Source organism: Caulobacter sp. 05L422 (assembly GCF_056397765.1).
Genome location: NZ_JBFTOB010000022.1, coordinates 1 through 57,671, shown reverse-complemented (window position 1 = coordinate 57,671; position 57,671 = coordinate 1). Strand labels below are relative to the sequence as shown.

General features: G+C 68.8%; 43 protein-coding genes and 1 pseudogene (1 of these 44 running past the window's edge). 20 read left to right on the top strand and 24 right to left on the bottom strand.

Going from position 1 to position 57,671, the window contains the following annotated elements; genetic code table 11:
* The 8 genes from AC1DMQ_RS19850 to AC1DMQ_RS19815 all read right to left on the bottom strand — a co-directional run.
* A protein-coding gene (locus AC1DMQ_RS19850) for a hypothetical protein (protein WP_029916329.1) crosses the window boundary here: on the bottom strand, window positions 1-172 show its 5' portion. It extends 173 nt beyond the left edge of the window; only the first 172 of its 345 coding nucleotides appear in the window; the start codon lies at window positions 170-172; the stop codon falls past the left edge of the window.
* Between the two features lie 2 nt (window positions 173-174).
* Window positions 175-1,689 carry a phage baseplate assembly protein V gene (locus tag AC1DMQ_RS19845; RefSeq protein ID WP_477035281.1) on the bottom strand — a complete coding sequence of 505 codons (1,515 nt, stop codon included), beginning with the start codon at window positions 1,687-1,689 and terminating at the stop codon, window positions 175-177.
* On the bottom strand, window positions 1,686-2,462 hold the full coding sequence (locus tag AC1DMQ_RS19840; RefSeq protein ID WP_477035280.1) for a CIS tube protein: 777 nt from the start codon (window positions 2,460-2,462) through the stop codon (window positions 1,686-1,688). Before AC1DMQ_RS19840 ends, AC1DMQ_RS19845 begins: the two co-directional genes overlap by 4 nt.
* Window positions 2,450-3,865: a hypothetical protein gene (locus AC1DMQ_RS19835; protein ID WP_477035279.1), complete on the bottom strand. Its 1,416-nt coding sequence runs from the start codon at window positions 3,863-3,865 to the stop codon at window positions 2,450-2,452. The genes AC1DMQ_RS19840 and AC1DMQ_RS19835 overlap by 13 nt, the downstream gene beginning before the upstream one ends.
* Window positions 3,866-3,988: 123 nt before the next feature.
* Window positions 3,989-4,456, bottom strand: coding sequence for a phage tail protein (locus tag AC1DMQ_RS19830; protein WP_477035278.1), 468 nt, complete (start codon window positions 4,454-4,456; stop codon window positions 3,989-3,991).
* Window positions 4,457-4,481: 25 nt separating this feature from the next.
* Entirely contained in the window at window positions 4,482-5,705 is a 1,224-nt protein-coding gene (locus AC1DMQ_RS19825) for a phage tail sheath family protein (RefSeq protein WP_477035277.1), read from the bottom strand.
* Between the two features lies 1 nt (window position 5,706).
* Complete coding sequence (locus tag AC1DMQ_RS19820) at window positions 5,707-6,390, bottom strand: carboxypeptidase-like regulatory domain-containing protein (protein ID WP_477035276.1); 684 nt, start codon at window positions 6,388-6,390, stop codon at window positions 5,707-5,709.
* Between the two features lie 590 nt (window positions 6,391-6,980).
* Window positions 6,981-7,817: a hypothetical protein gene (locus tag AC1DMQ_RS19815; protein WP_477035275.1), complete on the bottom strand. Its 837-nt coding sequence runs from the start codon at window positions 7,815-7,817 to the stop codon at window positions 6,981-6,983.
* A gap of 389 nt (window positions 7,818-8,206) precedes the next feature.
* On the opposite strand from AC1DMQ_RS19815, the gene AC1DMQ_RS19810 reads away from it, so the two are divergent.
* The 3 genes from AC1DMQ_RS19810 to AC1DMQ_RS19800 are packed head-to-tail and all read left to right on the top strand — an operon-like array spanning window position 8,207 to window position 11,707.
* The gene (locus AC1DMQ_RS19810; protein WP_477035274.1) at window positions 8,207-9,922 is read left to right on the top strand and encodes an O-linked N-acetylglucosamine transferase, SPINDLY family protein; all 1,716 of its coding nucleotides are present in this window, start codon (window positions 8,207-8,209) and stop codon (window positions 9,920-9,922) included.
* Complete coding sequence (locus tag AC1DMQ_RS19805; RefSeq protein ID WP_477035273.1) at window positions 9,919-10,662, top strand: hypothetical protein; 744 nt, start codon at window positions 9,919-9,921, stop codon at window positions 10,660-10,662. Before AC1DMQ_RS19810 ends, AC1DMQ_RS19805 begins: the two co-directional genes overlap by 4 nt.
* A gap of 10 nt (window positions 10,663-10,672) precedes the next feature.
* Window positions 10,673-11,707: a class I SAM-dependent methyltransferase gene (locus AC1DMQ_RS19800; RefSeq protein WP_477035272.1), complete on the top strand. Its 1,035-nt coding sequence runs from the start codon at window positions 10,673-10,675 to the stop codon at window positions 11,705-11,707.
* Between the two features lie 23 nt (window positions 11,708-11,730).
* Here AC1DMQ_RS19800 and AC1DMQ_RS19795 read toward each other — a convergent pair whose 3' ends face one another.
* From AC1DMQ_RS19795 to AC1DMQ_RS19765, 7 genes are read right to left on the bottom strand one after another with little or no spacing between them, the layout of a single operon-like run.
* Window positions 11,731-12,798: a class I SAM-dependent methyltransferase gene (locus AC1DMQ_RS19795; protein WP_477035271.1), complete on the bottom strand. Its 1,068-nt coding sequence runs from the start codon at window positions 12,796-12,798 to the stop codon at window positions 11,731-11,733.
* On the bottom strand, window positions 12,795-13,724 hold the full coding sequence (locus tag AC1DMQ_RS19790; RefSeq protein WP_477035270.1) for a hypothetical protein: 930 nt from the start codon (window positions 13,722-13,724) through the stop codon (window positions 12,795-12,797). The genes AC1DMQ_RS19795 and AC1DMQ_RS19790 overlap by 4 nt, the downstream gene beginning before the upstream one ends.
* An 8-nt stretch (window positions 13,725-13,732) precedes the next feature.
* The gene (locus tag AC1DMQ_RS19785) at window positions 13,733-14,293 is read right to left on the bottom strand and encodes a GNAT family N-acetyltransferase (protein WP_477035269.1); all 561 of its coding nucleotides are present in this window, start codon (window positions 14,291-14,293) and stop codon (window positions 13,733-13,735) included.
* Window positions 14,290-15,195 (bottom strand): hypothetical protein, encoded by a 906-nt coding sequence (locus tag AC1DMQ_RS19780; protein WP_477035268.1) that lies wholly within the window; start codon window positions 15,193-15,195, stop codon window positions 14,290-14,292. The genes AC1DMQ_RS19785 and AC1DMQ_RS19780 overlap by 4 nt, the downstream gene beginning before the upstream one ends.
* Window positions 15,192-16,244, bottom strand: coding sequence for an aspartate aminotransferase family protein (locus AC1DMQ_RS19775; protein ID WP_477035267.1), 1,053 nt, complete (start codon window positions 16,242-16,244; stop codon window positions 15,192-15,194). Before AC1DMQ_RS19775 ends, AC1DMQ_RS19780 begins: the two co-directional genes overlap by 4 nt.
* Complete coding sequence (locus tag AC1DMQ_RS19770; protein WP_477035266.1) at window positions 16,241-17,002, bottom strand: SDR family NAD(P)-dependent oxidoreductase; 762 nt, start codon at window positions 17,000-17,002, stop codon at window positions 16,241-16,243. Before AC1DMQ_RS19770 ends, AC1DMQ_RS19775 begins: the two co-directional genes overlap by 4 nt.
* Complete coding sequence (locus AC1DMQ_RS19765) at window positions 17,003-18,082, bottom strand: DegT/DnrJ/EryC1/StrS family aminotransferase (RefSeq protein ID WP_477035265.1); 1,080 nt, start codon at window positions 18,080-18,082, stop codon at window positions 17,003-17,005. It lies immediately after the preceding gene.
* 407 nt (window positions 18,083-18,489) lie between these two features.
* On the opposite strand from AC1DMQ_RS19765, the gene AC1DMQ_RS19760 reads away from it, so the two are divergent.
* The 6 genes from AC1DMQ_RS19760 (at window position 18,490) to AC1DMQ_RS19735 (ending at window position 29,417) form a co-directional block, all read left to right on the top strand.
* The gene (locus AC1DMQ_RS19760) at window positions 18,490-19,011 is read left to right on the top strand and encodes an RNA polymerase sigma factor (RefSeq protein ID WP_477035264.1); all 522 of its coding nucleotides are present in this window, start codon (window positions 18,490-18,492) and stop codon (window positions 19,009-19,011) included.
* Window positions 19,008-20,087: a FecR family protein gene (locus tag AC1DMQ_RS19755; RefSeq protein ID WP_477035263.1), complete on the top strand. Its 1,080-nt coding sequence runs from the start codon at window positions 19,008-19,010 to the stop codon at window positions 20,085-20,087. Before AC1DMQ_RS19760 ends, AC1DMQ_RS19755 begins: the two co-directional genes overlap by 4 nt.
* A 56-nt stretch (window positions 20,088-20,143) precedes the next feature.
* Window positions 20,144-22,726 carry a TonB-dependent receptor gene (locus AC1DMQ_RS19750; RefSeq protein ID WP_477035262.1) on the top strand — a complete coding sequence of 861 codons (2,583 nt, stop codon included), beginning with the start codon at window positions 20,144-20,146 and terminating at the stop codon, window positions 22,724-22,726.
* A 194-nt stretch (window positions 22,727-22,920) separates the two neighbouring features.
* Window positions 22,921-24,507 (top strand): alpha,alpha-trehalase TreF, encoded by a 1,587-nt coding sequence (gene treF / locus AC1DMQ_RS19745; RefSeq protein WP_477035261.1) that lies wholly within the window; start codon window positions 22,921-22,923, stop codon window positions 24,505-24,507.
* A 280-nt stretch (window positions 24,508-24,787) separates the two neighbouring features.
* Entirely contained in the window at window positions 24,788-27,337 is a 2,550-nt protein-coding gene (locus AC1DMQ_RS19740) for a TonB-dependent siderophore receptor (RefSeq protein ID WP_477035260.1), read from the top strand.
* Window position 27,338: 1 nt separating this feature from the next.
* The gene (locus AC1DMQ_RS19735; protein WP_477035259.1) at window positions 27,339-29,417 is read left to right on the top strand and encodes a hypothetical protein; all 2,079 of its coding nucleotides are present in this window, start codon (window positions 27,339-27,341) and stop codon (window positions 29,415-29,417) included.
* A gap of 10 nt (window positions 29,418-29,427) precedes the next feature.
* Here AC1DMQ_RS19735 and AC1DMQ_RS19730 read toward each other — a convergent pair whose 3' ends face one another.
* Entirely contained in the window at window positions 29,428-30,933 is a 1,506-nt protein-coding gene (locus AC1DMQ_RS19730; RefSeq protein ID WP_477035258.1) for a tryptophan halogenase family protein, read from the bottom strand.
* A 291-nt stretch (window positions 30,934-31,224) separates the two neighbouring features.
* Here AC1DMQ_RS19730 and AC1DMQ_RS19725 point away from each other — a divergent pair, with 291 nt between their 5' ends.
* The 9 genes and pseudogenes from AC1DMQ_RS19725 to AC1DMQ_RS19685 all read left to right on the top strand — a co-directional run bounded on the left by AC1DMQ_RS19725 (window position 31,225) and on the right by AC1DMQ_RS19685 (window position 44,677).
* Window positions 31,225-31,905, top strand: a complete 681-nt coding sequence (locus AC1DMQ_RS19725; RefSeq protein WP_477035257.1) for a response regulator transcription factor — start codon at window positions 31,225-31,227, stop codon at window positions 31,903-31,905.
* Window positions 31,902-33,266, top strand: a complete 1,365-nt coding sequence (locus AC1DMQ_RS19720; protein ID WP_477035256.1) for a sensor histidine kinase — start codon at window positions 31,902-31,904, stop codon at window positions 33,264-33,266. Before AC1DMQ_RS19725 ends, AC1DMQ_RS19720 begins: the two co-directional genes overlap by 4 nt.
* Window positions 33,267-33,268: 2 nt before the next feature.
* The gene (locus tag AC1DMQ_RS19715) at window positions 33,269-33,937 is read left to right on the top strand and encodes a response regulator transcription factor (protein ID WP_477035255.1); all 669 of its coding nucleotides are present in this window, start codon (window positions 33,269-33,271) and stop codon (window positions 33,935-33,937) included.
* A 131-nt stretch (window positions 33,938-34,068) separates the two neighbouring features.
* Complete coding sequence (locus AC1DMQ_RS19710; protein WP_477035254.1) at window positions 34,069-37,296, top strand: efflux RND transporter permease subunit; 3,228 nt, start codon at window positions 34,069-34,071, stop codon at window positions 37,294-37,296.
* Window positions 37,289-38,464, top strand: coding sequence for an efflux RND transporter periplasmic adaptor subunit (locus AC1DMQ_RS19705; protein ID WP_477035253.1), 1,176 nt, complete (start codon window positions 37,289-37,291; stop codon window positions 38,462-38,464). The genes AC1DMQ_RS19710 and AC1DMQ_RS19705 overlap by 8 nt, the downstream gene beginning before the upstream one ends.
* Window positions 38,451-39,854, top strand: coding sequence for an efflux transporter outer membrane subunit (locus AC1DMQ_RS19700; RefSeq protein ID WP_477035252.1), 1,404 nt, complete (start codon window positions 38,451-38,453; stop codon window positions 39,852-39,854). The genes AC1DMQ_RS19705 and AC1DMQ_RS19700 overlap by 14 nt, the downstream gene beginning before the upstream one ends.
* A 366-nt stretch (window positions 39,855-40,220) precedes the next feature.
* Window positions 40,221-40,949 (top strand): annotated as a pseudogene (locus AC1DMQ_RS19695) (response regulator transcription factor); the annotation flags it as partial.
* The gene (locus AC1DMQ_RS19690) at window positions 40,946-42,325 is read left to right on the top strand and encodes a FecR family protein (RefSeq protein WP_477035251.1); all 1,380 of its coding nucleotides are present in this window, start codon (window positions 40,946-40,948) and stop codon (window positions 42,323-42,325) included. The pseudogene AC1DMQ_RS19695 and the gene AC1DMQ_RS19690, both read left to right, overlap by 4 nt.
* A 3-nt stretch (window positions 42,326-42,328) precedes the next feature.
* Window positions 42,329-44,677 carry a CHASE2 domain-containing protein gene (locus AC1DMQ_RS19685; protein ID WP_477035250.1) on the top strand — a complete coding sequence of 783 codons (2,349 nt, stop codon included), beginning with the start codon at window positions 42,329-42,331 and terminating at the stop codon, window positions 44,675-44,677.
* A gap of 19 nt (window positions 44,678-44,696) precedes the next feature.
* Here AC1DMQ_RS19685 and AC1DMQ_RS19680 read toward each other — a convergent pair whose 3' ends face one another.
* The 3 genes from AC1DMQ_RS19680 to AC1DMQ_RS19670 are packed head-to-tail and all read right to left on the bottom strand — an operon-like array spanning window position 44,697 to window position 45,759.
* Window positions 44,697-45,203 carry a hypothetical protein gene (locus AC1DMQ_RS19680; RefSeq protein ID WP_477035249.1) on the bottom strand — a complete coding sequence of 169 codons (507 nt, stop codon included), beginning with the start codon at window positions 45,201-45,203 and terminating at the stop codon, window positions 44,697-44,699.
* A gap of 47 nt (window positions 45,204-45,250) precedes the next feature.
* Entirely contained in the window at window positions 45,251-45,388 is a 138-nt protein-coding gene (locus AC1DMQ_RS19675; protein WP_477035248.1) for a hypothetical protein, read from the bottom strand.
* Window positions 45,389-45,411: 23 nt separating this feature from the next.
* A complete protein-coding gene (locus tag AC1DMQ_RS19670; protein ID WP_477035247.1) occupies window positions 45,412-45,759 on the bottom strand; it encodes a hypothetical protein in 348 nt (115 codons plus the stop codon).
* A 1,002-nt stretch (window positions 45,760-46,761) separates the two neighbouring features.
* On the opposite strand from AC1DMQ_RS19670, the gene AC1DMQ_RS19665 reads away from it, so the two are divergent.
* A complete protein-coding gene (locus AC1DMQ_RS19665) occupies window positions 46,762-47,787 on the top strand; it encodes a LacI family DNA-binding transcriptional regulator (protein WP_477035246.1) in 1,026 nt (341 codons plus the stop codon).
* Between the two features lie 9 nt (window positions 47,788-47,796).
* Here AC1DMQ_RS19665 and AC1DMQ_RS19660 read toward each other — a convergent pair whose 3' ends face one another.
* Window positions 47,797-49,416 (bottom strand): glycoside hydrolase family 43 protein, encoded by a 1,620-nt coding sequence (locus AC1DMQ_RS19660; RefSeq protein ID WP_477035245.1) that lies wholly within the window; start codon window positions 49,414-49,416, stop codon window positions 47,797-47,799.
* A complete protein-coding gene (locus tag AC1DMQ_RS19655) occupies window positions 49,413-50,687 on the bottom strand; it encodes an MFS transporter (RefSeq protein WP_477035244.1) in 1,275 nt (424 codons plus the stop codon). The genes AC1DMQ_RS19660 and AC1DMQ_RS19655 overlap by 4 nt, the downstream gene beginning before the upstream one ends.
* Window positions 50,688-51,015: 328 nt before the next feature.
* On the opposite strand from AC1DMQ_RS19655, the gene AC1DMQ_RS19650 reads away from it, so the two are divergent.
* Window positions 51,016-53,928 (top strand): TonB-dependent receptor plug domain-containing protein, encoded by a 2,913-nt coding sequence (locus AC1DMQ_RS19650; RefSeq protein WP_477035243.1) that lies wholly within the window; start codon window positions 51,016-51,018, stop codon window positions 53,926-53,928.
* Window positions 53,929-54,013: 85 nt separating this feature from the next.
* Here the strand turns inward: AC1DMQ_RS19650 and AC1DMQ_RS19645 are convergent, their stop codons facing one another.
* The 3 genes from AC1DMQ_RS19645 to AC1DMQ_RS19635 form a co-directional block, all read right to left on the bottom strand.
* On the bottom strand, window positions 54,014-55,912 hold the full coding sequence (locus AC1DMQ_RS19645) for an NPCBM/NEW2 domain-containing protein (RefSeq protein ID WP_477035242.1): 1,899 nt from the start codon (window positions 55,910-55,912) through the stop codon (window positions 54,014-54,016).
* Window positions 55,913-55,949: 37 nt separating this feature from the next.
* A complete protein-coding gene (locus AC1DMQ_RS19640) occupies window positions 55,950-56,951 on the bottom strand; it encodes a glycoside hydrolase family 43 protein (RefSeq protein ID WP_477035241.1) in 1,002 nt (333 codons plus the stop codon).
* Between the two features lie 435 nt (window positions 56,952-57,386).
* Window positions 57,387-57,671: hypothetical protein (locus tag AC1DMQ_RS19635; RefSeq protein WP_477035240.1), on the bottom strand; the 285-nt coding region annotated here is incomplete at its 5' end.

Here is a 57,671-nt window from a genome sequence, read left to right as displayed (position 1 = left end):
GCAGGCCGATGACCGGATTGGCGTTCGGACAGGCCGAGATCGGCCGCGACTGCGGATTGGGGTTCACCAGCGCCAGGCGGCTCTTGATGCGCACCAGGGTTTGGGTCGGGGCGATGCCCACCCGGCCGCCGTGATCGCAGACCAGCGTCGCGTCCTGGGTCAACCACAGCATGCTCAACCCTCCTCGAACGCGACGGCGGCGGCGCGGATGGTCAAACGACGGCCCGGGGCCTCGATGATCAGATCGCCGCTGGCCCGCAGGCGCGAGCCGTTGGGGCCGAACTCGAACAGCCCGCCCGCGCGGGTCTCCAGCCGCGCCAGGGCGTCGACGCTGTCCAGGGTCAGCACCTGTCCGCCCGGCGTGCGCACGGTGAAGGCCCGGGCCCCCGCCGTCCCCGCCCCGCGAGGCCCCGGCGCCGCGCGCTCGCCATAAAGGCCGCCCAGGACCACGCCGCGCGCCGGGTCGCCGTCCGGAAACAGCACCAGCACGTCGTCGTTCGGTTCCGGCAGGATGGCCACGCCCTTCTCGGCGCCGGCGCCCAGCAGCAGCACCGACATCCAGCCGGTCTCGACGTCGCCCAGAACCGGCAAGCGGGCCCGCACCCGCGCCAGGCCGTCGGGATCGTCGGCGTCGGTCACCTTGCCCAGAGTGAAAGCCGGAACGCGGGGACGGTCGGGCCGGGTCGGCGGCTCGGTCGAGATCTCGACCACATAGCCGCGCGCCTCCTCGAACCGGTGCAAAGCGCGGGTCACCACGCAGCGACCGTCGACCAGGTCGCCGACGCCCTCCAGGTTGACCGGCCGGCCGGGGCGCAGCCGGGTGTCGCCCTCGACCACCGCCTCCAGCAGGACGGCGCGCGCCACGGCCCGGTCGAGATCGGCCTGGGCCAGGCTCTCGGCCTCGGCGGCGTCCGCCGCCAGGCGGTTGAACAGGGTCCGTCCGCCCAGGTCCGGAAAGGCCGTCAGCCCGCCGTCGCGAAACTCCTCGGCGTCCTGCCTGGCCAAGCCCGCGCGGGCGTTGGCCGAGACGGCGCGGGAGGGGTCCCACGACTGGGCGCCGGTCCACGGCCGCAGCGAGTCCGCGCCCGTCGTGGCGCTGGCCTGGATGATCTCGCGCCGCATGCGCAGCGGGATCGGCTCGCCCTCGCCCGCCAGGCTGATCAGCCGCAGCTCGCCGGCTTCCACCACCAGATAGAGCCCGGCGTCGCGCGCCAGGTCGACCACCAGGTCGAAGTCGTTCTGGTCATGCTGGATGATCAGGGCGCGAGTCGGCGGTTGGGCGGCGCAGCTGAAGGTCAGGCCCAGATCGCCGGCCATCTGGCCCGCGAGGTCGGCGACCGTCATGTCGGTCAGGGCCCGGGCCCGCTGGCGCAGCCTGGCCCTGTGCAGCTTGTCCAGGGCCCGCAGCCGCACGACCCGGCCCTGGGCCGCGTCCTGCTGATATTCGACGGCGGTGATCTCGCCGTCGAACAGGTCGCCGGAGCCGTCGACCGAGAAGGCCAGGCTCGCGCCAAGGCGCAGGCTGGTCAGGGTGTCGTTCGGCGCGTCGGCGAACACCAGCTCGGCCATGGCCGGAGCGTTCAGCGCCTGGCGCACGAAGGCCGACACCGCGTAGCGCCCCAGGCCCGGGTCCAGCGGCGCGCCGTCCAGACGGGCCCGAAGGGGGCGATTGGCGAAGATCGAGGTCACGCCCGCACCTCCAGCAGGATCGCCAGCGACGGAAGGACGATGGTCGTGCCCTCCGGAAGGTTGAGGGGATCGTCCACGCCGTTGTAGGCCGCGACGTCGGCCCACAGGGTCGGGTCGCCGTAGCCGTCGTCGGCGATCTGGTCGAAGCGCTTCAGCGGCAAGCCGTCGGTGTCGACCGGCATCTCGACGGCCGGGAACTGATCGACCGATCCGCCGTCCAGATCCGAGGGTGGTTCGAACTGCGGCGTCACGGGCCGGCTGGGGGCGGGACGCGGTTCGGAATCCTCGACGCGGCGCAGGCGCAGGCTGAGCCACGAACGGCGGGGCGCCCCGTCGGCGTTGAACCGTTCCAGGCGCTCGGACACGTGCAGCACGACGCCGGGAATGTTCCAGGACTTGCCCCAGATGAACCGCACCGTGGGCGGAGCCGCGAAGCCGTCGGCGGCGACGGCGTTCTCGGTCAGGTCCCAGATCGGGCGAGTCAGGGCGCGGACGTCGTCGTCCGCGGCGGGACCCTGGCCGTCTTCCGGCGCCTTCGACGGACGACCTTCGCGAGCGACCTCGACGTCGAACAGCAGGTTCAGGTCGTATTCTGTGACCCCGCCGCCGGTGGCGATCAGCGGATCCTCGGAACGGGCCACGCCGGTCAGGAAGCCGCCGCCGGCCAGCCGCGTCCGCACGCCGGCGCTGCGCCGCGCTTCGAGGTTTTCCGGATTGAGCAGGCACGAGATCCGCTCGCCCGACCGTTCCAGCAGGAAGGCTACACGCTCCATCTGCCCTCCTCCTGTTCACGGGCCAGCTGATCCCAGCGCGGCGGCGACGCTTCGACGCCGTTCGGGGAGGCGAAGGTCGTCGGCGGCAGCGCCGGCCAGCGGTTGTCCGGCGGCGAAGCCGCGAAGCCGCGCGAGAGCTCCCGCGATGGCGAGGCCTGGGGGCGCCTGGAGATGCTCGACCGTTTGCCCTGACCTTGGGTCTCGTCGTCCGGCGAGGGCGCCTTCGATGCTCCGCGAACGATCCGCCGCGCGGCGCGAGGGGACGCCTCGGCCTTGGCTCGGCTCGGCGGCGCGCCTTCGAGGTGCGAAAAGGCCGGCGCGGGGCGAGCCGACGGGACTGTCCGCGACGGCGAGAACGAGGACGCGGACCGTGCCGGGACGGTCTCCGGCGAGGGGCGATCGGGCGGCGGCGAAGCCCTCGTCCCGGTCGGTTCGGAGACCGGGAAATGATCGGCGCGAGCACGCGGCCCGGCGAGCGCGGCGAGTTCGCGAAACAGGGAGCGTCGACGGGACGGCGTCTGGTCCTGCCAGGTCCGATCTGGCGCGGCGGCGGGACGGTCCGTCGCGGAGGTCTGGAAGGCGGCTTGGGGAACCGGCGCGCGGGCGACCGCGATCGCTTCCACCGCGTCCGCCCTTCCGCTTTTCGCGGGTCGTCCCGGATCGGCCGAAAGCTCGAGCGGTCGCTCGACACGCCTGGATCTCGCGAAGAACCAGGATCTCTGGCGACGGACGATGGGCGCGTCGATCCGATCCGCAGGCGCCTCCTCCGGCGTATCTTTCGGGCGCGCTTGCGTGAAGGCGTGGTCGATCGGAGCCGTCGGCCGCGGAACGTCGGTCCAGGCCTTGGCCGCATCGGACGTCGCCGCCCGGGCTTGCGGCGGCTGGGACCAGATCGGCTCGCGCGGAGGGCTCGCGGGCGCCTCGGCCTCGGCCGCAGGCGTCGCGGTCTCCGGCGCGTTGGGAACCGCTTGAGACGACGAGCCGACGAAGGTCAACGGCGAGCGTGGCCGACGCGGCGCGGAACCGGGCTCCGTCGCCGTCGGACGCTCCGGCGGCGGTGCGGGCGCCACGGCCGCGAACACCGGCCTCGGCCGCCTCGGCCGCTCGACGTCCGGCCGCCGCCAGACCTCGGACGGCCGGTCGCGCAGGGCGGCCAGGGTCGGGACGGCGGTGTCGCGGCGGGGCGCCGGACGCCGTGGATCGTGCGAAGCCGGTTCCGGCTCCGCCGCCGTCGCAAGTGGCCGAGCGGGCATGTCGTCCAGTCGGACCGGCGGCGAGGCCGCAGGATCGCTGTTCAGCGACAGCGGCGCCTCGCCCGCCTCCGCCAATTGAGCCGTCCGCTCGGCCACATGCGCCAGCCAATGGGCCGGCGCGCCCGGATACCGGTCGGCCAAGGCGGCCATGACCGGGTCCGGAGTCGGCGCGGATCGATCCTCGGAGGCGCGCTCCAGGGCCTGGGCCAACGAGCGGGCCAGGGCGGCCATGGCGATCAGCCAACCCGACAACAGGCGGCGGAGGGCCATGGTCTAGGCTCGGGTCAGGGTGTCGAACGACAGCTTGAGTTCCTCGATCGCCACTTCGCGGCCGAGGGCGTCGAACGACACGCCGCTCCATTCACAAGGCCAGGCGTTGTCGAGGTTCCAGCGCAGGACCTCGGCGGTGCCCTTCACGTCCATCATCGCGATCGAGATGTTGCGGCGGGGCGTCCCGCCGGCCAGGACCTCCTTGAGCCAGTCCCACAGCGCGGGCGTCTTGGTCAGGCCGTAGCGCAGCGTGACCTCGGCGTATTCGACCGGTCCGGGCAGGGTGCGGACGATCTGGCCGCTGCCGGACTCGCGGTAGCGGATCGGATGGATCCGCACACCCAGGCCGAAGCACTCGGTGAACCGGACATCGCCCATCTCGCGGGACGAGAGCATGAAGTTGTAGTTGCGATAGACATCGGGCAAAGCGCCAACCTTGGGCGCCGCCGCTGCTTCTTCTGGCTTGGCCATGACGGATCCTCTCTAAGGTTTTGGGTCAGGCGGTTTCGACGGTGGATCCGACCGCCGTCTGGCCGATGCGGAAGATGACGAACTCGGCGGGCTTCACCGGCGCGATGCCGATGACCACCACCACCTGGCCCGCGTCGACCACCTCGGGCGGGTTGGTCTCGGCGTCGCACTTGACGAAGAAGGCGTCCTCGGGTCGGGACCCGGCCAGGGCGCCCTGACGCCACAACAGGGTCAGGAAGGCGCCGACGTCGCGCTGGATGTCCTTCCACAGCGGACCGGCGTTGGGCTCGAACACCACCCAGCGCGTGCTGATGGCGATCGACTCCTCGATCATGTTGAACAGCCGGCGGACGTTCAGGTAGCGCCAATTGCTGGCGCTGGGCGCCAGGGTCCGGGCACCCCAGACCCGCACGCCTTCGCGGGTGAAGAAGCGGATGCAGTTGACGCCGACCGGATTGAGCACGTCCTGCTCGGCCCGCGACAGCATCTGGGTAAGGCCTTCGGCCCCCCGGATCGTGACGTTGGCCGGGGCCTTGTGCACGCCGCGCTCGCTGTCGGTGCGGGCGTAGATGCCGGCCATGTGGCCCGAGGGCGGGATCTGGGCCAGGGCGTCCGGATCAATCGCGTCGCGGCCCTTCAGCCAGGGGAAATAATAGGCGCCGTAGCCGCCGTCGGAGTCCCGAGCGCGCAGGCCGGGCTTGGGACCCTTGCCGCGCGCCGGCGTCGCGGTCGTGTCGCCGTCGGCGGCCGGGGTCGTGGGCGGGGCGGCGCTGCCGTCGGCGGCGCGGGTCAGCACCTCGACGTCATCCACGCGGGGTGGCCCGTCCAGGATCGCCACGCGGTCCTTCAGCGACTCCGCGGCGTCCAGCAAGGCGCCATGCGCGGCCGCATCGGTTCGTCCCGGCGCGGCGATGATGGCGATCTCGTCGATGGCGGCCAAGGCGTCGAGCCCCCTGCCCTTGCCGGCGATCGCGCCGTCGGCCTTGGTGTTGACCACGTAGCAGCGCGAGCCGCCGTTCAGGAAGAAGCCATAGACGGCGTTGGCCAGGTCGGTGCCCTTGTCGCCGTCGCGCACATAGCGTCGCCGGAACTCGCTCCAGTTGTTGATCGCGATGGCCTCGTCGACGAGGGCGTCGGGGTTGGGCGCGGTTCCCACGAACCCGGCCACCGAAGTGCCCACCGCCTCGATCGGGCGTGTTCCAGAGTCGATCTCCTCGACGTAAACGCCGGGGCTCAAATAGGACGGCATGTCAAATCTCCAGCGGTAAACGAAGGATCACGGGGCTTCCGGTTTCGACCTCGCTGTCCATCTCGACCCCACGGGCCCGGACATTGAGGCGGACAGGCCGGCCCTTGCCGCCCACGGGACCGTGGAGGCGGAAGCGGCCGAAGGCGTCGGTCTGGGCGGAGCGATCGAGGCCCTCGAGGCGCACCACGGCGCCGGCCACCGGGGTGTCGCCGGGGCCCAGGACCGAGCCCTGCAGAACGCCGAGCTCGCCCGACACGATGTTGAGCGGGAAACGAACCAGCCCCGCCCGCTCGGCAGGGCGGCTCCGGGCGATCGAGACCATGGTCCGCAGCACGAAGCCCGGTCCCGGCGGCAGGCTGAGATCGGCGCAAAGTTTCAGCGCGTCACGATCCAGAACCACCTCGGTCTCGTCGTGCTCCATCGCCGCGAACAGCAGGCGCACGGCGCCCGTCTGTTCGACGATCGGGTCGGCGGCGCGGACGGTGAGCAGGTAGTCGACCGTCAGGATCAGCGGCGGCGAGGCCGCGCGGGGGGCCGCGTGGGGGGCCAGGCCGATCAGGCGAAGGTCGACCCCTTCACCGCAGTCGCGATCGCTCAGGGACCGGGCGACCACGGCGCGACCCGGCAGGACCTCTTGGGTCCAACCGATCAATTCGCGCGTCGTTTCCTCCAGCCCTTCAGCCATTTTCTGATCGCTCCCCCAGGTACAACCCAAAGACGTCCAACCATACTAAGTCCGAATTTTAACAAATGAAAAGCTCAGATTTCATCGTTTTCCGAATATGATTTTCCACATCATCGAGATTCATGTACGCGAATTTTTATGATATTTACGCACCTATCTCGAGACTATTGGAAATACTTAACGCGATCAGGCTGCCGAATACTTGGCACTTTTTGCCATAGACAGCTATAAATTTACTACACATCGAGCGATGACGTTCGATAGTATGCAATCAAACATCGACATGTAGCTTCATTATCGCCAAACTATATTTAATATCGCGAATCGAAATACTTCATCGTCGGAAAACTAGAAATAAACGTAATAGTTGCAGGTCAACGCCGTCAAAGCCAAGGCGTCGACACCGTGAGAGCCTCGGCGGCCGCTCAACCGCCAGCCAGCTCCGGACCAGCGCCGACGGATCGGCCGCCACGCTCTCCACGACCTTCCGAAGGGCAAGGGCGAGCAGTCCCGCGCGAGGGAAACCGCCGCCGCGCCATGCCGGATTCAGCCCCCACGAGAGGTCGCGACCGCCGGCCGCGAACCGCCCGTCAGCCTCGGTTCTCCTCCCGCCAGTAAAAGTAGAGCAGCACCGCCATGGCCCCGGCCAACGGATGCCAGAGCATGCCGTGCGGCTGGAAGAAGGCGTTCGGATCGCACATCGGCCCGCCGGTCTGCGACAGCGCCCAGAAGATGGTCGCGGCGATGATGCAGCCCACGGCCAGCCACCAGAGCAGGATGGTGTTCCACCGCCCCTGCCAGGGCTTGCCTTCCCGCACGCAGGCCCAGATCTCCAGCGCCAGATAGGCGGCCACCAGGGCGATGATCAGGATCAGCGACTTGAACTCCCACTGCCAGAGGGCGTGGAGGATCACGAAGACCACGACCGTGATCGGGTAGAAGACCCAGAACACCCAGTCGGCGGGGACGATCCGGCGCAGGGTGTAGAACACCAGGAACGCCGCGTAGATGTACATCGACAGCCCGTCGAAGTTGCCCGCCCAGCCGATGATCGAGGCGTGGAACCACATGCTGCCCAGGCCCAGGAACAGCACCGCGAAGACATATAGGTCGGCGATGAAGTTGTCGGACCGCATGACGTTCTCGCCGCGCGCGCCGTCCTTGCGATCCAGATAGAGCATCAGGGCCACCAGGGCGGCGGTCAGGATCGAATAGAGGTTGAACCAGGTGTTGACCGGCTGTCGGACGCCGTTGGCGTGCGACGTCACATCGCCGACGTTGAACGCCTCGCAGAAGCACGTGTTGGGCGTCGTGGCCATGCAGCTGTCGGGACTGCCCGGCCAGCCGGCGGCGACGAAGATCAGGAACGGCAGCAGGACCAGGACGACCCCTGCCCCCAGCACGATGAAACCGCGATAAGCGCTCATGGTCCCTCCTCGAGAATCCAGATGGACGCGGAACTCCCCCGGAAAACCTCGGGGCGCACTGACACCGGCGACGACGCCGGGCGGATAGGAGGCGAACGCCGTTCCGCACTCTCGCCGGGCGCGAAACGCTGTCGCCCAGCGCGCGATCTCCAGATGAAGCCTGGCCCACGGCCAAGCTTGCGCGCATTTGGAGAACGACGAGAAAGCTGAACCTATAGGTAGAGCTTAGCAGACCTTGGCGATCCGTCCATACGGGATTTCTCCGGACCCCGGCGAGCCGCCTCGGCCGCTGTCGATGGGCGCGCGGAGCGGTGGAAAGCGCATCGTAAGCCCGCGTTAACGCGGGCGCGGTCTACTCTGCGTTAACTATGATTCGAGAGGACCGCCGGATGCTAGCCGAGCCTGTCGCCCCCGCCGGCGCCGTCGGAGCAGACCTCATCGCCGCCGGACGCGCGGCGCTGGAAGCCGGCGACGCGACCGCGGCGGCGGAGGCTTTTCTAGCCGTCGCCAAGGCGCAGCCGGCCGATCACGAAAGCCGGTACTGGCTCTACAGCGCCCTGGTGGCGGCCGGCCAAGGCGCCTCGGCGCGGCCTTTTCTCGACGAAGCGCGCGACCTGCACGCGACGTCGCTGCTGCGCGGCTTGGGCGTCGACACCCAACGCTTCCGGACCGACAAGGCCTATTGCGGCGCCGTAGGGTTGGCGCTCTACGAGCAGCAGCAGATGGGCGCGGCGAGCCTGGCCCTGGGCCGCAGCCTCGACTTCGATCGGCTCTCCAGCCAGCACATCGCCTCCTACGGACTTGCCCTGCTTCACCAGGGCCGCACGGACGAAGCGATCAACGTCTTCCAGGTCGCCACCGACTCGTTCGTCAGTTCGGTGATCCACGAGTTCCTCCTGTACGCGCTGTTCCACGCCCCCGACCGCATGCAGCGGGTGGCGGACGAGGCGCGACGCTGGGCCGACCAGTACGCGACCCACCTGACGCCGGCCGAGCCGCGCTTCGAGAACGACCGCAACCCCGGCCGCAGATTGCGGATCGGCTATGTCGGCCCCAGCTTCACCCGCAACCAGGTGGCCCAGTTCCTGCTGCCCGTGCTGGACGCGCATGACCAGGCCGCCGTGGAGGTGTTTCTCTACTGCGCCGACCCCGCCGGCGAAGGCGCGCTGCCGCTGGGCTGCAAGGTGCGCGGCCTGGGGCAGATGGCCGACGCCGACGTCGCCGCCCTGATCCGCAAGGACAGGATCGACATCCTGATCGACGTCTGGGGCCACACCGCCGGCAGCCGCCTGGGCGTCTTCGCCTACCGCCCGGCGCCGGTCCAGGTCGCCTGGATCAACTTCGTCCAGACGACCGGCATGGCCTGCATGGACTACATCCTCCATGCCGACAGCATGGCGGTGCCGGGATCGGAGCGGTACTACACCGAGGAGATCTGGCCGATCGGCCCGATCGTGGCCCCCAGCCGCCCGTCGGCGGATCGGCTGGACCCGGTCCCGACTCCGGCCCTGAAGAACGGCTATGTCACCTTCGGTTCGTTCAACAATCCCGCCAAGCTGAGCGAGATCACCATCGCCGCCTGGGCGGTGATCCTCAGCCAGCGGCCCAACGATCGCCTGGTTCTGAAGTACGGCACCTTCGTCGATCCGGTGCTGCAGCGCGTGACCCAGGCCCGCTTCGTCGCCTACGGCGCGCGGCCAGAGCAGCTGGAATTCCGCGGCCGTACGACCGGCGTCGACTATTGCCGCGAATTCCAGGACATCGACCTGGCCCTGGATCCTTCGCCCTGTCCCGGCGGCACCACCTCGTGCGACGCCCTGGCCAACGGCGTGCCGCTGCTCACCCAGGTGGGCGAGGACCTGTACGGCCGCATCGGCGTGCCGGTGGTCCAGCCCTGCGGCCTGTCTGAATTGATCGCCGACGGCTGGGACGACTATGTGGGCCGGGCCCTGTCTCTCACCGCGGACCATGAAGCCCTGAACGCCCTGCGCGCCAAGGTGCGGCCGGGCTTCGACAATTCGCCCTACTGCGACGAGGTCGGCTTCACCCGCAATCTCGAGGCGACGTTCCGGCAGATGTTCGATCGCTGGCTGGCGGCGAAATGAGCGCGGGGTCGGAACGGGTCATCGAGGTCGAATGCGACCTGCGCGACGGGGCCATCGTCCCCCGGATGGAGCATGCAGAGATCGTCGACCGGGTCATGGACCGGGGCCAGTTGCTCATGCTCAAGCGGGTCTTCCCCTACGACCAGGTCGCCGAGCTTCGCGCGGCGGTGGCCGCCTGGGGGCGCGAGACGCCGCTGGCCGAGGTCGACGACTTCGCCGGCAACTATCATCGCCGCCGCTGCATGATCTCGCGCCTGCAACAGGCGCCGCACGTCTTCCACGACTACAATTTCAACGACCTTCCCCTCGCGCCGTCGGCGCTGGAAGCCAAGCTGCGCGCGCTGTTCGAGCCCCTGCGCGGCCTCTACAACACCCTGACCGGGGCCGGTGTCGACTTCGAGATCCCGGCCTCGGGGCCGTATGTCCACCCGCAGTTGATCCAGTACCCGGCCGGCGGCGGCTTCTTCGCCCGCCACTGGCACAACCTGATGCCCCAGCAGCTGGGCTTCATCACGTCGCTGTCGCAGCGTGGGAAGGACTTCCGCAACGGCGGCACCTGTTTCGAAATCGAGGGCGAGGTGATCGATCTCGAGACGCATCAGGACGCCGGCGACATCTGCATCTGGCGCTATGACCATCACCACTGGGTCACCCAGTCCGATCTCAGGGACAAGTTCGACTGGGACAGCGAGGCGGGTCGCTGGGTGGCGACCTTCGCCTATTTCGATCCACGCGGGTAAGGCGGCTTCGATGACGACCGAGATTAAAGCCAGCAAGTACCGCTGCCCGTCCTGCGCCGGGGCCGATTTCGTGACCAGCGTCACCCAATGGCGGTGCACGACCTGCGGCCAGGACTACGCCTGCGTCTACGGCATGCCCAAGCTCTATGCCGAGGATCGGCTGGGGGCCCAGGACCGCAAGCTGCGCGACACCTTCTATGACGGGCTGTTCGGCCGCCTCTATCAGATCACCATGCCGGCCATCGTCATGCCGGTGCGGCCGCTGGCCCTGTCCTGGCCCTACTGGATCGCCTACGGCGTGACGATCGTCGGCCTGCTGGCTCTCGCGGTCGGCCTGGTCGCGGCCCTGGCGTCCGGCGCGCTGCCGCTGGCGCTGATCCTGGCCGTTCCGCTGGTCCTGGCGGGACTGGTGCTGAGCCGGCAGAGCTATCTGCTGCACCTGCTGTGGACCGCCCTGCCCGTCTGGCTGTCGCTGTCGCGCCGCCCCTATACGCCGCCGGAATCGTTCGCCGCCGTCCACGAGCGGGTGCTGGCGCCGCTGCGCACGGCCGGTCGCCGGCTGCAGGTGCTGGACGTGTCCACCGGCTCCTGCAACTCGCTCTACAAGCACGGCTGGATGTCGCTGGACGCCGACTACACGGCCATCGACCTGTCCGAGACCATGCTCAAGCAGGGCAGCGAGATGATGAGCAAGGCGGGCGTGGCGGTCGACCTGGTGCTGGGCGACGCCATGGAGCTGCCGTTCCAGGACGACCGCTTCGACGTGGTGACGAGCTACGGCGCGGTGAACGGCCTGACCGATCCGGTCAAGGCCATCGCCGAGATGGCCCGCGTGGCCAAGCCCGGCGGCGTGCTGCTGTTCCTCGACGAGCAGATCAGCGACGCGGCCACGCCCCTGGACCGCGCCTACTTCCACAAGGTGCTGTCGAGCCACGACGTCATCCACCGCTGCCCGGTGGAGAGCCTGCCCGCCAGCCTGACCGACGTGCGCGTCTCGCAGGTCTATCAGTTCTACTACATCTGCACGGCCACCAAGGCCGGCTGACCCTCGAAGGGGCGGACGGGGCTCTACGCCGCGAGGTGCACGAACATCGCGCCGCCGGCCACGAAGTGGCGCTGGACCCGCGGGCCGTAGTCGGCGATCGCCCGGTCGGCGACCTTGCGCGGACCGTCGCCGTGCGGCCAGTGATAGTCGTCGAAGATCACCCAGCCGCCGGGCGCCACCAGGGGACCCCACAGGGCGAAGTCCTCGGCCACGGCGGCCTCGTCGTGATTGCCGTCCAGGTGCAGGACGGCGATGGACCCCGTCAGCGCCGTCGACCCGAACTCCGGCGAGGTCGCCGTGCGGGTCTCGACATAGCGCTTGTGGGCGTCGACCGAGGTCATGCGCAGATAGTTGAAGTCACCCGCCGTGCAGGCCAGCATGGCCAGCAGAAAGCCGGTGCGGACCTGCTCCCAGTCCCAGCCGCCGGACGCTTCCTGGATCAGGACCGGGGCGTCGGTCTGCACCGAAAGGCCCAGGTCCCAGGGGTCGACGCACAGGGTCGCGCCCACGCCGCAATAGGCGCCCACGCGGTTGAACACGTAGCTGCTCTTGCCGAACAGGGCCCCGATCTCGACGATGTCGCCCTTGGGGGCCAGGGGCACGACGCCGCAGATCGCCAGGATCTTCTCGCGCGAGCATTCGCCATGGATGGTCTCGGCCTGGGCCAGGATCCCGCCGACCAATTCTGCCGGCAAGGACGAGGGCCGCCCGGCGATGGATGCGATGGTCTCCAGGCCCGCGCGGCCGTCGACCAATGCGACGCTCACCCGGTCCATCTGGCGCTTGAACGGCCCCGGCCCCATCAGCCGCAGGCCCGGCAGGCGCTCGGGCAAAGCCTGCTCGAACAGGTGGAAGGTGGCGGCGTGCGGCGTGAAGAGGTCGGTGATCCCCTCGCGGGCGACCAGCGCCCGCAGGGCCTCGAAGAAGTCGGGCGCGCCGATGAACGGCAGCCGCCCCCAGGCGTCGAACGCCCCGGCGTTGGGGTCCACGTCCAGCGACGAGGCGCCGACGACGCGACGGCCCCACTGGCGGGCTTCGCGGGCGAACCGGGCCGCGGCCTCGAGGGCCGAGGGGAAGACGAGGATGGTCATGCGTCCTCCAGGACGGAACAGCCGACGCCGGTCTGGCCGAAGCCGTCGCCATTGTGGAACATGATTTTGCGGCCGTCGGCGATCACGACGGCGGGATAAGACATGGTGGCGCTGTTCCAGCCCTCGGCGGCCGGCTTGAGGCCTTCCGGATCGGGCTGGCGGACCCAGGTCTCGCCGTCGATCGAGGTGGCGTAGCCGATGCGATAGGACCCCGCCCCGTCGCGGTAGCCGATGCTGTTGCGATACGAGAACCACATCTCGTAGCCGTCGGCCGTCCGCGCCACCGACGGCCGCGTGTTGGCCTCCAGCGGGTCCAGCTTGGGAATGCAGGCGTGGTTGAGCTGCCGCCAGACCAGGCCGTCGTCCGAGCGGGCCAGCTTGATCTGGTAGGTCGGCTCGAACTTGCCGTCGATCTCGATCCAGCCGGTGCCCGAGCCGTACCACATGGTCCAGATCCCGTTCTCGATCAGGATGTTGGGGGCCATGGTCATGTAGGGCTCGTGCGGGGTGCGGTCGACGACCGGCCCCTCGAAGGCCCGCTCGAAGGTCAGGCCGCCGTCGCGGCTGCGCGCCAGCCCCACCGACATCCGGTAGGGCACGTTGCCGCCGCGGCTGACGCCGCCGTAGTAGAGCCACATCTCGTCGCCGACCATCATCGCCTGGCTGCCGATCGCCCCGTCCTCGTCATGGGTCCCGGGCCTACCGAGACCCAGGACGGGCTGGTCGTGGACGTACAGCACCCGGGTCGGGTCGGCGCGGTCGCAGTCGAAGAAGCTGGTGCGGCTGCGGTTGTCGGCGTCGCGGGTGCCGTAGTAGACGCGGATACGGTCGCCCATCACCAGGGCGGCCGGCGCCTGGGCGTGGGTCTTGGACCAGTCGAACGCGCCGCTGGGGACGAAGATCGCGCCGAGTTGCTTCCAGCCCATCGGACCGCTCACCCTTGCCAATAGTCTTTGGCGGCCAGCAGGGCCCGATAGTCGTTGCTGGTCACGCCCACCATGATGCGGTCCCAGAACCGGCCGCCGCGGAAGTACCAGTCGCGCTGACGGCCCTCTTCCTTCCAGCCGCACTTGCCGCAATAGACCCCGGTCGAAGCCTCGTTATAGGCGATCATCGAGCCGTCCAGGCGGCGCAGGCCCAGTTCGTCGAAGGCGTAGCGCATGGTGGCCATGATCACGTCCACGCCGACGCCGCGGCCCCGCATGTTCGGATCGCCGATCATCATGCCGTGGAAGGCGTTCTTGTTCTTCCAGTCGATGTCCACGACGTTGGCCGTGCCGACCAGCCCGTCGCCCGGAACCTCGATCGCGAAACGCTGGTTCAGGGGATCGCCGGCCAGCCGCTCGAACCACTGCTCCGTCTGACGCAGCGAGGTGGGAAAGTGCCAGCCGCCGAGCATGGACCAAAGGTCGGGATCGTTGCCCCACCGGTGCAGGGTCGGCAGGTCCGCCGCCTCGATGGCGCGCAGCGTGACGATCTTACCCTTGATGTTCATTGGCCCTGCTCCACCTTGCGCGGTCCCCGGTAGGCGGGGAAGAAGCCGCTGTCCACAGTGTCGATGCTAAGCGCCTGATACGCTTCGGCGTCGAGCACCGCGCCGCACAGCCGCGCGGGCGCGACCGTGTTGGCGAACCCCCTCTTGAACCGCACCAGCCCGTCCTCGGGATTGTCGTTCATGCCGGCGCCGCCGCCGAAATTGATCACCCGGCAGTCGGTCAGGGCCTGCGCCGCCAGGTCGTTGACGGCGTAGGCCGCTCCGGCGGCGTAGCCTTCGGCCGCCGACGCCGCCAGGTGGCTCATCGCGTGGCCCTGGTGGGTGACGAACACGTGGGCCGACACTATCCGGCCGTCGATGAAGGCCGCGAAGGTCCGCACGCCCGGCAGGGCGGCGAGCAGAGCGTGATGCTCCGGCGGAAAGACGTGGGCGCCGCCCAGGCCGTGGCGGGCGGCCAGCTCGCCATAGAGCGCCTTCCAGGCCGGCAGGTGGTCGGCCAGGGCGATCTCCGAGGCCACGACCCGACCCAGCGCGCGCTTGATCTCGTAGCGATGGTGCTTGCCGTAGGCGAGCGGACCAAGGTCCCGGTCGAGGATCTGATGGGACTTGAACGGCCGCGCCATGTCGAAGGCCGCTTCCAGCGCCGCCGACGGCGGGCCCAGCCGATCTTCCGCCACCAGCACCACCGAAACCAGACCCGCCGCCTTCAGCCGCGCCAGTCCGGCGGCCAGGTCGGCTTCGTCCGAGATCACGGTGACCGGATAGACGCCGACCGCGTCCTCCCGCGTTCCGCAAGGCGTGGCGCGCGCCAGGACCCACGCGTCCCATTCGGGCACGGCGACGGGTCGCCCGATATGGCCGAGAGCGGCGGCATAGTCGGCGCGGGCATAGGGATGGATCATCGCAGGAGATCGTTCGCCAGATCGGCGATTCGCTCCATAGCCGCCGCGTCGTAGCGATGGTCGCACGGCAGGGTGACCAGTTCTCGGGTCCAGGCGGCTTCACGCGGGAAGGCCTCGGCCGGGGCGGCGATCCGGGGCCAGTGCACGGCGGCGAACACCCGGTGGGCATGCAGGCCGGCCAGCAGCCGGTCGCGTGGCTCGGGCGCCAGGCGCAGGACATAGCCGAGCGGCGGCGCGCCCGGATCGGCGGGCAGCGCCGACCAGGCCCGAAGGCGACGGTCGAGGACGGCCCAGTTGGCGCGGCGCGGCTCGGCCAGGTCGGCCAGGGCGACGTCGGCCAGGATCGCCAGGCTCCGGCGGGTCATGGCCTGGTCGCCCACCGCCATGGCCGCTTCCTTGGACTGGTTGGCCGCGTGCCAGGCGGCGTTGGCGCGGCCTTCCGGATCGTCCGCCCGCAAAAGCGGCGCACGCCAGAGGGCGGCGGCGTCGGCCGCCGTCGTCGGCTGGGGTCCACGGGTCTGCGCGTCTGGCGCGACCAACAGTCCGCCGTCGGCTACGCCCAGCAGCTTGCGGGGGCTGAACAGCAGCCAGGCGCCGGGGATCGGCGTTCCGGCGTCCAGGGCCTGGGCGCGGTCCTCCACGATCCGCAGGTCGGGCCGCCGGGCGGCGAAGGTTCGCGTCTCGGCTTCCAACGGCAGGCCGAAATGGGCGACGAACACGACCACGTCGCCGGGCTGGGCCTCGGCTTCGATCGCCGTCAGATCAGGCTTGAAGCCGTCCAACACCGGATAGAACCGCGTGCGCGCTGCCAGGGTCGGGTCCAGCAGGTCGCCGCAGACGAAGGCGGGCAACCAGATCGTGACCGTCGGCCAGGTCCGCGCCAGGGCCGAGAAGGCCGAGCGGGCGTTGACGAAGGCGCTGTAGGGACGCCCCTCGGTCCAGGCGACGAGCGGGCTCGGCTCGCCAACCGCCGCGTCGGGAGGGTGACGCTCGAAGAACCCGCCGACCGGCCGGGGAAGCGGTCCGGTTGGCGCGCCGGCGGCGGTCACCGGGCGGTGTACCCGCCGTCGACGAGATAGGTTCCCCCGTGACAGGACCCGGACTCGTCGCCGCACAGGAAGGCGGCCATCTGGGCCACTTCCTCGACCGAAACGTACTTCTGCAGCGGCAGCGACTTGGCCGCGTCCGGACGTCCGGCCGCCCGGGCCGGGTCGCGGGCCGAAAGCGCCGCATCGAGCCGTCGCATCATGTTCGAGGCGATCGGTCCCGGGCACACGGCGTTGACCCGCACCCCGTGGGGTCCGGCCTCCAGGGCCGCCGAGCGAACCAGGCCGATCACCGCGTGCTTGCTGGCCGTGTAGGCGCCGAGGAACGGACCGCCGACGACGCCGGAAATCGACGAAAGGGCCACGATGCTGCCCGCGCCCTGCGGCTTCATCACCCGCAGGCAGGCCTGCATCCAGTTGAGACAGCCCTTCACATTGACCGCCATGACCTGGTCGAAGGCGTCGCCGTCGATGTCCTCGATCGGAGCGACAGGACCTTCGACGCCCGCGGCCAGCACCGCCGCGTCGATGCGGCCAAAGCGATCCAAGGCGCCGCGCAATGCCGCTTCCACGGCCGCGCGGTCGGTGACGTCGGCGGCCTGAAAGTCGACGTCCGGCCGGCCCAGGAAATCGGCCGGCGGCGGGACGCGGTCGCTCATGACCACCCGGGCGCCGCGTTGCAGGAACAGATCGGCGCAGGCCTGGCCCACGTCGCCGGCGGCGCCGGTGATCAGAACGGTGCGGCCCGCCAGACTCGACATCTAGGCGGCGGCCAGGGCGCGGCCCAGGGCGGCGGCGATGCGGCGGATCTCGGGCACGCTGAGATCGATGGCGAAGGGCAGACCCAGGACCGAACCGCCCAGACGGTCGGTCTGGTTGAGGTCGCCGCGGCCGCAGTCGGCGAAGGCCGGACTGATGTGGCAGCCTCGTCCCCACCATTGGCGGGTCCCCACGCCTTCGGCCTCCAGCGCCGCGGCGACAGCGGCGGCCGAGCCGTCCGGCAGGCGGACATTGCAGACGCTGGTCACCCATTCCGAACCCCAGCCGGATTGGAAGCGGACCTGCGGCTGGTCGATCAGGCTGATGCGCAGGTGCTGGGCGGCGCGGGCGAACTGCAGGCGATCGGTCTCCCAGCAATCGAGCGCGGCGAGGCCCACGGCCCCGGCATACTCGGAAAGCTTGGCGTTGGTGGCCGGAACCTGGCTCTCGCGGCTGCCGTGGAAGCCGAAAGTGGACAGCCGGCGCACGCGCAGGGCCAGGTCCGCGTCGTCGGTGACCAGGAAGCCGCCCTCGCCCAGGCCCAGCGCCTTGGTGGCGTGCAGGCTGACGACGGCGGGCAGGTCGGCGTCGCGCAGGGCGTCGAAGGCGGCGGCCGCGTCCACGAGCACCGGAACGCCGGTTTCGTCGCGGAAGGCGCGCCAGGCCGCCAGGTCGCCGAGGCTGCCGAAGGCGCAGACCGGGATCGCCGCGACAAGCTGCTTGCGCACGGCGGCCGGCAGGTCGGCGATCGCTTCGGGCCGCATCATCCAGCTGTCGGGGTCGACATCGACGAACCACGGCCGAAGACCCGCCTGCATCACCGCATGGGCAGTGGCCACGAAGGTCCAGGCCGGAATGGCGACATAGCCGCCCGGCGTCAGGTCCATGGCGCTCAGCGTCAGGGTCAGGGCCTGGGTGGCGTTGGCGATCGTCACCACCTCGGCTCCGGCCGGGAAGCGCGCGGCGAGGCGGGCTTCGAACTCGGTCAGCAGGGGTCCGAAGTTTGAGTACCAACGCGCGGCGTCGATTCGTTTCAAATACGGGAAAATCGTCTCGGCCGACGGCAGACGGGGACGGGCCACCGGCACGGTCGCCAGAACCGTCGGCTCCGCATTCGTCCTTGCTCTCTGAACTAACAAAACAGTTCCTCCCGACGTCCCGGCCAGAGCACCATCACATGGTTAACGGCGCGTTAGGGGCCGGGGCCGCGTTGCCGGACCGGCCAAGGCTTCGGACCACGGGCGCGGGCGCATCGGCGGCGGCACTGAATCGTTGCCCCCGAAAGTCACCCGATAATAGATTGAATTGTCTACGATATTCTCCATCTGAAGCCGCCATCGGCGCCGAAGCCCCCCGTCGTTGGGACAAATGGCCGCGCCGCGGCCCGATAGAAAAGTCGTCGCGGCCCGCTGTGGGTTCGCCGTTGTCGTGCGTCATGCACGGTGAGACAAAACGCTAGAACCCGGGCTCACGCCCATTGGGCGGAATCGTGCGACCAGCCATCGAACCAGACCTCAATAGACTGGACCGACGCTATCGACCCGCGTTGATGGCGTTCTTCATGCGCCGCGCCGCCAGCCACAGCGACGCCGAGGACATGACCCAGGAGTTGTTCGCCAAGCTGGCCACGGCCCAATCCGGTCCACGAGGGGCCGGCGAAATGGACAACGCCGACGCCTACATCTTCCAGATGGCCGCCAACCTGCTGCGCGACCGGGGCCGGCGCGAGCGTGTGCGGGCCAACTACCGCGCCAGCGTCCATGCCGGCGCGGTGGACCTCGAGCCGCTGGATCCGGCCCGCGTGCTGCTGGGCCGCGAAAGCCTGGGCGAGGTGTCGGACGCCCTGCGCGAACTGCCCGACCGCACCCGCGCCATCTTTCTTCTGTTCCGTCTGGAAGGCATGAAGCAATCCGAACTCGCCGCCCTGTACGGCGTCTCCGTCAGCGCCGTGCAGAAGCACATCTTCAAGGCCATGACCCATCTGACCCGACGCGTGAGGGCCGGCGAATGACCGTCCTGTCTTCCGAAGATCGGCTGGACGCCGCCCGCGAGCAGGCCGCCCTGTGGTGCGTGCGCCTGGCCGACGACGAACTGACCCAAGTCGAGCAGGCTCGGCTGCAGGCCTGGTTCGACGCCGACGAGGCCCATCGCGGCCTGCTGGACGACGCCGTCACCGCCTGGCGCGCCGTCGAGGAACAGGCCGCCAGCCCCGGCATGATCGCGCTTCGTCGCGAAGCGCTCGAAGACCTGCGCCGCGCCCAGCACGGACGCTGGGCCCGCCCTGGCCGCCGGCTGGTGATCTGGACGGCCCTGGCCGCCTGCCTGGTCGCGGCCGTCGCCGGCGGCGTCGCCTGGCGCGCCAGCCTGCCCGACGTCTACCGCACCACCGAGGGCGAGCGACGGATCGTCGAGCTGGCCGACGGCTCGCGCGCCTCGCTCGACAGCGCCACCGTGCTGAAGGTCAAGTACGAGCGCGGCCGCCGCCGGCTGTGGCTGGACAGCGGCCGGGCCAAGTTCTCGGTCGCCAAGGACCCGCTGCGCCCGTTCTCGGTGGCGGCCGGCGACAAGCTGGTGGTGGCCACCGGCACGGTGTTCAGCGTCGAGCGCCTGACCGGCCAGATGCGCGTGGTGCTGTACGAAGGCCATGTGGCGGTGCTGGACGACAAGACCGGCCGGGCCGACACGGCCGTGCCGGTCAAGATCGGCGGCGCGGCCGCCGACCGACTGCTGACCCCCGACCACGAGCTGGTGACCTCCACCAAGACCAACGCCACCGTCGTCAGCCAGCTGGATCCGGTCCGCGCCAAGGCCTGGGAAAACGGCCAACTGGTCTTCCAGGACGAGCCCATGGACCTGGCCGTCGAGCGGGTGAACCGCTACGCCCGCGACAAGCTGAAGATCGGCGATCCCGGCGTCGCCCAACTGCGGATCAGCGGGGTGTTCACCTCGGGCGACACCAGCGCCTTCGTCGACGGGGTGACGGCCGTGCTGCCGGTCCACGCGGTTGCGGCCAATGGCGTGACCGTGCTGAAAATCGACCGCGGACAAAAAAATTCCGCGCCGGCCGGTGTGTCTTCGACGAGCTGAGGCGTCTCACTTTCCAAAGCGCCGCAATCAACGTCGGCGCATAGGGAGGGAAGACAATGCGCAGATCGTTCGACCGTCGCCTGGGCCATCGCTTGATTGGGGGCTCCACCGCCGCCGCGGCCCTGATGCTGCTGGCCGCCCCCGCGGCCGTCCATGCCCAGCAGACGAGAGGGGCCGCCTACAGCTTCGACATTCCCGCCCAGGACCTGAGCAGCGCCCTGCGCGCCTTCGGCCAGGCCTCCGGCCAGCAGTTGGCGTTCGACGAGGCCAGCGTGCGTGGCAAGCGCGCTCCGGCCCTGACCGGCGCCTACACCGCCGAGGCCGGCCTCAAGCGCCTGCTGAACGGCACGGGCCTCAGCGCCCAGCCCACCGCCAGCGGCGTCTACGCCATCCGCGCCAAGACCCTGCTGGTCGCCACCAGCGCCCAGAGCCAGGCCGCGCCCGCCACGGCCGTCGAGCCCGAACCCGAGACCCCGGCCCAGGTCGAGGAGGTGATCGTGGTCGGCACCCCCGGCGGCAAGGGCATCGACAAGCTGGCCGCCAGCTTCGCGGTCACCACCGTCAACGCCGACGACATCACCAAGGCCTCGCCCAAGAGCACCGCCGAGCTGCTGACCCTCGTGCCCGGCGTCTGGGTCGAGACCTCCGGTGGCGTGGCCGGCGCCAACGTCTTCGTGCGCGGCTTCCCCGCCACCGGTGACGCCGAGTTCCTGACCATCCAGCTGCAGGGCTCGCCGATCTATCCGCCCTCGACCCTGTCGTTCCTGGAGAACAGCTCGATCTTCCGGGTCGACGAGACGATCTCGCGGATGGAGGCCCTGCGCGGCGGCCCCAACCCGATCTTCTCCAACGGCCAGCCGGGCCTGACCACCAACTTCCAGCTCAAGGAAGGCGGCGAGGAGACCCATGGCCTGATCAAGCTCTCGACCTCGGACTATGACCTGCGCCGCATCGACGGCCTGCTCAGCGGCAAGCTGGCCGACGACCTCTATTTCATGGTCGGCGGCTACGCGACCACCTCGCCGGGCGTGCGCGACACCCAGTTCGACAGCGAGGTCGGCCAGCAGTTCACCGTCAACATCACCAAGCGGATGGAGCACGGGAAGATCAACCTGTACGCCCGCTACACCGACGATCACGGCGCCTGGTACCTGCCGTTCGCGATCAACGTGCCCGGCGTCGACAAGGGGACCTACACCCAGATCGGCCAGGCCAGCCGCTTCCACACCCTGCAGATCAACGCCGCCGGGACGACCCGGAACTTCGACCTGGCCGACGGCCGCGGCTTCAAGGGCTACATCGTCGGCGGCGGGTTCGAGCACGAGTTCGGCGACGGCTGGACGGTGCGCGACCGCTTCAGCCTGACCGACGGCGACGCCAACACCTACGGCCTGGTGCCGGACGGCGCGGCGATCACCGTAGCCTCGCTCAACACGGTCGTGCCGGGCGCGATCACCACGGGCGGCGGCGCGACCCTGGGCGCCAACGACTACGTCCAGAACTGGGGCGCCTGGATCGTCGAGAAGAAGATCAAGGCCGTGACCAACGACCTATCGATCGGCAAGACGGTCGGGACCCACCAGCTGTCTGCCGGCTACTACGCCTCCAGCTTCAAGTCCGACGACTTCTGGACGATCGGCAATGTCGAGCCGATGCAGGTCAAGGCCAACGGCGACTACCTGGCCGCCCCGGTCGCCTGCGCCGACCTGGCCACGGCCGGCAGCACCTCCAGCTGCTTCAAGTTCGGCCTGACCTCGGCCGGCGACGGACGGGTGGACGCGCTGTACCTGGCCGACTCCTGGCAGGTGTTCGATCCCCTGCGCATCGACCTGGGCGTGCGCCGGGAGCGCTTCCAGACCGACTACGTGGTCGACGACGGTCCCGGTTTCCCCGACGGCCTGGCCCTGCGCACCACCGACTACAGCAACAGCAAGACCAGCTACACGGTCGGGGTGAACTACGACATCAACAGCGTGTCGGGCGTGTTCGGCCGCTATTCGCGGGGCTACAAGTTCCCCAGCTTCGACAACTTCCGCGAAGGCCTGACCGACACCCTGTCGGTCGACCAGTACGAGCTGGGCTACAAGCTGCGCAGCGGGCCGTTCGAGCTCTACGCCACCGGCTTCGCCAACGAGTTCAAGGGCGCCAAGTTCGCCGACGTCGGCGGCATCCAGGAGAGCAACAGCAACAAGGCCCACGGCGTCGAACTGGACGGCCGCTGGCGCTCGGATTTCGGCCTGTCCCTGGCCCTGAACGGCACTTGGCAGAAGACCGAGATCACCAAGTCGTCGATCCCGGCCAACAAGGGCAACAGCGCCCAGCGCCAGCCAGACTGGATGATCCGCTTCACCCCCAGCTACGACGTGACCCTGGGCTCGGTGGAGTCGACCTTCTACGGCACGGTCAGCGCGGTGGACGACCGCTTCGCCGACAACGCCAACACCCAGGTGCTGAAGGGCTACACCAAGATCGATCTGGGCGCGATCTTCGACGTCGCCGACTTCACCGTCCAGGTCTCGGCCGACAACCTCACCGACAGCCACGGCCTGACCGAGGGCGACCCGCGCTCGACCAGCGGCGCCAACGCCCGCCCGATCCTGGGCCGGTCGTTCAAGGTCAGCGTCGGCTACAACTTCTGACCGGTCCCAGTCCGGTCGGGATCCGCCGGGGCCCGCATGGCCCGGCGGACGGGTTGCTCCCCAGCAACTCTCCTGCTCGCGGATCGGGTTCCCCTCGGACCCGATCCGCGCTTTTCCCGTTCTTGAGTTCGAGCGATTTCTGAAGCCGCTCATCCTGGCGAACGCCGGATGAGCGGACATGTGGAGGACCCGTCGTGAAGCACCGCCCCCTGCTCGCCTCCGCCATCTGGCTCGCCCTGTCCGCCCCAGCCTTCGCCCAGACCGCGCCCTCCAAGGCCAGCGAGGTCCCCTCCCCCGCCGACACCTATGCCGAGCTGTTCCACCAGGTGCAGATGCGCAAGCTGTTCCCGGACGGGAAGACCTTCGTCGACGCCAAGCCCAGGCGCCCGCCCGAGCAGATCCTGGCCGCCTACCGCGCCCACGCCGCCTTCAGCGACGCCGAGCTGAAGCGGTTCGTGCGGACCAATTTCGACGTGCCGGAAGCCGCGCCCCTGCCCCCGCCGTCCAAGGACCGCACCACGCTGAAGGCCCACATCGCCGCCTTGTGGCCGGTGCTGACCCGGCCGCCGGTCAAGGCCGTCCCAGGCGACAGCGCCCTGGCCCTGGACAAGCCGTTCGTGGTGCCCGGCGGGCGCTTCCGCGAGATGTATTACTGGGACAGCTATTTCACGATGCTGGGCCTGGTCGCCGACGGCCGGCAGGACGCCGTCGAGAGCATGGTCGACGATTTCGGCGGGCTGATCGACCGTTACGGCCACATCCCCAACGGCACGCGCACCTACTATCTCAGCCGCTCGCAGCCGCCGTTCTACTTCGCCATGGTCGGTCTGGCTGACAAGACGGACAAGGCGCGGTTCAAGCAGCGCCTGGACCTGATGCGTCGGGAGCACGCCTTCTGGATGGACGGCGAGAAGGCCCTGGCGCCTGGCCAGGCCCACCGTCGCGTGGTGGCCTTGCCCGACGGGGCGGTGCTCAACCGCTACGCCGACGACCGGACCACGCCGCGCGACGAGTCCTATCGCGAAGACGTGCTGACCGCCCGCGAGGTCACGAACCGCCCGGCCAGCGAGGTGTTCCGCGATCTACGCTCGGGCGCCGAGAGCGGCTGGGACTACAGCTCGCGCTGGATGGCCGACGGCAGGAGCCTGAAGACCATCCAGACCACCGCGATCATCCCGGTCGACCTGAACGCCCTCCTGTACGGCCTCGAGACCGCGATCGCCCAGGGCTGCGCCGAGCTGATGGACGCCCCCTGCGTCGCCGAGTTCAGCGGCCGCGCCAAGGCCCGCCAGGCGGCGATGGACGCCTACCTCTGGGACGCCCCGCGCGGCCTCTATCTCGACTACCAGTGGCGCGATCGGACGCGGCTGGACCATCCCAGCGCCGCGACGCTCTATCCGCTGTTCGTCGGCGCGGCGAGCCCGGACCAGGCCAAGGCGGTGGCGGCGACCACCCGCGCCGTGCTGCTGGCGCCGGGCGGCCTGCGCACCACCACCGTCACCACCGGCCAGCAGTGGGACACCCCCAACGGCTGGGCCCCGCTGCAGTGGGTGGCGGTCTCGGGCCTGCGTCGCTACGGCGAGGAGGACCTGGCCAAGGACATCGGCCAGCGCTGGTTGGCCACGGTGGCTCGCGAATACAAGGCCAGCGGCAAGATGCTGGAGAAGTACGACGTCGAGGAGGCCAAGGCCGGGGGCGGCGGCGAGTACCCGCTGCAGGACGGCTTCGGCTGGACCAACGGCGTGACGCGGACGCTTCTGGACCTCTATCCCTCTCCGTAAGGGGCCGGGCTATCGCCACCCGCTCATAGACTGACAACTCGCCTATCGGAAGTTGTTCGCTCCAGGCAACTTTTCCTGAAATTGTCTTTGCATTCGCGGGGAAAAGGTCGCCGCGTTCCGCGCTCCAAATCCATGCAACCCTCTTCGACCGAATGCGCTTAGCTCCCGAGCGCTTTTGGACGATCGCGACCGACCGCGGCCGCGCGCCTGCGAGCGCGCCGACGTCGCCACCGAGAAACCGCGGATAAAAGCGGAAGTTGAGTTGCTTGGGGAGGAGTGCATGTATCGGCGCCAAACCCTTCGTGCCCTGTTGCTGGCCGGTTGCAGTTGCTTCGCCGTTCCAGCCTGGGCCCAGACGGCGTCGACGCCGCCGCCCACGGTCAACGCGCCCCCGGCGCAGGCCTCCGACGCGAGCGACGGGCAAACCGCCGTCAGCGAGGTCATCGTCACGGGCCTGACCTCGCGCAACCGCCCGCTGATCACGGCCTCGGCGGACATCACCCTGGCGAGCCGCGCCGACATCGAACGCAAGGCGCCGCGCTCGACCGCCGACCTGCTCGAACTGGTGCCCGGCATCTTCGTCGAGGGCACGGCCGGCGAGCTGTCGAACAACTATTCGGTTCGAGGCCTGCAAGGCGGCGGCCAGCGCTTCATCCAGCTGCAGGAGGACGGCCTCCCGATCATCTATCAGGGCGGCGGCGCGGACTTCTTCTTTTCCGAGGACGTGACCATCGACCGGCTCGAGGCGGTGAAGGGCGGCACCTCGGGCATCCTGACCGTCAACGGGGCCGGCGCGACGATCAACTTCATCTCGCGCAAGCCGAGCTTCGACAAGCCCGAAGGGATCGTCCGGCTCGCCGGCTACAATTACGGCCTCAAGCGCGGCGACTTCTACTATTCGGCGCCGATCTCCAACAATCTCGCCTTCAATGTCGGCGGCTATGTCCAGAGCAGTCCGGGCGTGCGCGACAACCCGTTCGACTATGACGGCTACCGCCTGAAGGCGATGCTGGAATACCGCTTCGACGAAGGCGGATACCTTCGGGTGACCGGCAAGGTCGGCGACATGAAGGCGGCCTATTACGCCGACCAACCGTATGCCTACAGCAACGGCGAGCCCGGCGGCATTCCGGGCCTGGACACCCAGTTCGGCAACATCGGCGGCGACGCCTTCAACCGGATCTCGGTGCCGGTCTCGACCTTCGTCGAAAGCGACGGGTTCCGCGATTTCCGGCTCAGCCAGGGCGTGCGGGTCAAGACCAAGCAGCTGCGCGTCGACTTCGAAAAGCCGCTCAGCGACAGCGTCGAGATCTTCGCCCGGGCCCGCTACCTAGACCTGAAGGACGACTTCAACGGCATCTTCCCCGGCTCGGGCACCGGCAACGCCGGCCTGACCAGCGCGGTCAACTACCTGACGCCCGGCACGACCTCGCCGATCAACAACCTGCTCACCGCCGGCCTGGCCGCCTATCCGGCCACCGTGCGCTTCGGCGCCAAGAACCTGCGCACCGGCGTGGTCATCCCGTCGAACGACGTCACGACCCTGAACGCCCTGAACGGCAACGGCTTCCTGCAGGAGACGACGCTCAACCACGACTACCAGTCGGGCCACGATTTCGGCGCCAACATCGGGGCGCGCTGGGAATACCAAGGCGACGGGTTCAAGAACTCGCTGACCGGCGGCGTCCAGTACTACGACGTCAGCCGCCGCCAGAACCAGTCGGCGGTGGCGACCGTGGTCAACGACGTGCGCACCAACAGCGACATCTATGACATCGTCTCGCTCGACGCGAACAACCAGGTCATCGGCGTGCTGAGCGACAACGGACTGGTGTCCTACGGCGACTGGGGCGCGGGCATGCGCCGGCGCACCGACAAGTCGGTGTCGCTGTACGCCAACGACGAACTGGCGATCGGCGAGAAGATCCACATCGACGGCGGCGTGCGCTGGGAAAGCGACAAGGCGCGGTACCTCGAGGGCAACGCCGCCGCCGTCAACCAGCCGGTGCAGCCGGGCGTGATCGGCGTCGTGCGCACCGTGGGCTCGACCTTCGACGGCACCTACACCGAGACCCGCCGGACGCAGGACAAGGTCGCCTGGACGATCGGGGCCAGCTACCTGTTCACCCCGCACTTCTCGGTCTACAGCCGCTACGCCAACGGCTTCCAGACCAACAACACCGATCCGATCACCAAGATCGAGCTGTACGAGGCGGGCGTGCGCTTCGAGTACGGCCGGGTCTTCAGCGGTTCGGCGACGGTGTTCCGGACCAATTTCGACAACCAGTTCTACAACTTCATCGACCCGTCCGACCCCACGCAGCAGACCAGCTTCCTGGCCGATCTCAGGACGAAGGGCGTGGAGGTGGACGCCGTCGTGCGGCCCGTCGAATGGTTCTCGGTCAATGTCTCGGGCGTGATCCAGGATCCGACCCTCAACAACCTGACCCTGAACGGCGTGCCGCAGCCGACCTATGACGGCAATCGCCCGGAACGGACGCCCGCGCGGCTCTACACGATCACGCCGGTGATCAAGCTGCCCAACGGCAAGGGCGAGATCTATGCCCGCTACAAGTACGTCGGCAAGATCTACGCGGACTCCGGTAACGGCGTGGCCTTGCCGTCCTACGGCGTGACCAGCGCGGGCGTCACCTACAACCTGAGGGACAATCTTCAGGTCAACTTCAACGTCGACAACATCTTCGACGAGATCGGCCTGACCGAGGGCAATCCGCGTCAGGGCCAGACCCAGAACGCGTCCTCCGGCTACTTCTACGCCCGCGGCATCGTGGGCAGGACCTATGGCGGTTCGCTGACGATGCGCTTCTAGGATGATCAGCGCGCTAGGAAGGACCGCCGCCGGCGTTCTGCTGGCGCTGGCGATCACGGGCTCGGCCTTCGCCAAGCCGGACGTGGCCTATCGGCTGACCGAGGGGCAGAACCTCAACGCCTTTGTACGCGACGGCGCGGTGGCCGCGCACCTGCTGCTGCGCAACGGCGCCGATCCGCGCATCCTCGTCGCCTTTCCCGCCGGCAACAGCGGGGTGGGCCTGTGGTTCGAGCCCATCGCGCGACCCGCCACGTGGAGGCTGGACCGCCCGCCCCAGCCCGTCCGGCGCGGCGCGCTCAGCGGCGTCGTGGCCGCCGCCAGCATCGACACGCCCCGGCTGGCCGCCAAGCAGGCGGTGCTCTCCAACGTGCGCTTCCTGCGGGACTACCAGTCGGTAGGCCGCTTTCCGCCCGAGGTCGCGGCCGAGCCCAGGATCGACGGCGACACGATCACCTGGCGCCGCGCGCGGCTGGACGGCGCGCCCGGCTACGAACTGGCCGTCCGGGTCGTCGGCGGGCGCATCGACCGGGGCGTCATCGTCGCGGGGGCGGACGGGCGGATCGCGCTGGAGATCACGGCCCTGACCGGCGACGCCCCTCTGACGCCGATCCCTGCCGGCCAGTTGCTCAACGCCCAGGCGGCCGCCGATCCGGGCGCGCGCAACGCCCTGGCCTTCCTCAGCTATCGCGAAAAGTTCCTGGCGGGGTCCTGGCGGTTCAACACCTATTTTGGCCGCGACACCCTGATGTCGCTGCGGCTGTTGATGCCCGCCCTGCGGCCGGCGGCCGTCGAGGCGGGCCTCAATTCGGTGCTGGCCCGGCTGTCGCCCGACGGCGAGGTCGCCCACGAGGAAGGCGTCGCCGAGTTCGCCATCGTCCAGAACCGCAAGGCCGGACGCGACGGCGACGCGGCCGAGCTGGACTACGGGATGATCGACGACGACTACATGCTGGGCGTCGTCGCGGCGGACTACCTGCTGGGGCCCGGGCGGGCGCGGGCCCGGACCTGGCTGGCCCAGCCGTTGAAGAGCGAGGGCCGGCCCGGAGTCCGCGATCCGGCCGGCGCCCTGCTGGTGGACAACCTGCGCTTCGTCCTGGGCCAAGGCCGAGGCTTCGCCGCCGCCCCGTCCGTCCGCACACTGATCGCCATCAAGCCGGGCCGGAAGACCGGTGAATGGCGCGACAGCGAGGAGGGCCTCGGCCGCGGCGTCTATCCCTACGACGTCAACGCCGCCCTCGCCCCGGCGGCGATCGAGGCGGCCGACCGCCTGTTCCGCGCCGGCCTGCTGGATCCCTACCTTTCGGCCGAGGATCGCGCGTTATTCGTCGACGCGGGGCGCATGGCCAAGGTCTGGCGCGCCAAGGCCGCGCCGCTGTTCCAGGTCGAGCGGCCGAACGCCGAAGCGGCCGCGTCGATCCGCGCCTACGCCGACAGCCTCGGCGTTCCCGCCGCCCCCGCCCTGCGATCCCTCCGCCATGGTCCCCTGCTGTTCCACGCCATATCCCTTGACGCGGCGGGCAAGCCGGCGCCGATCCTCAATTCGGACGAGGGCTTCGAGCTTCTGTTCGGCCGCCCCTCGCCGGCGGACCTGGACACCTATGTCACCGCGATCACCCGCCCCTTCCCGGCGGGCCTTATGACCGACGTCGGCCTGGTCGTCGCCAACCCCGCCTTCGCCGACCGCGAGGTCCAGGCGCGCTTCACCCCGGCCGCCTATCACGGGGCCGTGGTCTGGTCCTGGCACCAGGCGCTGCTGGCCGCCAGCCTGGAGCGGCAGTTGGCCCGCTGCGACCTGCCCGCGCCGGTGCGGGCCAAGCTGGCGGCGGCCCAGGCCGACCTGTGGCGCGCGATCGGATCGGCCCGCTCGGTCCAGAGTTCGGAGCTCTGGTCCTGGGCTTTCCGCGACGGCCGCTACCAGATCGTGCCGTTCGGCGCCGGCAAGGCCGATGTCGACGAGTCGAACGCCGCGCAGTTGTGGAGCACCGTATATCTGGCGGTGCGCCCACCCCAATCGCCGACGGCCAAGGCCCCGACGAGGGCGTTCGCGGCGACGCCCGAATGGACCGGTTGTCGCCGATAGCCCAGCGCGCTCACCCCGACGCCGAGCCGTCGATCAACGCGGCGATGACGTCGTCATGTTTCGGCAAGGTCGGCGCCGCCCGGGCGATCACCGCCTCGATCTGTTCGAGCTGACGACGATTGGCGGCGGGATCCAGCGTGTCGGCCAGCGGGCTATGCCCCTGCGCGCGCACGCCCTGCCCTTCCAGCACGGCCAGCCAGCTGGCCTCGCGGAACAGCTCGTCGGGCGTCAGCATCAGGCGGCCGGCCCGCCGGTACTGTTCCTCCCGATCCTTCAGGCTGTCGGGCAACGGCATGTGGCGCGTCTGGCGCCACAGCGGGGCGTCGTGCCCCTCGGTGGCGTGGTAGTGCAGGATGAGGAAGTCCCGGATTCCGTCCATGTCGCGGCCGAACAGGGCGTTGAACTGTCGCGCCAGGCCCGGATCGCAGTCGCGGTCGGGGAACAGGGTGATCAGCTTGGCGATCCCGCTCTGGATCAGGTGGATGCTGGTCGACTCCAGCGGCTCGAGGAAGCCGGACGACAGGCCGATGGCCACGACGTTCTTGCGCCAAGCCTCGCGCCGGAAACCGGCCTTGAACCGCAGGAAGCGCGGCTCGCCCAGCGCCTCGCCGTCCAGGCCGCCCAGCAGCGTCGCCGCCGCCTCGTCGTCCGAGAGGAAGGCGCTGGAATAGACGTAGCCGTTGCCGATGCGGTGCTGCAGCGGGATGCGCCATTGCCAGCCGGCCGCGCGCAGGGTCGACCGCGTATAGGGCGTCGTCTCGGCCAGGCGAGCACAGGGAACGGCCGCCGCCCTGTCGCAGGGCAGCCAATGCGACCAATCCTCGAAACCGGCCTCCATCACATCGTCGATCAGCAGCGCGCGAAAGCCCGAGCAATCGACGAACAGGTCGCCTTCGAGCCGCTCGCCGCGATCGGTGGTCAGGGCCGTGACGAAGCCGGTGTCGGGCGCGCGCTCGACCGTCTTCAGCTTGCCCTCTCGTCGCGTGACCCCGCCGACCTCGGCCAAGCCGCGCAAGTGCTGGGCGTAGAGCGACGCGTCAAAGTGATAGGCGTAGCCCAGGGTCGACAGGATCGAGCGCGGATCGTCCACCGGCTTGGCGAACCGGTTGGCGGCCGCCAATTGGGTCGCCAGCGAGAAGGCCGACAACGGCCGGTCGAACCCGTCCGCGCGGGCCTTCAGCCAGTGCTGGTGGAACGGTACGGCGTCCACGTCGACACCGTACCGCCCGAACGGGTGGAGATAGCGGCTTCCGGGACGGGTCCAGTCGACGAACTCGATGCCCAGCTTGTAGGTGGCCTTGGTCGCGCGGACGAACTCGGCCTCGTCCAGACCGATCAGGGCGTTGAACCAATGGATCGTCGGGATCGTCGCCTCGCCCACGCCCACCGTGCCGATGGCCTCGGACTCGAGAAGATCGATCTTCAGGCGCGGTCCGAAGATCTTGGCCAGCGCCGCCGCGGTCATCCAGCCCGCCGTGCCGCCGCCCAGGATCACCAACCGCTCGATACGCTTCATGACGCGTCCGTCCTCTCGGGAAGACGGAGAACCTTAGCGTCTTGCGAACCGTCGGATCAATTCCGCGACTTGGAAGGTTGGCGGGAGAAGGTTGGCGGAGACGAAGTCACCGCCAGCTCGTCAACGGGTGGCCTCGACCGCATCCGGCGGCGCTGGTCGATACACGTACGATCACTTGATTGGATTGGAGCCGGGCAGCTATTCTGCCGCCGGCCTCAAGTCTGACGAGGGGCCACGCGCGCGTGGCCGGCGCGGTCCGATCTGCCGGGCCTCCGGCGCTTCAGGATCCAGATGCCGAAAATCCTGACGATAGAAGACGATCCCACCACGGCGCGGGAGATTGTCGCCGAACTGGAACAGCACGGCTTCGAGGTCGAGTGGGTCGCCGACGGGCGCGACGGGCTGGTGCGCGCGGTCAGCGGCGATTTCGACGCCATCACCCTGGACCGCATGCTGCCGCGCCTGGACGGCCTGGCCATCGTCACGGTGCTGCGCAAGACCGGCGTCGAGATCCCCGTGCTGATGATCAGCGCCCTCAGCGACGTCGACGAACGGGTCCGGGGGCTCCGGGCTGGCGGCGACGACTACATGACAAAGCCCTTCGCGTCCGAGGAACTAGCCGCCCGGCTGGAGGTGCTGCTGCGCCGGCGCTCTGCCGCGCCGCGCCAGACCGCGCTGAGCGTCGCCGATCTGGAGATCGACCTGATGACCCGCGCCGTGCGGCGAGGCGGCGTCGAGATCCGGCTGATGCCGACCGAGTACAAGTTGCTGGAGTTCATGGTCCGCAACTCCGGCCAGGTGCTGACCCGGACCATGATCTTCGAAGCCATCTGGGGTTATCATTTCGACCCGGGCACCAACCTGATCGATGTTCATCTGGGCCGGCTGCGCCGCAAGGTCGACAAGCCCGGTCTGCCGCCGCTGCTGCACACCATCCGCGGCTCCGGCTATGCGATCAAGGCGCCGTCGTGAAACGTCGCGTCGACGAACTGTGGCGCACGACGCCGTTCCGGCTGACCCTGCTGAACGGCGCGGTCTTCGCGGTGGCGGTCGTGGCCCTGCTGGGCATGATCTATTGGCGCACGGCCGGCTACATGTCGCGCCAGTTGGACGCCATCATCGTGGCCGAGGCCCGGGTCCTGACCACCGGAGATCCCAAGGGGCTGCCGCAGCGGGTGAACGCGCTGGTCGCCGCCGACAGCCGGGCGGTGTCGTTCTACGGTCTGTTCGCGGCCGACGGCGCCCCGCTGGCCGGCAACGTCCATCACCTGCCGCCCAACCCGATCTTCGACGCCGCGCCGCATGACTTGCAGGAGGCAGGCTTCCAGCCGGGCGCCCGCGCCCTGGTCGAACGCCTGCCGTCGGGCCAGATCCTGCTGGTCGCCCACGACGCCAAGGTGCTGAGCGGGCTGCGCGAGATCATCGTCAACGCCCTGGCCGTCAGCGGGGCGGCGATCCTGCTGCTGGGCCTGGCCGCCGCCGCCCTGCTCAGCCTGGCGCCGCTGCGCAGGATCGACCACCTGCGCGGCGCCAGCCGAGCGGCCCTGAAGGGCGAACTGGGCGTGCGGCTGCCGGTATCGCACCGGCGCGACGAGATCGACATGCTGGCGGGCCTGGCCAACGCCATGATGGACGAGACCGAGCGCTTGCTGTGGGAGGTCAAGAGCGTCGGCGACAACGTGGCCCACGACCTGCGCACGCCGCTCAACCGCCTGCGCGCCCTGCTCTACCGTGTCAGCCAGGAAACCCGCCTCGAGGGTCGCGATCGCCAGATGGTGGACCAGGCGTTGGACGAGACCGACGCCCTGCTGGTTCGCTTCCGCGCCCTGCTGCGGATCGGCGAGATCGAGCGTCGCGACCGCCAGGCCTGTTTCGAGCCGGTCCATCTGCAAAGCGTTCTGGAGCACGTGGTCGAGCTGCACGATCCTCTGGCCGAGGACCATGAGATCGCCCTGGAATGCGAGATCACCCCGGGCGCACCGCCGGTCGCGGCCGATCCCGCCCTGCTGTTCGAGGCGGTCAGCAACCTGGTCGACAACGCCCTGAAGTTCACGCCGAAGGGCGGCTGCGTGCGCGTGCGTCTGCTGGTCTGCGAGAAGGGGCCGCGCATCGAGGTGGTCGACAACGGACCCGGCGTCGCGGCAGGCGAACGCGACGCGGTGCTCAGGCGCTTCTACCGCTCACAGCGAACCCGCACCGAGCCGGGTTCGGGCCTGGGCCTCAGCATCGTCACCGCCATCGCCCGCCTGCACCATTTCGACCTGTCGCTGGCCGACGCCAAGCCCGGCCTGCGGGTGGCGCTGGATTGCTGGCCGCGCGGCCTGGAGGCCTGAGGGTGCGCCTGCTGCATGTCGCCCGGCGTCCCGGCGAGACCTATCTGGCCCAGGCCTTGATCGAGGCCGGCCACGTCGTCGAGACGGCGGCCGACGTCGGCGAGGCGCTGCTGGTCGCGCAGACCGGCGGCTATGACGGTCTGCTGGTCGAGACGGCCGACCTGGCCTTGGCGCCGGTCGAGCGCCTGGTCCGAGCGGCCGCAGGCAGCGTCCTGGTGATCGTGGTCGACCAGGCCGACTCCAAGGCCCGCACCCGCGCCCTGCGGGCCGGGGCCGACGCCTGCTTCACGCGGCCCGTGCACTTCATGGAGTTGGAGGCCCGGCTCTCGGCCCTGGTGCGGCTGGCCCCAGGGTCCTCGACCGCCAGTCCCCTGGTCCTGGACCCAGCCACCCGCATGGCCCGCTTCGCCGACCGCGACGTGATGCTGCCGGCGAGCGAGTACCGCCTTCTGGACTACATGGTGCGCCACGCCGGCGAGGTGATCACCGCCGCCCAGATCCTGGAACAGGTGTGGGGCGAGACCGGCGACCCCAAGCCCGAACTGGTGCGCACCTCGGTGGCCCGGCTGCGCGCCCGGCTGGTCGAGACCTTCGGTCAGCCCTTCGTGGTTACCCTGCGCGGCCACGGCTATCGGCTGGACGCGAACATGACAGGATTTTCATCCGGCTGACACCGCGCCGTTAGGCGGGCAAGCGCATCAGGCGCCCTGCGCAGGCTTTCGTATTTGCGCTGGTCCCGCGCTCGACGCCACCCCCCGGAATCGCGCGCGGGACTTTCACCTGCAAGTCTGGAGCAGGCCGGTTGAACGCTCTCGTCCGTATCGCCCTATCGCGTCCCTACACCTTCATCGTGATGGCGCTGCTGATCGTCATCTTCGGCGTTCTGGCCGCCCTCGGCACCCCCACCGACATCTTCCCCGAGATCCGCGTGCCGGTGATCGGCGTGGCCTGGAACTATACCGGCCTGTCGCCCTCGGAGATGTCCGGACGGATCGTCACGCCCTATGAGCGGGTGCTGAGCACCACGGTCAACGACATCGACCATATCGAGAGCCAGTCGCTGCCCGGCATCGGGGTGGTGAAGATCTACTTCCAGCCCGGCGTCGACATCCGCACGGCCACCGCCCAGGTGACGTCGATCTCGCAGACAGCGGTGCGCCAGATGCCGGCCGGCACCACCCCGCCGTTGATCATAAACTACAGCGCCGCCACCGTGCCGATCCTGCAGTTGGCCCAGTCGGCCAAGTCGCAGTCGGAACAGAAGCTGTTCGACCTCAGCCAAACGGTCATCCGCCCGGGCCTGATCAGCGTGCCGGGCGCCGCCATCCCCTATCCGTACGGCGGCAAGGTGCGCCAGATCCAGATCGACCTGGACCCGGCCGCCCTGCAGTCCAAGGGGCTGTCGGCCCAGGACGTTTCCAACGCCATCGCCGCCCAGAACCAGATCCTGCCGGTCGGCACGATCAAGATCGGCACGTTCCAGTACATCGTCCGGCTCAACGACTCCGCCGAGACCATCGAGGAGTTGAACAACCTGCCGATCAAGACGGTCGACGGCGCGACGATCTATATCCACGACGTCGGCCAGGTCCGCGACGGCTCCTCGCCCCAGACCAACGTGGTGCACGTCGACGGTTCGCGCGCGGTGCTGTCGACGATCCTGAAGAACGGCTCGGCCTCGACCCTGGCCATCGTCCAGGGCGTCAAGGACCGCCTGCCGGCCCTGCAGGAGACCCTGCCCGACGACTTCAAGATCACCCCACTGAACGACCAGTCGGTGTTCGTGAAGGGCGCGATCGAAGGCGTGGTCAAGGAAGGCGTGATCGCCGCGGCCCTGACCAGCGTCATGATCCTGCTGTTCCTGGGCAGCTGGCGCTCGACCGTGATCATCGCGATCTCGATCCCGCTGGCCGTTCTGTCGGCCATCGCCGCCCTGTCGGCCCTGCACCAGACGCTGAACATCATGACCTTGGGCGGGCTGTCCCTGGCCGTCGGCATCCTGGTGGACGACGCCACGGTGACCATCGAGAACATCAACTGGCACCTGGAGCACGGCAAGGACGTGCGCACGGCCATCCTCGACGGCGCCCAGCAGATCGTCGTGCCGGCCTTCGTCAGCTTGCTCTGCATCTGCATCGTCTTCGTGCCGATGTTCATGCTCAAGGGCGTGGCCGGCTTCCTGTTCGTGCCAATGGCCGAGGCCGTGGTCTTCGCGATGATCGCCTCGTTCATCCTGTCGCGGACCCTGGTCCCGACCCTGGCCATGTACCTGCTCAAACCCCACGCGCCCGAGCGGCTGGACTACGAGCACGAGGCCGAGCACGGCCAGACGAGCAAGCCGTCGCGCAATCCGCTGGTCCGCTTCCAGCGCGGCTTCGAGACCCGCTTTGGCCAGCTGCGCGAGGGCTACCGCAACCTGCTGGTCATGGCCCTGGGCAACACCCGGGTGTTCATCATCGGCTTCATGGTGATCGTGCTGGCCTCGTTCGGCCTCGTGCCGTTCCTGGGCAGCAACTTCTTCCCCTCGGTGGACTCCGGCCAGATCACCCTGCACGTCCGCGCCCCGGTCGGCACGCGCCTGGAGGACGCCTCGCTGCTGTTCGGCCAGGTGGAGAAAACCATCCGCCAGAACATTCCAGCCGACGAGCTGGTGTCGGTGGTCGACAACATCGGCATCCCCAACAGCTCGATCAACATGGTCTACAGCAACTCCGGCGTGATCGGCCCGCAGGACGGCGACATCTTCGTGGCCCTCAAGGCCGAACATCATCCGACCGCCGCCTATGTAAAGACCCTGCGCGAGGTGCTGCCCCGCCAGTTCCCGGGTTCGACCTTCTCGTTCCTGCCGGCCGACATCATCAGCCAGATCCTCAACTTCGGCGCCCCCGCTCCGATCGACCTGCAGGTCGCCGGCCCGAACGCCGCCGCCAACCGCGCCTACGCCGCCAAGATCCTGGCGCGCCTGAAGACCATCAAGGGCCTGGCCGACGTGCGCATGCAGCAGCCGGCCGGCGCGCCGCAACTGCGGGTCGACGTCGACCGCTCGCGCATCGCCCAGTTGGGCCTGACCGAGCGCGACGTCACCAACAGCCTGGTCACCTCGCTGGCCGGCAGCTCGCAGGTCGCCCCGACCTTCTGGCTGAACCCCAAGAACGGCGTGTCCTACCCGATCGTCGCCCAGGTGCCGGAGTACCGCGTCAACGCCATGTCGGGCCTGGAAGGCCTGCCGATCACCGCGACCGGCGCCAACAAGGGCGCCCAGATCCTGGGCGGCCTCTCCACGATCAGCCGCGACAGCGCCCCGGCCGTGGTCAGCCACTACGACATCCAGCCGGTGCTCGACATCTACGCCACGCCGCAAGGCCGCGACCTGGGCGCGGTGACCGCCGACATCAACAAGGTGCTCAAGGACATGGCCAAGGACCGCCCCAAGGGCGCGACCGTGACCCTGCGCGGCCAGATGGTGACGATGAACACCGCCTTCTCCGGCCTCGGCTTTGGCCTGATCGCGGCGATCGTTCTGATCTACCTGCTGATCGTCGTGAACTTCCAGTCGTGGCTGGATCCGTTCGTGATCATCACCGCCCTGCCCGCCGCCCTGGCCGGCATTGTCTGGATGCTGTTCGCCACCGGCACCACCCTGTCGGTGCCCGCCCTGACCGGCGCGATCATGTGCATGGGCGTAGCGACGGCCAACTCGATCCTGGTGGTCAGCTTCGCCCGCGAACGGCTGGAGGCCACCGGCGACGCCCTGCAGGCCGCCGTCGAGGCCGGCTTCACCCGCTTCCGCCCCGTGCTGATGACGGCCCTGGCCATGATCATCGGCATGGGCCCCATGGCCCTGGGCCTGGGCGAAGGCGGCGAGCAGAACGCGCCGCTGGGCCGCGCCGTGATCGGCGGCCTGATCTTCGCCACCCTGGCCACCCTGATGTTCGTCCCCGTCGTCTTCCGCCTCGTCCACGGCCATCGCAAGGCCGAGACCGTCGCCCCCGAAGCCGGGCCGCCTACCGGAGAACCCGCCCATGCCTGAGCCCATCGACGCTCTGCGCCACACCCCGCCCCGCCACCTGAAGCTGGTCGGCGCCGGCGCCGCCTGCGTGGCCGCCCTGGTGGTCGCCGCCGGCCTGTTCGCCCGCGTCAACGCCGACCAGGCGCTGAAGGTCTGGACCCAGGACCAGGCCGTCCCGACCGTCGCCCTGGCCAAGGTCTCCGGCGCCGGCGAGCGAGACCTGGTCCTGCCCGGCGACGTTCAGGCCTTCTACAACGCCCCGATCCACGCCCGCACCAGCGGCTATCTCAAGCGCTGGTACGTCGACATCGGCTCGCCGGTGAAGGCCGGCCAGCTGCTGGCCGAGATCGACACCCCCGACCTGGACCAGCAGGTGCTGCAGGCCCGCGCCAACCTGGCCACGGCCCAGGCCAACCAGCGCCTGTCGGCCACCACGGCCAAGCGCTGGGAAGGCCTGGTCGCCCAGGACGCCGTCTCCCGCCAGGAAGCCGATGAGAAGGCCGGCGACCTGGCCGCCCGCAGCTCGGCGGTCAACGCCGCCGCGGCCGACCTCAACCGCCTGCTGGCCCAGCAATCGTTCAAACGCATCGTCGCGCCGTTCGACGGGGTGGTGACCTCGCGCAACACCGACATCGGCGCCTTGATCTCGGTCGGTGGCGCCGCCGACACGGCTCTGTTCACGGTCGCCGACCAGCACCGCCTGCGCATCTATGTCAGCGTGCCGCAGAGCTACTCGGCCCTGATCCGTCACGGCCAGCCGGCCAAGCTCAGCGTGCCGGAGTATCCCGGCCAGACCTTCACCGCCTCGGTGGTCAACGACGCCCAGTCGGTGGGCGCCAACGGGGCCTTGCTGGTCGAACTGCAGCTGGACAACACCGACGGCAAGCTGAAGCCGGGCTCCTACGCCCAGGTCACCTTCGGCCTGGCCTCGGCGGCGACCACCACCCAGGTCCCATCCACCGCCGTGCTGTTCCGCCACGACGGCCCGACGGTCGCCGTGGTCGGCCCCGACAATCGCGTGAAGATCCAGCCGATCAAGATCGCCCGCGACCTGGGGACCCAGGTCGAGGTCGGCGCCGGCGTCGGTCCGGGCGACAAGGTGATCGACAACCCGCCCGAAGCCCTGGTCGACGGCGACACGGTCAAGATCGCCGCGCCCGCCAAGGGAGCCGCGCATGCGCAAGGCTAGGCTGCTCGTCCCGGTCGGCCTGACCGCGATGCTGGGGGCGTGCTCCATGGCCCCGGCCTACGCCCCGCCGACCGTCGCCATCGCCCCGGCATTCAAGGAGACCGGCCCCTGGACCCCGGCCGCGCCGGAGGCCGAAGCCCAACCGCGCGGCGACTGGTGGACGGTCTACGGCGATCCGACGCTGAACGACCTTGAGGCCCGGGCCGCCAAGGCCAATCCCAGCCTGGCCGCCGCAACCGCCGCCTATGATCAGGCGACCGCCCTGGCCGCCCAGGCCCGCGGCGGCCAGCTGCCGTCGCTCGACGGCTCGGCCACGGCGATCCGTCAGGAACGCTCCGACAACGCTCCGCTGCGCAGCGGCGGGCCGGACGCCTATTCCACCCGACAGGTCGGCGTGACCGCGTCGTACGAGTTCGACCTGTGGGGCCGGGTGCGCAACCTCGTGGCCGCCAGCGGCGCCCAGGCCCAGGCCTCGGCCGCCGACCTGGAGTCGGTGCGTCTGTCGCTGCAGGCCGAACTGGCCGACGACTACCTGGCCCTGCGCGGCCTGGACGCCCAGCAGAAGCTGCTGGTCGACACCGCCGCCGCCTACGATCGCGCCCTGCAACTGACCCAGATCCGCCACGACGGCGGCGCGGCCACAGGCCTGGACGTCGGCCGGGCCCAGACCCAGCTGTCGACCGCCAAGGCCCAGATCAGCGACATCGCCGTCCAGCGCGCCCTCTACGAGCACGCCATCGCCGCCCTGGTCGGCGAAAGCGCTTCCAGTTTCAGCCTGCCGGCCGCCCAGATCACCTTCAGCCAACCACGCGTGCCGGTCGGCGTGCCCTCCACCCTGCTGCAGCGCAGGCCCGACATCGCCGCGGCCGAGCGCCGCGCCGCCGCCGCCAACGCCCAGATCGGCGTCGCCCAGGCCGCCCGCTTCCCGACCCTGACCTTGGGCGGCACGGCCGGCTGGCAATCGGCCGGCGGAGTCGACCTGCTGACCTCGCCCAACGCCTTCTGGATGATCGCCCCGCAACTGGCCGGCTCGATCTTCGACGGCGGCCGCCGCAAGGCCGGAGTCGAGGCGGCGCGGGCCCAGTTCGACCAGGCCGCCGCCGGCTATCGCGGCGTGGTGCTGAGCGCGTTCCGCAATGTCGAGGACCAGATGGCTCTGGCCAACCACCTGGCCGACGAGGCCAAGGACCAGGACGACGCGGTCGAGGCCGCCAAGCGCACCGAGGCCCTGGCCATGATCCGCTATCGCCAGGGCGCGGCCACCTATCTGGAGGTGGTCACAGCCCAGACCGCCTCGCTGCAGGCCGAACGCGCGGCCCTAGTCCTGGACACGCGCCGCCTGCAGGCCAGCGTCGACCTGACCCGGGCGCTGGGCGGCGGCGCGGGGTAAGCGACCTCGTCCCACACACCTTCCGGAGCCTTCTTTTCCCAGCCCGTCTCCGGCGGTGGACGGCTCAAGGCGCGCGGACGATCGAGCGCCGTTTGAGCCGGCGGATCGCCGAAGGCTGGATCAGCCGGAAAGCCCCCTCGAACTAGACTGTAAACCATTGTAAATTCGGCCGGACAACCGGAGCGGAGGGGGCTCTGGCGCAGTACGCTGCCAACGCGAACGGCCGCACTGATCCCGTCCCCCCGGACAGCGTCCCGCCGCCGCGCGCCCCGCTTCCCACCAAGCGGGGCGCGCGAGTTTAAGTCTTTGCTTTTACGCATCTTCACGCGAACCAGTGTCCACTTCGCTCGAAAATGCCCTGGTTGAAGTGAACGCATGAAAGTCGCCCTGCTCGACGACGACGACAGCCATAACGCGCTGGTCGCCGCCCTTCTGGGACCGGCGGGCTATCACTGCACCAGCTTCACCCGTCCCGAGCGCCTGCTGGCCGAGCTGCGCCGCCAGACCTTCGACTTGCTGATCCTCGACTGGAACATGCCCGAACTCACCGGCATCGAGACCCTACGGCGGGTGGCCGAGTTGCTGAGCCCCGCCCCGCCCGTGCTGCTGCTGACCAGTCGCTCGATCGAGGCCGACCTGGTCGAGGGCCTGAACGCCGGGGCCGACGACTACATCGTCAAGCCGCTGCAGCCGCCGGTGTTGATCGCCCGCGTCAACGCCCTGGCCCGCCGCGCCTATCGCGCGGCCGCCGCTCCTCACGTCGAGCAGCACGGTCCTTATCGCCTCGACCCCGGGACCCAGAGCGTGACCTGGGGCGACAACGTCGAAAGCCTCACGCCCAAGGAATTCCAGCTGGCCTCGCTGCTGTTCAACAACCTGGCCCGGCCGCTGTCGCGCGAGTACCTGCTGCGCCGGGTCTGGGGCCAACGGCCGGACCTGGAGACCCGCACCCTGGACGCGCACGTCTCGCGCCTGCGATCTAAGCTTCACCTTCGGCCCGCGAATGGCTTTAGACTGACCACCGTCTACGGGTTCGGCTATCGGCTCGAGATCTGTGAGCCGATAGCCGAACCCGCGTCGGGAACCGCTGAATGATCCTTCGTCCTTCGCTTTTCGCCCCGGTCCTGTCTTGGACCGCCGTCCTGGCGCTGGCGGCGACCCCGGTCGCGGCGGCTCCCCCGGCGAAAGCCAGGCCGTCGGCGCCCAAACCCGCGTCCGGCGAGCCGCCGGTCAACTACGTGGTCCAGCGCGGCGACACCCTGATCGGGCTGGGCCGCAGCTATCTGCGCAAGCCCAGCGACTACCGCCGGGTGCAGGCCGCCAACCAGATCAACCGGCCCACGGCCATGCCGACCGGCAAGATCCTGGCCATCGACCCGAACCTGCTGAAGACCACGCCCATCGACGCCCGGCTCAGCGCCTTCAGCGGCCAGGTCGAGGTCGAGACCAACGGCCAGCGCGCTCCGGCCCGCGCCGGGATGACGATCCAGGAAGGCCAGCGGATCATCACCGGCCCCGGCGCCTTCGCCACCTTCGAGATGGAGGACGCCTCGCGCGTCACCCTGCCGTCCAACACCGCCGTGCGGGTCGAACGCCTGCGCAACGTCGTGATGACCAACGCGCCGCAGCGGGTGTTCAGGCTTGAGCGGGGCCGCTCGACCATCCAGGCCACGCCCAACCCCAACGGCCGCTTCGAGGTGCGCACGCCGGTCTCGATCTCGGCCGTGCGCGGTACCGAGTTCCGGGTGGGCGCGGCAAGGGACGCGACAGGCGACAAGGCCCAGACCGAGGTGATCAAGGGCGGGGTCGGGGTCGGGCTGGGCGAAGCCTCGCCGACCGGAACCCCCGTGTCCGCCGGCTTCGGCGTCACCGCCAGCCCGGCCGGCGTCAGCCTGCCCGTCGCCCTGCTGCCGCCGCCCAAGCTGGGCGATGGCGGTCAGAGCCAGGGCGACAGGACGGTCCACTTCGCCGTCCAGCCCGTGTCGGGGGCCGCCGCCTACCGGCTGCAGCTGTCGCGCGACGCCGGCTTCGTCGACCTGTTCGCCGAAGCCACCCAAGCCGAACCGACCGCCGACTTCGGCGCCTTGGACAACGGCACCTACTTCATCCGCCTGACCGCCCTGGACGCCGGCGGCCTGGAGGGTCTGCCCGCCGACTACAGCTTCGACCGCGACCTGGACCTGCTGGAGCCGGGCGCCGCGCCCAGCGCCGAGCGGAACGGCAAGCATCGCAATTTCCTGTTCCGCTGGAGCGCGGCCGGCGACGGCGTGCGCACCTTCCGCTTCCAGCTGTTTTCGGGAACCGAGACGACTAACCCGATCGTCGACCAGCCGGGCCTCTCCGAGCCGCAGCTGACCCTGACCGACCTGCCGCCCGGCGCCTACAGTTGGCGGGTCAGCGCCACGCGCCTCAAGAACGGCGCGATCACGGAAAAGGTCGGTCCGCCGCAGTCGCTGCAGATCGGGCGCTAGGGTTTGGCGGTTTCTTCGCGCTCGCGTTCCGTTCGCCTGCCCTTCCCACGACGGCTAAGGCCCTCGCCGCCGCGCTCGCCCCGGCGCCGGCTGGTCCGCTGGCTGGTCGTCGCCGTCCTCACAGGCCTGGCCCTGGCCGGCTTGACCGCCAGTTCGCTGACCACCCGGCTGGACAACATCCTCTATGATCGGCTGGTGCGGGCCTCCGAACGCCAGGTCGATCCCTCGATCCTGATCGTCGGCATCGACGAGCGCAGCCTGCGCGAGCTGGGCGCCTGGCCTTGGTCGCGCGAGCGCCACGCGCAGATGGTCGACCGGCTCAGCCAGGCCGGCGCCAAGGCCATCGTCTACGACGTGCTGTTCAGCCAGCCGTCCCAGGATCCCGCCGCCGACGAGGCCTTGGCCACGGCGGTCGCCCGATCGGGCAAGGTCTACCTGCCGCAGTTCCTGGAGGGCCCGTCGCGGGACGGCCTCCCGCCGACCATGGTCGCGCCGCTGCCACAGATCGCCGAGGGCGCGGCGGGCGTCGGCCTGGTCCACGTGCGGTTCGATTCCGACGGCGTGGTGCGTCGCATGGCGCCGTTCGAGGCCGATGGATCTCGCCTCGCGCCCGACCTGATGACCGTGGTCCACCGCGCCACCAAGCCGTTCGACGCGCCGGACGCCACGCGCGGCGACGCCCAGACCCTACTGGTGCCGTTCGCCGGACCGCCGGACCGCTATCGCCAGGTCGCCTTCTCCAGCGTGCTGGCCGGCGAGGTCCCGTCCGAGATGATCGCCGGCCGCACGGTGTTCGTCGGCCTGACCGCCCCAGGCCTGGGCCCGGCCTTCCCGACCCCGGTCACCCCCGACGCGGCCAGCATGACCGGCGTGCAACTGCAGGCCAGCGTCCTGGACGGCCTGCGCGGCGGCATGATGATCAAACCGGCTGGCCTGGCCTTGCGGCTGATCTTCGCGCTCAGCCTGCTGTGGCTGCTGCTGGCGGGTCTCCTGGTGCTGCCGCCGCGCGCCAACCTGCTGCTGCTGGCGGTGCTGCTGGCCGTGGCCGTCGGCGCCAGCGCGGCCCTGTTCTCCCGCGGCCAACTGTGGCTGTCGCCGGTGGCGGCGATCCTCGGCATGGCGCTGGTCTCGCTGGTCTGGGGCTGGGGGCGCCTTGGACGGGTCAACGACCTGCTGGGCCATGAACTGGACCGCCTGCGCGCGGTGGATCCGGCCAGCGCCGCCGACCTCGGGTCGGAGTTCGAGAGCGACCTTGTCACCCGCCAGGCCCTCAGTCTCGGCGCGGCCATCACCCGGATCGACGACCTTCGGCGGTTCGCGGCCGACGCCCTGTTCAGCCTGCCCGACGCCACCCTGGTGGCCGACGCCGCGCGCCAGGTGATCGCCGCCAACGCCGCCGCCCAAGCCCTGTTGGCGCAACGGCCCTGGCTGCTGGAAGGCGGGGGTCTCGCGGAGGCCCTCAACGCGCTGGAGCCCCTGGGCCGCAGCTTCCCGGCCAGTTGGCCGGCCGAGGGCGACGGCGATCATCCGATCGACCTGCATCTGGCCGACGGCCGCGCCTTCCAGGTCCAGACGGTGTTCCGCCGCGCAAATCCTCCCCATGGGGCGGGCGAGAGCGCCGGCTGGATCGTGCGCCTCGCCGACATCACACCCCTGACCGCCGCCATGCGCCAGCGCGAGCAGGCCTTGCAGTTGCTCACCCACGACATGCGCTCACCGCAGACGTCGATCCTGGCCCTTCTGGCCACCACGCCCAACCTGCCGCCGGACGTCGCCGAGCGTCTCGCCGCCTGCGCCCGCCGCACCCTGGCTCTGGCCGACGGCTTCGTGCAGCTGGCGCGGGCCGAAGTCACCCAGACCGCCATGGAGCCCGTCGACCTGTGCGACGTGGTGGTCGAGGCCATCGACGAGCTGTGGCCGCAATGCCGCCAGCGCCACATCGATATCCGCCAAGAGGGCTGCGAGGCGCCGACGATGGTCCTGGGCGATCGCGGCGTGCTGACCCGCGCCCTGGTCAACCTGATCGGCAACGCGGTGAAGTACAGCCCCGACGGGTCAATGATCGTCGTGCGCGCCGCCACGGTGCTGGACGGCGGCCGCACCTATGTCGAGCTCGGCATCGCCGACCAGGGACCGGGCTTGACGCCCGAGGAGGCCGCGCTGGCCTTCCGCCCCTTCCAGCGTTTCGACCGCCCCAGCAGCCATTTGGGCGCCGAGGCCGCCGGCGGTGCGGGTCTGGGGCTGGCCTTCGTCCAGGCCGCCGCTGTCCGGCACGGCGGCGGGGTCGCCTGCGCCAGCACGCCCGGCGGTGGCGCGACCTTCACGCTGCGGTTGCCGGAGCTGGCGACCTAGGAAGAGCGCCTCGAGCGCTCTAGGTTTTCGCGGGCCTCAACGCCGCGACCAGCCGATCGGCCAAGTCGACGGGATCGCCGCTCGAGGTTCGGACCGTCGCCCAGGCGGCGACCTTGCCGCTCGACAGATCCAGCACCGCCAGGGTCGCCGTCCGCACCGGCCCGCGCCGCGACCAGGGGCAAAGCTTGGTCGGCGCGCTTCGCCAGGGTGAGACGCCCACCTGCGGGCCGACGGCGGTGGAGATCCCGACGACGGTCGGCGAGGTTGCGACCGCCACCTGCAGGCGGTAGCGGGCCGACGGCGCGCCCGACTGAACAGCGCCGACCTCGCTCATCCGACCGATGACGCGAGCCTCGATCGACCTGGCGAGAGCGGCGTCGGCGCCCGTCGGCGCGGCTGCGTCCCCGTCCACCGCCACGGCCTGGCCCTTCAGCACGGTCAGGTCGCCCTCGTGGGCCACCTGGGGTCGCATCGCGCACGCGCTCAGCAGAAGGCTCGCGACCAGGGTCGTCGACAGTACGCGCATGGAAAGTTTCCCCTTGAGGCGCTCTAAGGCGGCCTCGATCGCCAAGTCTAGCTTTGGACCAACCACTCGACCAGCCATCCCAGCCCCCAGCCAATCCCGGTCCAGAGCGCCAGGCTGAGCAGGGCGGCGACGAACAGCAGGCGCGGCCGCCGACGCGCACGATCCAGATCGACGCAATCGGCCATCGCCCGTAACGTCGCCCTCAGCGTCAACGGGTCTCGAAGCCCGGTTGACCGCGCAGCATGAAGTAGGCGTGGTCGGTCAGCGCCCAGCGACGGCTGTGCGGCCCATAGGGCAGGTGCAGCAGGTTGGCGGCGCGCGGGTCGCTGGCGCCCCGGCAATAGGCGGCGAACGCCTCGTCCAGCTCCCGCCGCATCGCTTCGGTCGGCCGATAGACGCCCCGGCGCTTGGCGACATAGGCCACGACCAGGTCGCGATGCGCCGCCCCGCCCAGGTCCAGCAAGGCCTCGGCGATCTCGCCGACCAGCGGGTTGAGGATCGCGATCTCGCTCCTCGTCCGCTCTAGGCCGCGCCTGTCAGGCTCCGCATGCGCCATCGATCCGTCCCCTGCCTGTTGCGGGCGGGAGTTAAGAACCATGAACAGCAGAGCGGCCAGAGGCCGAACACCGGTTTTTACAATACGTTACATTGCCAACCGCCTCGAACAACCCGGAGTGGAACGGCCGTCTCGATCGCCCCAGCGGGGCAGATCGGCGAAGAGCCAAATCTGACTAGGCGCCGGCCTGCCTGAGAGGCCGATTTTATCGAAGGAAGAAGGTTGGCGGAGACGCAGTCCATCGGCGCCCCCTAGGGGGCGAGGCGTCGCCTCCGGGATTGGACGTTAAGACCGAACATCTGGAACGCTGACGACCGGCGACAACGCGCCATGAGCCGACCTTGTCTTCACCACAGCTCTCCCTAGGTCGTGCACCCATAAACGCGAACGACCGAAAACGCAGGCATGACTGTTCAGGAAAAGGACGCCCGGGTCCAAGCCGGCTACTCGCCTACTGGACCCGGGCGAGATCGCCCAGGGGGAGGGGCGGACGACCCATGACGTCACCACGCCCTCGATGCGAAGAAACCTGCTGAATAGTTTCAGCAGATATTCTCGCCGGCTAGCGATGGTTGCGTTAACATTGGCAAATTTGCCCACCTATGTCCAACCCATAACTCGCTCTATATTGAAAAAATCTACGCGATGAGGCCTATACGAGTGCTCGAACCACAGGGGTGAGGCATTGTGTTGGGCTCGCGGCCAGATCGTCGGGCCATGAACTGATGTTTCGGCGCTGCCTGCAAACCAAGGCAAGCATCATAATAGAAGCTCGTGCCGCCGCTCGGCGTGGAAATACGAGGTCGCGGTCGCGCTCAGACAATCATGTTAGCGCAAACCATGGCTTGGACGCCGGGCAAGCTCCGACTAAGGATCGATTGGTATAGATAGGACTCGGACACGGCTTGGCAGGCACCAGGTCGGACGAGCGACAATTGCGAAATCGCCGGTTGCGTGTTGGACGCAGCGGTCAGTGGCCGGACGTGGCGACAGGGGAACGGATTGGCGAGGAAGGCAGGACAAGGTCGCGGACCGACGATCGTCGATGTCGCGATTAAGGCCGGCGTTTCGCCGATGACCGTTTCACGCGTGATCAATGGCCGGCCGGGTGTCGGTCCTGATACGCGCGCGGCGGTGGACGCGGCGGTCCAAGCGCTGGGCTATACGCCGAATGTCGCCGCGCGCAGCCTTGTGACCTCCGGCGAACTGAGGATCGGGGTGATCTACTCCAATCCCAGCGCCGCTTTCATGAGCGATTTTCTGACGGGCGTTTTCGAGGAGGCCTCGACGCGTGGTGCACGCCTGACGCTGCTGAAGGGCGAAAATGGCCGTCCGCCCGCCGCGGCGGCGGTGAAGGACCTGATCGCGTCGGGTATAAGAGGCGCGATCCTGGCCCCGCCGCTGGGCGAGTCCCCCGCCGTGCTGCAGCCGTTGCGCAAGGCCCGGCTTCCGCTGGCGGCGGTGGGCGCATACGACGTCGAGGGCGCGATCTGCGTGCGCATCGACGATCGCCGCGCCGCCTACGAAATGACCCGCGAACTGATCGGTCTTGGTCATCGGCGGCTGGGTTTCATTCTGGGCAACCCCGACCAGGCGGCAAGCGCCGAGCGCCTGACGGGCTTCTATGCGGCTGTCCGCGAGGCCGCCGGCGTCGTGACGACCATCGCTCAAGGCGATTTCAGCTTCACCTCGGGCCTGGCGGCGGCCGAGCAGTTGCTCGATGCCGCCATACCGCCAACGGCGATCTTCGCGAGCAACGACGACATGGCCGCCGCCGTGGTGTCCGTCGCCCATCGCCGTCACCTTGACGTGCCGGGCGAATTGACCGTCGTGGGCTTCGACGACACCTCGCCGGCGATCACGGTCTGGCCGCCGCTCACCACGGTTCATCAGCCTGTTCGCCGGTTAGCGGCCGAGGCGCTGGGCCTTCTGGCGGCGCAGATCACCAGCGGCGAGCCTCTTGGCGACAGCTCGGACCGCGTGCTCGACCATGAGATCGTCACTCGCCTTTCAACCGCACGCCTCTAGGCGCGCGGTTCAAACATCCTCGCGCCCGACATAGCGCCAGAAGGCGAAATCTGCGGGCATGCCGCTCCCGGACATATCCTGGCACGCCATCCCGACGAAGGCGCCCGTGAAGTTGGGCAACCCCGGCAGCGACGCCTCATCCGACAGTATGCTAGCGTCGAGCGTGCCGTTCAGGAGCGTCCAGCTCCCCTCCCCCGCGCCACGCCAGGCGAACCTGAGCTGATCGAAGTCGACGTCCACGCGCAGTTCGACGCCCCCTTCGGGCAGCGCGCCCACCACGACCTCAAGCGTGCAGCCGCCGGTGTCGGGGCAAGCCGTCATGACCTGAAGCCGCCGCGCGCCGTCCTCCCGCGTGACGTGGAGATAGTGGAACTTGGTGCTGTTGTAGTAGCAGATCAGTCCGGCCGCTTGCTGGAAGTCGGCGGGCTCGAAATCCAGACGGGTTGTCGCCGTGTAGCAAAAATGCTCCTGGCGTTGCGCGACGAGCGCTTGCCGGAACGGGCTGCCGACGGTCTCGCGACCATAGAGGCGCAGATGCCCCGGCCGGGCGGTCAGGCTGAACAACTCGTCGGGATAGGGCGTGCGGAGCCACTGCAACGGCGCGGGCAGCGCCGAGTCGTCGAAGTCGCCACTCCAGGTCTCCTCCGGCCAGGGGGCCGGCGCCAGGTTCGGGGCGGGCGGCCGTGGATCCGGGGCGGCGTCCACCGTCATGGTTCTGAGCCAGCCGTCTTCACACCACCGCATCGGCTGCAAGGCTGTCTCGCGACCCAGCACGCAACGTTGCCTGCCCGGCAGCGGACGGCCGCAGAGATACGCCATCCAGGGCGCGCCGTCGGCCAGCTCGACCAGGTCGCCGTGGCCCGCGCGCGCCAGAGGGACGTCGCGGCGACCGCCAGCGGATAGCACGACGCTGTCCGGATGAAGTTCGTAGGGCCCCATCAGGTCGCGAGAGCGCGCCATGACCACGGCATGACCCCAGCCCGTCCCGCCTTCGGCGACCAGAAGATGGTACCAGCCATCGCGTTTGTAGAGGTGCGGCCCCTCGGTGAAACCGCGCTCGGTGCCGTGGAAGATCGTCCGACGCTCCCCGACCAGCGCCCCGGTGGCGCGGTCAAGCTCCTGGATGACGATGCCGGCGAAGCGCGGCCTGTCGGGACGATGGTCCCACAGCATGTTCAGCAGCCAGCTGCGTCCATCGTCGTCATGGAACAGGGCCGGATCGAACCCGCTGCTGTTGAGATAGACGGGATCCGACCACGCTCCGTCGATGCTGTCGCAAGTCACCAGGTAGTTGTGGAAGTCGCGCAGGGTGACGCCCTTGGCGCCGTCGAGCGTCGACTGACCGAACCGTTTGACATCCGTATAGACGAGCCAGAAGCGGCCATCGACATGGCTGAGGTCCGGGGCCCAGACACCACAGGAATCGGGGTCGCCGCGCATGTCCAGCTGCGCGGGCCGGTTCAAGGGTCTCGCCGCCAACCGCCAGTTCACAAGGTCGCGGCTGTGATGGATCTGAACGCCCGGATACCACTCGAAGGTGGAGGTGGCGATGTAGACGTCCTCGCCCACGCGCACGATCGAGGGATCGGGATTGAAGCCCCGAAGGATGGGATTGCGAATAAGGGTCATGCGGGTTTGCGCACCAGGGTCCAGAGCAAGGCGGCGCCGATCAGGTCGAGCAGGCCGAGCACGATGAAGAAGGGGCCGTAGCCGATCTGGTCGACTAGGCGACCAAGGGCCAGGGTGAAGACCAGGACTCCGAGGTTCGCCGCCAGACCGGCGATGCCGGCGACGGTCGCGACCTCGTTTCGGGCGAAGAGGTCCGACGCCATGGTGATCACGGTCACGGACAAGGTCTGGTGCGCGAAGCCGCCCAGGCACAGCAAGGCGATGGCGGCGTAGGGATTGGCCGCGAGCCCGACGAAGGCCATGCCGATCATCAGCGCCGCTCCGAGCGTGAAGGCCCAGCGGCGTGCGTCGATCAGATGCACGCCTCGCCGCTGCAGGAAGCTGACAAGGGCCGGGCCGAACAGGCAGCCCAGGTCCGCCGCGAGAAACGGAAGCCAGGCGAACATGGCGATATGGGCCAGATCGAACCCCCGCTCCCGCGCCAAATAGAGCGGCATCCAGAACGACAGCATCCCCCAGACGGGGTCGGCGAGCATGCGCGGCAAGGCGATGCCCCAGACTTCGCGGCGCTTGGCCAGATCCATGAAGGCCGCACGCTTGCCGCGCGCGGCCAGGTGTTGCTCCTGACCTGCTTCGATATGGGCGCGTTCTTGGGCGCTCAGCCGCGGATGCTTGTCCGGCGAACGGTACCAAGCCAGCCACGCCAGGGTCCAGACCAGCCCCAGGACCCCGGCGGCGACAAAGGCCAGCCGCCAGCTATGCGTGGCGACCGCCCAGGCGACCAGGAGCGGCGCGAACACCGCGCCGAACGAGGCGCCGATGTTGTAGACGCCGCTGGCCAGGCCCCGCTCACGGGCCGGGAACCATTCGGCCGTCAGTTTCTGCCCTGCGGGTTGAGCCGAGCCCTCCGCCAGCCCCAAGGCGAAGCGCAGTCCGGCGAACGGGGCCCAGCCCTGGGCCGCGACGTGCGCGATGGTGATCAGGGACCACAGGGCCACGCAGACCGTGAAGCCCAGCCTCAGCCCGACGCCATCGAGGAAATAGCCGACGAACGGCTGAAGCATGACCCCCAGTTGAAACGCGCTGGTGATCCAGGAGTACTGCTCGCTCGAGATCGATTGCTCGCTGAGGATCATCGGCGCGGAAACGCCGAGCACCGAGCGGGACAGATAGTTCAGCACCATCGCCAGGACGAACAGCCCGATGATGGTCCAGCGCACGAACGGGAACCGCGCCCTCCCCACATCGCCAAGTTTGACGCCGCCGATCATACACCCGCCCCGATAACGTTATCATCGACCAGATTGGCCGATAGACCCCGCGCTCGTCGCGATTTTTACCGCGTCAAAGCGCTGAAGCCCGTCTTCACCCCTGGGTTAGCGAAGGATCAAAGGCGTTTCAACGTTAATATGTCGGAGTATTGACTTGCTGTAACATCGGACATACCAAATTTTACGATAACGCTACCATCGATGGCGAACACCTCGGGGGCAAGCGTCAAACGCGCCGATCAACGGCGCTCAGGGAGGGATGGAAATGGTCTTACATCGCAACGCGTCTTCGAATCCGCGCGCCGACAGGGGCGAAATAGTCCGGCAAATGAAACGCGAGGCGCTCGGTTCGGCCGGCGCGGCCGCCCTGCTGGCGAGCTTGATCGGCGGCTCGGCCCTGGCGCAGACCGCCGCTCCGGCCTCTCCGCCGGAAACCGCCACCGTTAGCGAGATCGTCGTGACCGGCACGCGCATCCAGACAACGGGCTTCACCGCGCCGACGCCGACCTCCGTGATCGGCGAAGCCCAGATCCAGAACAACGCTCAGCCCAACATCTTCGCCACCATCGTCCAGCTGCCGTCGCTGCAGGGCTCGAGTGGTTCGGCGACCAACACCTTCAGCACGTCGAGCGGCCAGCAAGGCCTCAGCTCGTTTTCGCTGCGCGGCCTGGGCACCATCCGCACCCTGACCCTGCTGGACGGCCAACGCGTGGTCGGCGCCTACTACACGGGCGTCACCGACGTCAGCCTGTTCCCGCAACTGCTGATCCAACGCGTGGACGTCGTGAACGGCGGCGCCTCGGCTTCGTACGGCTCGGACGCCGTCGGCGGTGTCGTCAACTTCATCACCGACACCCGGTTCACCGGACTGAAGGGCAACGTCCAAGCGGGCGTCTCGACCTACGGCGATAACGAGCAGGGCCTGGTCCAACTGGCCGGCGGCCGCAGCTTCGCCGGCGACCGCGTGCACGTGGTCGGCAGCGTGGAGTGGGCCAAGGAAGACGGCGTCGGCCCGGGCGACTTCGGCCTGGACCTGGCGGGCGACCGCGATTGGTTCACCCAGACGACGATGATCAACCGCAACGTCACCAACGACGGCTCGCCGCAGTACCTGATGCGCGACTACGCCCAGCAATATGCCTACACCAAGTACGGCCTGATCACGGCCGGTCCGCTGCAGGGCACCGCCTTCGACCAGAGCGGCAATCCGTTCCAGTTCCAGTATGGCTCGGGCGGCGTGCCGTCCAAGGCCGCCAACGGAGCCGTTATCGGTTGCTTCCCGGGCTCCTGCGTCGGCGGCGACCTGTCAGGCAACGTCGATAGCGGCCGCACGCTTCAGTCGGCGATTGAACGCAAGGTGGGCTACGGGCGCATCGGCTACGATTTCGCCGAGAACAACGAGGCCTACGTCTCGTTCAACCTGGGCCAGGTCAAGACCAGCAACCAGCCCGTCAACGGCATGAACAAGACCGGCCTGACCCTGCAGTGCTCCAACCCGTACGTGCCGGCCTCGGTTCAAGCCGCTTGCGCGACGGCGGGCATCACCAGCTTCCAGTACGGCGTCAGCAACGCCGTGCTGCCCAACACCAAGGTTCACACCGATCGCCGTCAATATCGCGTGGTCGGCGGCCTGAAGGGCAAGTTCGGGCTGTTCAGCAAGGACTGGAGCTATGACGCCTACTACGAGCATGGCGTCAACAAGACCGCCATCGACGTCGACCACATCCTGCTGACGCCTCGCTTCAACCAGGCGATCCAGGCCACCACGCTGAACGGCGCGATCGTCTGCGCCGATCCGGTGGCGCGCGCCAGCGGCTGCCAGCCGCTAAACATCTTCGGCGGCAAGCCCCCGTCGGCCTCGACCTTGGAATATGTCCAGCCCGCCGCCGGTCCGTTCCAGCGCCTGCGCATGACCCAGGACGTGGCCAGCCTGAACTTCTCGGGCGCGCCGGTCGAGCTGTGGGCCGGCCCGCTGTCGGTGGCCTTCGGTGCTGAATATCGCCGGGAATTCTACACCGTCCACGCCGACCCGTACGGCGCCGGCGTCTCTGATCGCAGCCCCTACGGCGGCGCCTATCCGGCCGATCCGCTTCTCGCACCGGTCGGCAACAACTGGCACGCCGGCAACTACAAGAATGGCGACGGCGTCTACAACGTCAAGGAAGCCTTCTTGGAAGTCGACGTGCCGCTGTTCGACAACGACGCCGTCGGGCGCGCCAACTTCAACGCCGCGGCGCGGGTGACCGACTACAGCACCTCGGGGACCATCTGGACCTGGAAGGCCGGCGGCACCTGGGACACGCCGGTCGACGGCGTGCGCCTGCGGGGCGTGATCTCGCGGGACGTCCGTGCGCCCAACCTGTCGGAACTGTTCGCCGCGCCGGTCACCACGACGCTGCCGAACTTCTTCGACCCCGTGAACAACAGGAACGTGGTGGCGATCCAAAACGTGGTCGGCAACCCGAATCTGACGCCGGAAATCGCGCGGAACTCCCAGATCGGCGTGGTCCTGGCCAATCCGTCCTGGCTGCCCGGCTTCAGCGCGTCATTCGATTACTACAAGATCAAGGTCGACGACGTCATCTCCAGCCTGGGTGCGGCTCAGATCGTCGACTACTGCTATCGCAACATCATACCGGAGACCTGCGGGACCTATAACCTCAACAACACCAGCGGCCCGAACTACATCAACGTCCAGTCCTTCAACCTGGCGTCGATCGAAACCAGCGGCTTCGACATCGAGGCCAGCTATCGCTGGCAGCAGCCGCTGGGCCTTCCGGGTAACTTCACCCTGCGTGCCCTGGCGACCCATATCCGCGACTTCTGGACCGACACGGGCCTGCCCGGCACGGTCCCGGTCGACTCGGCGGGCGTGAACCAGGGCAACACGCCCGACTGGAAGTGGCTGGCGATCCAGAGCTACGAGACCGACCGCTTCAGCCTGACGCTGCAGGAGCGTTGGTTCACCGACGGCAACTACGGCAACCAGTACGTCGTCTGCACCCCGGGGACCTGCCCGATCTCGACGCCCAACGCTCCGACGATCGACAAGAACTTCATGCCGGGCGCCTTCTACATGGACGTGGGCGGGACCTATAATATCCGTCAGGACGTGACGGCCTACTTCAAGATCGACAACCTCTTCGACCGCGATCCGGCCAAGTCGCCGAACTACGCCAACCCGGCCCTCTACGACATTGTCGGCCGGATGTACCGCGGGGGCGTTCGCTTCCGCTTCTAGTTTCTAGAGACCAAGATCGCCGCCGAGGTCGCCGAAAGGCGATGTCGGCGGCGATTTCTTTTTCGGGTCAAAGGCCAGCGCCGGGTCAGCGCTCCAGGAGCGCAGCGTCGCCCCAGGTCACCGGCAGGCGCTGGTTGTCCCCTTCAGGGCTGCGCGCGACGAGTTCGATCAGCTTCACCCCCGCGACCGGGACAGAGAGCGACTGCGAAGCCATGCCCCATTTGAGCGGCTTGCTGGTCGCCAACAGCTTGCCGTCCCCATAGACGGCGAACGTCACCTCGCTGGCCTTGTCACTCGCGCTGTCATCGACGCCGACGCTCGTGGTCAAGCGCGCCGCCTTCTCGTTCCGAACCTCGAGCCGCGAGTTGGCCAGTATCCCGACGCCCGCCACGAACCGCTTGCCCGCGATCTGAAGCAGCTGACCATACGGCGCGCTGTCGGCCCGCGCGCCGCCCCAGCCGGCGTACGACGGACGATCGCCGGCGCCGCCGGTTCCGCCCCAGCCCGCCGCGGTCCGAAAGATCGAGGGGTCGGGACTCGGTTGCACCACGCCGTCCACCGCTGGGTTCACGCTCCCCGGCTGCTCCGACAGATAGTAGCCGCCCTGCAACGAACGGGTCCCGTGCGCGCGGAAGATCAGCGTCTCGCGCGGCTTGACGTGGAGCTTGGTCCGCTTGGTGAAGGTAGTGCGCTGCTGGCTCCAAAGATCGGTCAGCTCGATGGGCGCATCATCTCTGAACTTCAGATGGCCCGCGTTCAGGTCAACGTCGTAGTCGCCCGAACCCCGGTTGAAGATCGCCACGGCCTTGTCGCCCGAGGCCAGGGTCTTCACCAGGATCTGCAGGTCGCTGGAGTCATGAGCCAGCGTCGCCTGGTTGCCGGCCGGGTCCTGATTGAGCGCGATGATGTCGGAGTTGCCGAAGACGTCCAGCAGCGCCTGGGGCGTCTTGCGCAGGTCGGTCCCGATCATCAAGGGCGCGTTGAGCATCGCCCAAAGCGCGAAGTGCGACCGGGCTTCGGTAAGGTGACCCGCGTCGAAGTCGCCTGCGCCGATGTGCAGCATGTCCGGATCGTTCCACGACCCGGGATGGGCATAGAGCGACCGAGTCACCGTCGTGTCGTAGTTGACCAGCAGCCGGCCCCAGGCCGGCGAGATGTCGTCGCTGGTGCGCGAGATGCCGCCATAGTCCTTGCCCCAAGCCCGGACGTTCGCGGCGCCCCAAACGCAGAGGGAGAGCAGATAGTCGCCGTCCGGGTTTTCCCGCGCCAGCGCGCTGTTGATCTGGCGGAACATCCCCTGGATCGCCGCGATGTCGGTGCGCATCACCTCGCTGGAGTCCAGGTACGGCCCCAGCGCCCGGAACTTACCCGAACGCACCCGTTCGCTTTGCGGCCCGTAGTCGCGCAGGCCACAGCCGTCGACCTTGATGAAGTCGAACCCCCAGTCCTTGAAGTAGAGCGCGATGTCCTGATCGATGCGCCCGTAGAGCCCGACCTCGCGCTCCAGGACCGTGCCCTTGGGCAGGTCGGTGTCGGTCGGCGAATAGGCCTCCGAACAGGTGTTGCGGCCCAGGTCGGAATAGATGCCGGCCTTCAACCCCATCGCGTGCAGCTTGTCGGTGAACGGCTTGAAGCTGGGGGCGTCACCGCCGGTGCGGGCCGAGGGAAACTTGTCGTCCCGGATGATCATGCGCCCGTCAGGCATCCGGCGCTTCAGCGCCCAGCCGTCGTCGATGTTGATGTAGCGATAGCCCTTGGCGGCCAACCCGCTATCGACGATCTGCTTCGCCGATCCCAGGATCTTGTCCTCGTCGATGTCGGTGGCGAAGGCGTTCCAGGTGCTCCACCCCATAGGCGGCGTGGCCGCGCGTCCAGCCGTATAGGCCGACCAGCGGCCGGTCGGCGCCAGCGGATCGGCCTGGGCGGCGGCGACAGATGGTCCAATGAGCGCGGCGATCACGCCCGCGGTCAGCAGCTTCCTCATCGTTTCCTCGTATCGTTCTGTTGTCGCGACGTCGCGGTCAGCGGGCCGATGCTGATATGCCCGCCTTCGTCTGCACGACGGGCTTAAGCGTTCCGTCGGCGTTGTAGTGGAGGCGTTCGACGGTCACGGCCCGGCGCCCGATCGCGCCGCTCTGATCGCCGATGGCCAGATCCGCGTTGTGCAGGAAGATGTACCAGTCGCCCTTGAACTCGACGATGCCGGGATGGATCGTGAAGCTGTATTTGCCCGATCCCGTGAGCAGCCCGCGATAGGTCCATGGCCCCGTGATCGAGGGCGCGGTCGCATAGGAAACGTGCTCGTCGCGCTGCGTCGACCGGTCGAGCGAGGCGTAGGTCAGGTAGTACAAGCCGCCGCGCTTGTGCAGCCATGGCCCCTCCTCGAAATGCGGCGGCGTGATCTCGGTGATCGGGCCGTCGATCTCGATCATGTTCGGCTTGAGCTTGGCGATATAGGCTTGGCGATTGCCCCAGGCGATCCACGTCGTTCCATCGTCATCGGTGAAGACCGTGGGATCGATATCCTCCCAGCTATGCGTCCCCTTGGGCGTCATCTGGTTGGTGATCAGGGCCGAGCCGCGCGCATCGACGAAGGGTCCGGTCGGCTTGTCGGAGACCGCGACCGCGATCGCCTTGCCGGGATGAGTGCTGTCGTGCTCGACCGCGGCGTAGAAGTAGAACTTGCCGTTCTTCTCGATCGCCTGCGACGCCCAGGCGTCCTTCTTGGCCCACTTGAAGTCCGTGGCCTTCATGATCGGCGGATAAGACGTCCAGGTCTTCATGTCCGCCGTCGAATAGACCAGCCACTCGCGCATGTTGAACATCTCGTCGCGCTGGGCCTCGTCGTGGCCGACGTAGAGAAACAGGCGATCGCCGACCACCAGCGGCGCGGGGTCGGCCGTGAACCTGTCGCGGAAGAGAGGATTGGAGCCCGGCGCCGGTGACTGCACTTCGTCTGCGCCCGCCGAAGACGCGATCGCCATGGTCGCCGCCAACGCAAGCGCCATCCATCTTTTACCCATCTTACGCTCCTCCCACAGGACGCTCAGGTTTACTCAGACAAATATTTCAGTCAATGGGCCAATGGTCGACATAGAATCCGAACGCGATTACAGCCAGAATAACATTTGGATCCGCTAATGAGCCTAGCTCTCGCCGTACTCGACAGATTTGTGGCGGATATTTTGTCAGACATAATATTGGTGTTTTACGATACGGCGGCCCGCGCGCGCCAATTGCGCCAGCTAGGTCCAGGTCGGTTCGGTCGGTGCTTCGAAGACGAGGCGGCGTCTGGTTACGTCCGGGATTTTTCAGGTGATGCCGCGTCGGCATAAAAAATTGGCCTGGCGGAAGGCCAGGCCAGTTGGGGGAGGAATTTTGAGGGTTCTGGCGAGTTGCGCTCGCCGTTCCGACCGGAGGGCGGACGGCGCCAGCGCCGTCCGCCCGAAGCCTAACGTCTAGAAGGTGGCCCGCATGCCCACGAGGACCTGACGGCCGGGCTTGTAGTAGGTGAAGGTGGCGTTGTCGTACTGGAAGTGCGAGCGCAGCTTTTCGTTGGTGATGTTGGTCACGTTGAAGGTCAGCTGCGGCACGTTGCCCAGGCCGAAGATCTTCTCCAGGTCGAAGCTGGAGGAGAAGTCGGTCTGCTTGTAGTCGTCGGCGAACAGCGCCGCGGCGGTGACGCCGTTCTGGTTGGCGCCGCTGGACTGCGAGCCCTTCCGGTAGACCTGGCTCAGACGCAG

Bases quoted from the DNA above. Each gene is read 5' to 3' on its own strand.
- AC1DMQ_RS19740 (WP_477035260.1), top strand. From the start codon at position 24,788: ATGTATCGGCGCCAAACCCTTCGTGCCCTGTTGCTGGCCGGTTGCAGT.
- AC1DMQ_RS19820 (WP_477035276.1), bottom strand. From the start codon at position 6,390: ATGGCTGAAGGGCTGGAGGAAACGACGCGCGAATTGATCGGTTGGACC.
- AC1DMQ_RS19725 (WP_477035257.1), top strand. From the start codon at position 31,225: ATGCCGAAAATCCTGACGATAGAAGACGATCCCACCACGGCGCGGGAG.
- AC1DMQ_RS19675 (WP_477035248.1), bottom strand. From the start codon at position 45,388: ATGGCCGATTGCGTCGATCTGGATCGTGCGCGTCGGCGGCCGCGCCTG.
- AC1DMQ_RS19810 (WP_477035274.1), top strand. From the start codon at position 8,207: ATGCTAGCCGAGCCTGTCGCCCCCGCCGGCGCCGTCGGAGCAGACCTC.
- AC1DMQ_RS19805 (WP_477035273.1), top strand. From the start codon at position 9,919: ATGAGCGCGGGGTCGGAACGGGTCATCGAGGTCGAATGCGACCTGCGC.
- AC1DMQ_RS19785 (WP_477035269.1), bottom strand. From the start codon at position 14,293: ATGAACATCAAGGGTAAGATCGTCACGCTGCGCGCCATCGAGGCGGCG.
- AC1DMQ_RS19815 (WP_477035275.1), bottom strand. From the start codon at position 7,817: ATGAGCGCTTATCGCGGTTTCATCGTGCTGGGGGCAGGGGTCGTCCTG.
- AC1DMQ_RS19795 (WP_477035271.1), bottom strand. From the start codon at position 12,798: ATGACCATCCTCGTCTTCCCCTCGGCCCTCGAGGCCGCGGCCCGGTTC.
- AC1DMQ_RS19770 (WP_477035266.1), bottom strand. From the start codon at position 17,002: ATGTCGAGTCTGGCGGGCCGCACCGTTCTGATCACCGGCGCCGCCGGC.
- AC1DMQ_RS19700 (WP_477035252.1), top strand. From the start codon at position 38,451: ATGCGCAAGGCTAGGCTGCTCGTCCCGGTCGGCCTGACCGCGATGCTG.
- AC1DMQ_RS19730 (WP_477035258.1), bottom strand. From the start codon at position 30,933: ATGAAGCGTATCGAGCGGTTGGTGATCCTGGGCGGCGGCACGGCGGGC.
- AC1DMQ_RS19755 (WP_477035263.1), top strand. From the start codon at position 19,008: ATGACCGTCCTGTCTTCCGAAGATCGGCTGGACGCCGCCCGCGAGCAG.
- AC1DMQ_RS19645 (WP_477035242.1), bottom strand. From the start codon at position 55,912: ATGAGGAAGCTGCTGACCGCGGGCGTGATCGCCGCGCTCATTGGACCA.
- AC1DMQ_RS19655 (WP_477035244.1), bottom strand. From the start codon at position 50,687: ATGATCGGCGGCGTCAAACTTGGCGATGTGGGGAGGGCGCGGTTCCCG.
- AC1DMQ_RS19680 (WP_477035249.1), bottom strand. From the start codon at position 45,203: ATGCGCGTACTGTCGACGACCCTGGTCGCGAGCCTTCTGCTGAGCGCG.
- AC1DMQ_RS19735 (WP_477035259.1), top strand. From the start codon at position 27,339: ATGATCAGCGCGCTAGGAAGGACCGCCGCCGGCGTTCTGCTGGCGCTG.
- AC1DMQ_RS19690 (WP_477035251.1), top strand. From the start codon at position 40,946: ATGATCCTTCGTCCTTCGCTTTTCGCCCCGGTCCTGTCTTGGACCGCC.
- AC1DMQ_RS19780 (WP_477035268.1), bottom strand. From the start codon at position 15,195: ATGATCCATCCCTATGCCCGCGCCGACTATGCCGCCGCTCTCGGCCAT.
- AC1DMQ_RS19705 (WP_477035253.1), top strand. From the start codon at position 37,289: ATGCCTGAGCCCATCGACGCTCTGCGCCACACCCCGCCCCGCCACCTG.
- AC1DMQ_RS19640 (WP_477035241.1), bottom strand. From the start codon at position 56,951: ATGGGTAAAAGATGGATGGCGCTTGCGTTGGCGGCGACCATGGCGATC.
- AC1DMQ_RS19840 (WP_477035280.1), bottom strand. From the start codon at position 2,462: ATGGAGCGTGTAGCCTTCCTGCTGGAACGGTCGGGCGAGCGGATCTCG.
- AC1DMQ_RS19750 (WP_477035262.1), top strand. From the start codon at position 20,144: ATGCGCAGATCGTTCGACCGTCGCCTGGGCCATCGCTTGATTGGGGGC.
- AC1DMQ_RS19790 (WP_477035270.1), bottom strand. From the start codon at position 13,724: ATGGGCTGGAAGCAACTCGGCGCGATCTTCGTCCCCAGCGGCGCGTTC.
- AC1DMQ_RS19660 (WP_477035245.1), bottom strand. From the start codon at position 49,416: ATGACCCTTATTCGCAATCCCATCCTTCGGGGCTTCAATCCCGATCCC.
- AC1DMQ_RS19800 (WP_477035272.1), top strand. From the start codon at position 10,673: ATGACGACCGAGATTAAAGCCAGCAAGTACCGCTGCCCGTCCTGCGCC.
- AC1DMQ_RS19835 (WP_477035279.1), bottom strand. From the start codon at position 3,865: ATGGCCGCCTTGGCCGACCGGTATCCGGGCGCGCCGGCCCATTGGCTG.
- AC1DMQ_RS19830 (WP_477035278.1), bottom strand. From the start codon at position 4,456: ATGGCCAAGCCAGAAGAAGCAGCGGCGGCGCCCAAGGTTGGCGCTTTG.
- AC1DMQ_RS19650 (WP_477035243.1), top strand. From the start codon at position 51,016: ATGAAACGCGAGGCGCTCGGTTCGGCCGGCGCGGCCGCCCTGCTGGCG.
- AC1DMQ_RS19825 (WP_477035277.1), bottom strand. From the start codon at position 5,705: ATGCCGTCCTATTTGAGCCCCGGCGTTTACGTCGAGGAGATCGACTCT.
- AC1DMQ_RS19670 (WP_477035247.1), bottom strand. From the start codon at position 45,759: ATGGCGCATGCGGAGCCTGACAGGCGCGGCCTAGAGCGGACGAGGAGC.